This is a genomic window from Yersinia sp. KBS0713 (assembly GCF_005937895.2).
GTDB classification, from domain to species: domain Bacteria; phylum Pseudomonadota; class Gammaproteobacteria; order Enterobacterales; family Enterobacteriaceae; genus Yersinia; species Yersinia bercovieri.
Window position 1 is genome coordinate 2133173 of the sequence record NZ_CP042173.1, and the last position, 57671, is coordinate 2190843.

Below are 57671 nucleotides of genomic sequence, written 5' to 3' on the forward strand. Positions count from 1 at the left end.
CTATGCACAGCGGATATGGAATCAGAACTTGGACGTAATGTTGCCATTAAGGGAAGAGATACCCATACATAAAAATGCTATGGAGGTAGAGTATAACTCGACGGATAAAGAGATCGATGTGTATCCTTATATTCGATTTGGCAACATTCAATTTACGCGAAAAGAGATTACCACTCTTCGATTATTGCTATCTCATATAAAAGTAGATGAGATATGTACTATCCAAGGGGGTTCAATTAATACTGAACATGAACGTATTCAACGAATTAAAGATAAATTAAGTTGTGAGCATCACTCATCAGGTGGGTTACTTAATGCGCTCAAAGAACATGGTATCACTTTGTCTTGTTTAGACATGATCACTGTTTACCCTTGAATATTATGATCTGTAGCACTTGCTATAAATCATGATGTTGTATGCGAAATCTTTAAATAAGGTGATATTACCAGGAGGTTGATTATGGATGTGACGAATAATGTGGTCGAGAAGAATAGCTTAAATTTAAGGCGGGTTTTCGCACATTACTTTGACTGGAATAATATGGATGTTACTTACTCGAAAGTAGACCTTATCAATAAGTGTATATATGTAATGCCAAGTAATTATGAGTGGCACTTAATATATTTTGATGATGATTTAGATTTAAGAGTGAGTGAACGTGTCGTGCCTGGCATTCAATATTGGCATGATTACTCATCTAAGTTTATGGAGGTGTTATCAAAAAACAGCAAAAGAGAAGCCAAAATTGATATTTGTACGCAATATGACAATGTATTTGAAATTTTGTCTATTAATTCTAAAAGCAAATTATCGTTGTTAGATGTAATGACTCTCTATAAATGGAAGCCGACAATTGCTGATTATGCTCATCGCGTATGGCATCAAGAACGCGATACTATATTACCGTTACGGGAGGAGATACCTACTTATAAAGAGCTTACCAATAAAAAACAGGATTCAACTAACGATCTGCTGGATGTTCACCCTTATATGCGATTTGGCAATGTCCGCTTTACCCGTAAGGAGATGATTACCATTCGATTGCTACTGGCTCATCGTAAAGTCAAAGAGATTGCAGCCATTCAGGGATGCTTAATCACCACTGAACATGCGCGTATCCAGCGAATAAAAAAGAAGTTGAATTGTGAACACCACTCACTGGGCGGTTTATTTAATGCGCTTAAGGAGCATGGCATTACTATCTCCTGCCTGGAAACACTTATTACTTACCCTTAGAAAGGTAAATGCATGTCGTCGCTATGGTGATTAAATCAGTTAAAGGTAAGGGAAAATGTGGCCCAGTAAGCAGAGTATATAAGAGCAAAGTACAAATAATAGAAAGGAGATTAAATGAAATGGAAATTTAGATTAGGTGCAGTGGCAGGCAATGCACTGGAATATTATGACATTGCGGTATTTGCTGCTATCTCGGTATATTTAACCGCAGAGTTAGAACGTCAGGGGTATTCGCAGGCGACGCAGATGGTGTGGGGGATATTTGCTTTGCGGTTTATTATCCGACCGGTCGGCGGTTATATTATTGGTCGCTATGCGGATAGAGCAGGGCGAAAATCTGCCCTGATCCTCACCAGTTTTATCAGCGGCAGCGCCACGCTGTGTATGGCACTGTTGCCAATTGGTCTGCTAGGCCCTTATACACCATTGGCTATTTTAGTGCTGCAAATGGCACTCTCTTTTAGTTATGCCGGCGAGTGGCCAACACTTACCACTTACCTATTTAATGATGCCGCAAATAATGAACGCGCCAGAATATCGGCATTGATTGTCGGCAGTGCGGTAATGGGGGTTATCGCCTCATTACTGCTGGTATTCGTGCTGGAACGATCCCTTGATCCTGTGACAATGCAGACTGTTGGGTGGCGGATCCCATTATTGTTAGGCGTAGTCAATATTGCGGTTAGTTTCTGGTTTCGGGCCAGATTACCGATTCAACCACTAGCTTCCGGGCGTTATCGTCGTGTCAACTGGCGCAAATCCTTGCAAATATTGCTAATTACTATTCCAGGCTCCGTGGTGTTTTATGCTCAAAATATGTCAAGTTCCCTTATCCGCGATAATTTGCAACTGGGTGATTTTAAAAGCCCGTATGCCATTCTATCCTCAACACTAATACTCTTTTTTATGCTGATCTGCGGTTGGTTAACCGATAAATATAGCTCATCAGCCAGGGTACTTAATGCTGGGGTGATAGGGCTAATTCTACTTTCAGTGCCGTTATATTATGTGATACGCAGTAATGTGATTGAGTTAATTCTGCTTGCTCAGCTTATTATTATAATAAATGCCGCTATGATATCGAGCACGATGTCGTCGGTATTAGCAGAGGTTGCCGAGGGGCAAACAACCACTCTCAGCATGGGTTACAATATCTCATCGACGCTAGCGGGGGGATTAACACCTCTTATTATTAGCTATTTGATCTCTTATGATCTGGTCTATGCAGGCGTTTATATTGCGTTGTCCGGTTTCTCACTATTACTCTCATATTGGTTATTTAAACCTGATCGCTATCAGAGAAAAACCGAACACGCAGATTAAATAAAACTTATCCTGCTCCCGCCACCGGAGGCAGGATAAAGCTGAGAGGGCGGTTCTGTGTAATTATCGGGTAAACTGAGCAGATAAGAAGCGGGTTTACCTCGCCCCACAAACAAAAAAATGCCAGTCCGCTATTGAACAGACTGGCATTAGTGATATGACTTCATTTAATAGTACTACTGGGTAAAACGAGGGTAATACAAGGTCACTTCCCCTCGCGCATCAACGGAGACACCCACCGATACGCGAAAGTCATCAATTAAGCGCTAATAACCTGTGCCAGTAACTCTTTCGCATCTGCCTGTGCTTTGGTGGCAACTTCAGGGCCATAAGCAATACCTTCTGCGAACACGAACTCAACATCAGTAATACCGATAAAGCCCAGGAACAGACGCAGGTAAGGAACAACCAGGTCAGTTGGGGTATCTTTATGAATACCGCCACGGCTAGTCAGAATGATGGCACGTTTGCCGGTTATCAGACCTTCAGGGCCTTTTTCAGTGTAACGGAAGGTCACACCTGCACGGGCAATCAGGTCAAAATAGTTTTTCAGTTGAGTTGGAATGCTGAAGTTGTACATAGGTGCAGCCATCACAATCACGTCATTAGCTTGCAACTCTGCAATCAACTCATCAGACAGTGCCAGCGCTTCTTGCTGACGTGGTGTCAATGCCGCATCTGAAGGGCGCAGAGCACCCACCAGTTCGCCATCTAACACTGGAATCGGTTGAGCGGCCAGATCACGTACCGTGATTTCGTCACCTGCGTGGGCAGCTTGCCATTGTTCAACAAAAAAGTCAGCCAATTGGTTGGACTGAGAATAAGTTGCCAGAATGCTTGATTTCAGAACCAGAACTTTGCTCATCGTAATTCCTTAACAGGTAACAGAGACTTAGGTTATTCACCCCTTCAATGAGATATACTTTATTCATATTCCCATGCAATGGATAGCGCAATATTTTGCGTTCTTTGTTCGATTTTATTGAACAATGATAATCGCCAAGTGATGCTGGCTGGGTTACGGCGTAAACCCTGGCTGTGTTACCATATCAGGTAAAGATTTATAGAGTAAAAGCGCTGGATTGCTAACCGCATTTCGACGGACAAAAGATGGATACCAATTAATAAAAAATATCCGCGAATCAAATTCATAGCATAAAATCATTGGGCTGACGCCGTGGGTAGCAGCCGCATCGTAACAAGGAATACTGAACGTGAAATCTTCGCTCACAGCATTATCCTCCCAACTTGGTGAGTTGATGCTCCGTGACCAACAACGTATGCGGCGTCGGTTACAAGGCGCACGAAAAGTCAATAATCCAGCGGCCGTAGAGGCCATTACTCGCGAAATCGAAGCTGAAATCGCCACTGCTATGCAGCGGGTTACTGGTCGTCGCGCGGCTTGTCCGACTATCACCTATCCTGAAAATCTGCCGGTCAGCCAGAAGAAACAAGACATTTTTAATGCCATTCGCGATCATCAGGTGGTGATTGTTGCGGGTGAAACGGGTTCCGGTAAAACGACCCAGTTGCCAAAAATTTGTCTGGAGCTGGGCCGTGGCGTGAAAGGGGTGATCGGGCATACCCAACCTCGGCGGCTGGCCGCGCGAACCGTGGCTAATCGTATTGCTGATGAGCTGGAGACCTCGCTCGGTGGTTGTGTCGGCTATAAAGTGCGCTTTAACGATCAAGTGGGTGAAAACACGCTAGTTAAGCTCATGACCGACGGCATCTTGCTGGCTGAAATTCAGCAGGATCGTCTGCTGATGCAGTATGACACTTTGATTATTGATGAGGCCCATGAACGCAGCCTAAATATCGATTTTATCCTGGGCTATTTGCGTGAGTTATTGCCAAAACGCCCTGATCTAAAAGTGATTATTACTTCAGCGACTATTGATCCACAGCGCTTCTCTAAGCACTTCAATAATGCGCCTATTATTGAGGTGTCAGGCCGCACCTATCCGGTGGAGGTGCGCTATCGGCCCATTGTGGATGATGCGGATGATGTTGAGCGCGATCAGCTACAGGCGATTTTTGATGCGGTGGATGAGCTGAGCCATGAGAGTCCCGGCGACATTTTGATCTTTATGAGCGGCGAACGTGAGATTCGTGACACCGCTGATGCGCTGATGAAGCAAAATCTGCCCCATACCGAAGTGCTGCCACTCTATGCGCGTTTATCAAATAGCGAGCAGAATAGGGTATTCCAATCCCACCATGGGCGGCGGATTGTGCTGGCAACTAACGTGGCAGAGACCTCGCTGACTGTCCCCGGTATCAAGTATGTTATTGATCCCGGCACCGCACGTATCAGTCGTTACAGTTTCCGCACTAAGGTGCAGCGGCTGCCGATTGAGCCGGTGTCGCAAGCTTCAGCCAATCAGCGTAAAGGCCGCTGCGGTCGGGTGTCGGATGGTATCTGCATCCGCTTATATTCCGAGCAGGATTTCCTCTCGCGCCCTGAATTTACCGATCCGGAAATTCTGCGCACCAATTTGGCGTCCGTTATTCTGCAAATGACCTCACTGGGTCTGGGGGATATCGCAGCATTCCCCTTTGTGGAAGCGCCCGATAAACGCAATATTCAAGATGGTGTCCGGCTGCTAGAGGAGTTGGGCGCGATACAAACTGCCGAAAATGGCCATCAGCAACTGACACCGCTAGGCCGCCAGTTGGCGCAATTGCCGGTCGATCCCCGTCTGGCGCGGATGGTTTTGGAAGCGCAGAGAAGTGGTAGTGTGCGGGAATTGATGATTATCACCTCGGCATTATCGATTCAAGATCCCCGCGAAAGACCCATGGATAAACAGCAGGCAGCGGATGAAAAACACCGCCGTTTTGCGGATAAAGATTCTGATTTTCTTGCCTTTGTTAACCTATGGGACTATCTGAAAGAGCAGCAAAAAGAGCTGTCATCGGCGCAGTTTCGCAAATTATGCCGCAGCGACTTCCTAAACTACCTACGGGTGCGCGAATGGCAGGATATTTACACTCAACTGCGTCAGGTGGTGAAAGAGCTGGGGATCCCGGTCAATAGTGTGGCCGCGGATTATCGTAGCATCCATACCGCGATATTGACCGGGTTGCTATCACACATCGGCCAGAAAGATGTTGATAAACAAGAGTATACTGGCGCGCGAAATGCGCGTTTCGCCATCTTTCCAGGCTCAGGTCTATTCAAAAAACCGCCTAAATGGAGCATGGTTGCCGAACTGGTCGAAACCAGCCGTTTATGGGGCCGCATTGCTGCCCGCATCGAACCGGAGTGGATTGAACCTTTGGCGCAGCATTTGGTGAAACACCACTACAGCGATCCGCATTGGGAGAAGGCGCAGGGGGCGGTGATGGCGAGCGAAAAAGTCACCCTATTCGGCTTGCCAATAGTGACTGAGCGCAAAATCAATTACGGCCCGATTGATCCGCCACTGTGCCGTGAGCTATTTATCCGCCACGGCTTGGTGGAGGGCGATTGGCAAACGCGCCATGCTTTCTTTCGCGCCAATCTAAAATTGCTGGCTGAAGTGGAGGAGTTAGAGCATAAGTCCCGCCGCCGCGACATTCTGGTGGATGATGAGACGCTGTTTAACTTCTATGACCAGCGTATAGGTCGTGAGGTTATCTCTGCCCGCCATTTTGATAATTGGTGGAAGAAAACCAGTCAGACTCAGCCGGAGTTGCTGAACTTTGAAAAAACCATGCTGATCAAGGATGGTGCGAACAAAGTTAATCCGCTGGATTACCCCAATTTTTGGTATCAGGGGCAGCTTAAACTGCGGCTCTCCTATCAATTTGAACCGGGTACTGATGCCGATGGGGTGACGGTTCATATTCCGTTGCCGATTTTGAATCAGGTTCAGGAGCAGGGGTTTGATTGGCAGATCCCGGGAATACGTCGTGAACTGGTGATTGCGCTGATCAAGTCATTGCCGAAACCGATAAGGCGCAATTTTGTCCCCGCCCCCAATTATGCCGAGGCTTTCCTCGCGCGGGTCACGCCACTGGAAACTGATCTGCTAGAGGCACTGGAGCGCGAACTGCGGCGCATGACAGGTGTGACAGTGTCACGTGATAGTTGGCAATGGGAACAGGTGCCTGATCATCTGAAAATGACCTTTCGGGTGCTCGATGATAAAAATCGCACGCTGCGCGAAGGTAAAGATCTCGCGGCCCTGAAGTTACAGTTACATGCGAAAGTGCAAGAAACACTCTCCGCAGTTGCCGATGACGGTATTGAGCAAAATGACTTACATATCTGGAGCTTTGGTGATCTGCCGATTTGCTATCAGCAGCGCCGTGGCGGATACGAAGTCAAAGCTTACCCCGCACTGGTGGATGAAAAAGAGAGTGTCGCGATCCGCTTATTTGATACTGAAGCCCAGCAGCAACAGGCGATGTGGCAGGGAACCCGGCGGCTATTATTGCTGAATATTCCCTCACCGATTAAGTACTTGCATGAGAAATTGCCGAACAAATCCAAGCTCGGTCTCTATTTCAATACTTATGGCAAAGTGATGGATCTAATTGATGATTGCATTGCTTGTGGCGTGGATAAATTAGTTGCGCAATATGGTGGCCCGGTATGGCAGGAGGCCGATTTTGCCCGGCTACAGGAGAAGGTGCGCGCTGAACTGAATGAAACGGTAGTGGAGATCGCCAAACAAGTTGAACAGATCTTGACCACGGTATTCAGTATTAATAAGCGATTGAAAGGGCGGGTAGATATCTCGCAAGCATTGGCGCTTTCGGACATCAAAGCCCAGCTAGGTGGTCTGATTTATCGCGGTTTCGTCACCAATAATGGTTGGAAACGTCTACCGGATACTTTGCGCTACTTGCAAGCTATTGAACGTCGGATGGAAAAACTGGCGATAGACCCGCATCGTGATCGCGCGAATATGCAGCGCATAGAGCACGTGCAACAGAAGTGGCAGCAGTGGCTCCATAAGCTGCCGCCAAAGCGCCAGCAGGATGACGATGTGAAAGAGGTCCGCTGGATGATTGAGGAGTTGCGGGTCAGCCTATTTGCCCAGCAGCTAGGGACGTTGTACCCCATTTCTGAAAAACGTATTTTACAAACCATCGAACAGCTTTCTGCCTGATTGATGATGAGTACCATCCCGCGCTTGGGTCATTACTGATTTGAGCGCGGGATTTTTTATGCATTAAGCACTTAGCTCCCCGTTGACAGAACTATATTAAATTAGTGCAGAAATAATAAAAAGTTGACAAACAACATCACCATGCTGCATAAAAACAATTCCAAACAACGTTAGTATATGCCCAAGGTATCATCATGCAACTACTTAAATGTATTAGGTTACCTTTACTCCTTTAAAGAATATTAACACTGACTGGTAAAGAAGATTACGATCTTCGCTTATTTAGTACACAACATTGTGTGTTACCCGGAAATCGTTTAATGGACAGGGTTAAAAAGGAACAGTTATAATGTTTTTCTCCAAAAAAATATCATCGACTAATACACAAAATAACGGGATTAACTCTCCTGATTACTTCGGTAGTAAGACTCTCACAGCCATTTTGGATAAAGGGTTTGCGCAAAAATTTTCAATAGCAATTAATAATCTTATTGTCAATGAGACATCAATAGACACTCGAGGTTTGATGAGTGGTTCTATGCAAGCTGATTTGTCGCGGATGGATTATTATATAGATGACTATAGGGTTAGCACTCCAGGGGACTTTGAGAGCAGTTACCAAAACTTCATTAATCACGGTGGAGAACAATGGACACATGATTATGTGGATTCTATCTCTGCATTTTTACATCAAGGTGTTTTTGTTGATATATTTGAGTCAATCCCATATTGGGAGGATAGCAGTGGATGTCGATGGGATATCAGTATGGCTTCTCTGCATAGGAGCAATTGCAGTAATGTATTTAATATTAATAAAAGCGGCATTATAGAAATAAGATCACAAAGTCAGGTCAATAATGTTATTTTAAAAAACCATGACATTGTTGCTACAAATAATTTAAAAAGTACTCTTTCATTACACATATCTTTAATTATTATGAAAGTCATTGGTAGCCATTGTTTGGTTATAGCTGATGATAATTTAGCGAATAGGGCCACTCTGCAACTAGACTTCAAGGTATAACCATGACTTGATAGCTTCGCTATTTACAATAATAAATAAATTATCGTGGTGAAACTTGAGTTCTATGAGTTTTGGCGGTCACGACGTAACCTACTAATTAAAATACAGTATATTTTTTGATGAGTACTTAATCTAATGGCTATAATACTAGATGTATTTGACGATGGTTATATATTCCAAGACAACTTTTACAACAAACAGTTAGAACAACCGGCATTTACAAATCGGCTCAATATTTCGGCTCATGGGACAAGGGATGGCTGTATCATTATTAATGGTAATCGACTCAATGCACACCAACTTTTGATTTTTATCAGGCAACGAATTGTAAATATAAACCAATATAATTACATAAGGCTGGCTTGTTGCTTCTCAGCTTATGGTGGAGAAAATGCTCTTGCATTTCGCTTATCTCAAATATTTCCAGTTGCTCATATCAAGGGGTATATGGGAGGTGTTGATACTTTATGTCAACCAGACATTATTAACAGAGAGCTACATCAATATGGAATAGATCAAGCGAGCATTTTTCTAACAAACGCTATGCTGATGGAGTCGTTTGTAGAAAAAAATAGTGCTGACTTCCACTCGATAGTGTTCTTGAATGGGGCATGTAAGCATGAAAAGATATTTAATCTTTACGGGGGAGGAGTTATTCATGAGTAAGTGCAAGGACTCGCATTTGAAAACATAATCCCTTGCGGTAATCTATTGTTCTGCATGGGTGGCGCTATTTGTCAGAATTTTAGAATCCAGCTATTTTTAATAGTGATATTTATAAACAAACAATAAATAAGAATAATATTTTTATTATATTTTTAGCAAGAGTAAGTATGATTGATTTTTTTTGGGATAAATCAACATGAAGAAAATAATTACTTTTTGCGTACTAACATTTTCTGCATCATCGTTAGCGACTGTCTCCGTAGTAAAAAACAAAAGTGCAGGAAAAGAGGTTGTTGCGGCTGCAAAGATTTATTACATCGGCGATGTCACGGAAAAAAGCGTTACTGAGTTAATTTCATCTATTGATGAGATAAATGCTAATTACCCTACTTTGAAACATCTGTATCTCTATATTAATAGCAATGGAGGCGATATGGATAGCGGCTACATGGCTTATGAAGCGGTAAGAAGCTCACGTGCGCCAATAACAACAATAAATTCAGCAATGGTCGCCTCTGCAGCAACAATGTTTTACTGCGCGGCCAAAGAGAGGTTGGCTATGCCATTGTCTAGCTTTTTACTTCATCCGGCCTCAGCGAGTAACGATACTAGAAAAGGCTATCTGCAGCCAAATCATATCGATCAAATAAAACAATATGTTGATAGCTCTAATAATGTATTTAAAAACATTTATAAACAATGCACCTCCTATAACGACGAGGATCTAAGCAAAATTCTTTTTAGCGAAGATAGCCATAAGTTGATTGATGCTAATGTTGCCATAGAGAAAAAAATATCAACAGCCAAGGCGATTGAAATAGAAAGAACACCTGTTTCTTATTATATTTTGAATGAGGAAAAGAGTGAGTAATTATATTATTAATAATTAAGTTAATCTAAGTCATCAAGCCCTGTAGCGCCTCACAAAGGGCTTGGTAATGCCGCTCTGACGGGCGAAGAACCTTAGCCTGTCAGTAAAAGATAATAACCAGAGCATCAATTTTTTAGTCAATTCCCAGCACTATTAATTACCTCTCTTGGTTGCCTTATCAATTATTGTTTTTAACCGCCCCTTAATGGCCGTGACTGCCAATGCCCGATTATCGGCAAGGTAGCGATCTTTAGCGGCGGGGGCAGAACTTTGAATTGCAATCAAAGACCAATCTTCGCCGTTTTTTAATATCAGTGGCGAGCCGCTGTCACCGGGCAATGTATCGCATTGATGTGAAAGCACACCTTGCTGCGCCCAACCGGTGATCAGACAATCTTCATGACTATAGAGCGTTTCCAGATGATCGAGGGGGTAACCGGCCTGAGTTATTTTGCGGTTCACTTGCTTAAGCGCTTGTGTCAGTTCATTGGCGGTTCCACTCCATAGGGGTAATGGCTTAATTGGAACCGACTTCTTGTTGGTTAACCGAATGAGTGCAAAATCATAGGCTGCCGCCGCCGGGGGGACAATCCAGCCGTCACCATCAGGCTTGAGTTTTTTCCCCAATTTAGTATCAACCAGGGTTTCCAGTTTAGTTATTTGATACTTCCACTGGCCATTACTGGAGATAAATCGCAAGGCAATCGCGGGGTCCAGCTTACCCGGCGGGGCCAGAACACAATGGCCTGCGGTGAGTGCCAGGTGAGGGGAGATTAATGTTGCGGTACACAGGTTGCCACTGGCTGTTTCGATCTGTCCAATGGCTTGCCATGGCCATTGAGAACTACGGGTTATGGCGGTGCGCTCATCTTTGCCGAAGAACAGGGTGGTTTGCTCGGCAATAGTGTGGTCACTATCTGACTTATCCGCTGGCGGCAGGGCTAAAGCTACAGAGGTAGAGAGAGGTAATAAGCTCAACAGTAGCAACGAAGATAAACGCATAAATTATTAGCCTGCCTCTATTCCTAAGGGGGGTATCCATTACCACAGCTGATACGCTGCTGATTAAGCGGGCATCGCAAGTTACTGCTACCGCTAACTATAGACATAATTAGCGTAGCTGTGTGTTGTCAGTAATTGATTTTTCGATAATTTTAGAACGGGCCGGGCCGTTTTACTATAAATAAAAAAACAGTGCGACCAGCCCGCATATAACTAATGTCGCCAAAGTGATTTCGAATAAATAACGGCGCAGCATGATCAGCACTCCTGATAAAAAACACCCGGTAAAACGGATGTCAGACTGCTGACAAGCCCCGATGATGCGATCTTGACCGGCAAGAATAGGCAGAGGAGTAGAGCATCTGCGCCCCGGATGATGCTAGCTATCGGGGATGATATTTGTCTATCGGCCCGGTTGGGTCGTTGAAAGAAGAGTAGAGGAAATCATTAATCGCTTCCGTGAGTCATTGGTTTCGGCTTGTAACCGATTGTACAGGAGGCAAAACCACAACAAGCAGTCCATTTTTCAGCTGTTTTAGTTACAACATACAGTGTGGTTTTCTTAATAAATAGGCACTCTCATGCAACAAAATAGTGGTTGGCTAGTAAGGTGAATTTATGTTTTGCAGAGGAGGAACACCCGGCCTTTAGGCAAAGGTCGGGCGAGCGAGCGTTTGAGTTGGTCGATTATAAGTAGCGACGCTCTAAATGTTGGCGGAAAAATCGTGGGTTAAGTGGCTCGCCAGTGGCTTTAGTGATCAATTCTGCTGTTGGGTAACGGCTACCATGTTGCCAGATATTCTGTTGCAACCAGTTGAACAGGGTGCTGATATCGCCATTGGCAATACTCTGATCCAATCCAGGGATGGCGTCACGGGCGGTTTGGAATAGTTGTGCGGCATACATTGCACCCAAGGTATAAGTTGGGAAGTAGCCAAAAGCACCATCGGTCCAGTGAATATCTTGCATACAACCATTACGATAGTTACCGTCGGTATTAATCCCGAGGTATTGCTGCATCTTCTCACTCCACAGCGCAGGAATATCATCGACTTCGATTTCACCACTGATCAGCGCTTTTTCAATTTCATAGCGCAAGATGACATGGGCAGGGTAGCTCACTTCATCGGCATCAACGCGGATAAAGCCAGTTTTGACGCGCTGGTTCAAAGCAATGAAGTTTTGCTCAGCTAAAGCGGGTTGCTCACCAAATTGCTCTATCACCAGTGGGCGAATCAGTTGCAGGAACTCGTTACTGCGCGCTAATTGCATCTCAAACAGTAAACTTTGAGATTCGTGGATCGCGGTTGAACGGGCATGGGAGATTGGCTGGCCCAACCATTCACGTGGCAAATTTTGCTCGTAACGGGCATGACCTGTTTCATGGACAATCCCCATCAATGCGCTGAGGAACTCTGGCTCATTATAACGGGTGGTGATGCGAACATCTTGGGGTACACCACCGCAAAATGGGTGGACGCTGACATCAACCCGCCCGCCATCAAAGTCAAAACCCAGCACTTTCATCACACTCAGCCCCAGTTGCCGCTGTTTTTGCAGGTCAAATGGCCCCTGCGGTATCAAGCAGGGTTCATTGGCTTGTTTGGCGGTCACTTTTTGCAATAGCGCCGGTAACCATTGTTTAAGATCACCGAATATACGCTCAAGATCGGCGCTGTTCGTCCCCGGTTCATACAAATTCAGCAAGGCGTCATAACCGGATGTTCCGGCCGCCTGGCCACGAATTGAGGCCTCTTCGCGACTCAGTTTGACTACTTCACGCAGATTTTCTGCAAAACCACCCCAGTCATTGGCGATACGTTGCTGGCGCCATGCATGTTCACATTTGGCTCCGGCCAATGATTTTGCCTCCACCAGTGATTCCGGTAGCAGGACAGCATTGTGGTAATGGCGACGCATTTCGCGCAAATTCGCCTGCTCAATATCATTGAGCGCTTCATGGTCTGCTTGCTTCAACCATTCACCAACCTGCTTGGTGGTTAGAATCTGGTGTTGCAGCACATTTAACTCCGCCATGGCTTCGGAGCGAGCAAGACTCCCTTTCGGCGGCATCATGGTCTGCATATCCCATCCGGCAATGGCGGAGAGATGTTCAAAGCGGGAAAGACGAGTGAAGGTCGCACGCAGGTGCTGATAAGCAGTGGTCATAGAAAACTCCATCAATCGGATAGGCGACTTGTTTTATTAGGTTGATCTTTTTGCTAGGTTGATCGTTTTATTAGGGTAGATCGCTTTATTACAGTTATCGTTTTATTACAGCTATCGTTTTATTCATTTTGCTCAACGTGCAGCGGCGGGCGGGTTTTGACCGGCCAGCAAAAGCGGAAGCTCGCGCCCCCCAGTGAACTGGCATCGACGGAGATACTCCCTTGATACGCCAGTGCGATGGAGTGAACAATGGCCAACCCTAACCCACAACCGCCGGTTGCCCGATCCCGGCTTGGGTCGAGGCGAACAAAAGGCTCAAAGACCCGGGCACGCTCTTCCAGTGGAATACCCGGCCCGTCATCTTCCACTTGCAAGCAGGCGTTGTCGCCATCAAACCACAGCCCCACGCGCAGCCGCTTAGTTGAGTAACGTAGCGCATTATTGACCAGATTATCCAATACGCGCTCCATCAAACGCAGGTCAACATCGCCAAAATCGCCGCGATGAGGGATATCAAGTTCTATCTCGCGTTCACGATGGATCATGCGCATATCCAGCACTTTTGCCGTTAACCACTTGGGGAGATCTATTGGTTCCAGATTAAGGGAGACTTGCGGACGATCCAGACGAGCATAGGTTAACAGCTCATCAATCAGGGCTTCCAACTGACCAATATCATGATTTAACGCCTGTTGTTCACTCTCCGTCAGGTTATCGCTCATCGCTAAACGATAACGTAAACGTACCAGTGGGGTGCGCAGTTCATGGGCAATGCCATCAATCAGCATTTTTTTGCTGACAATCAATTTGCTGATGTTATCGGCCATTTGGTTAAAGGCTAGCCCCAGGCGGCTTAAACTGGATGTCGGGTCAAAGTGAGTTCGTTCGTCAAGATAACCCGCCCCTAACCGCTGGGCTGCGTTCTCCAATTTAAGCAAATCTTTCCAGTGGGGTCGCATCCAAAGAAAGACCGGCAGCGCTAATGACAAGCCAATCAGGATAAGCAGGGCTAAATCCAACAGCCGCATTTGATGCAGATAGAACAGATAGGGCACCGGGCCAACGGCGAGGACATAATGGCTACGGGGAATGCGTTGCAGGAAGGTATATTCATCATCCAGAGCAATAATCTCACCCGCACGCAGACGCTTATTTAATCGCTCACCCAGATCCCGCTTATCAAGAGGCTCGATATGCAATTGAAAAGAGAGATTTAAATCCAGTGTGGCGATGGTCTTATTCCAATCCTTTAGCGGGATCTCCCGCAGCTCACTGCGCATCAATGACAGTGAGCTTTTCATCAAATCATCCAATGACTGGCGACCGGCGCGTTCCGCTGTGACTTTGTAGACCAGCCCGACCAGCATTGCCATCACCATAAAGCAGACGAATAGCAGTAAAAAGAACTGAATAAATAGCTTTCTCATTGCTGCACCGACGCCCAGGCATTGGGGGCGAACAGATAGCCTTTGTTGCGCACGGTTTTTATCCGGAAAGGCTCCAGGGCGTTGTCATAGAGTTTGCGGCGCAAACGTGAGATAGCCACATCAATACTGCGATCCATGCCGTCATAACTGACACCACGTAAATTTTTCAGCAGCGCTTCACGATCCATAATGATGCCGGCATGGGTGGCCAGTTCCCATAACAAATCAAAATCAGAGGTCGACAGGGTGATCTCTTCGTCACTAAGATTGACTTGCCGATTCACCGGATCAATGCAAAGTAAGCCAAAATGAATAGCATTATGGCCGGTCAACGGTGGGCTAATCGTCTCTTTCGACTGCTGCTGATGGTGCTGACGCAGGTGTAGACGTAATCGCGCTAGCAGCACGGCGGGCGGCGTGGTTTTCAGAATATAGTCATTAGCGCCCATCTCAAGGGAGAGGATATGGTTCATATCACTGTCGAGTGAGGTCAGTAATACTATCGGGCCATCATAATGGGGCCGCAGATCACGGCAAAGTGTCATGCCATCTTTGCCGGGCAACATGATATCGAGTAGCACCAAATCAGGTTGTTGATGCTCAATGACCGCTTGTGCAGTATCGCCGCGAGGCTCGACAAACACATCAATGTCATGCTTGCCAAGATAAGCAGCAATCAGTTTTCCGACCTCCGGGTCGTCTTCGACAAAAACTATTCTGGTCATGTTTTTCAGTTTATAAGAGTGGTCGGCATTCAGCATAGCGCGTGGTTAGCCGCAATACTATGCACGTAATTTATTCAATTTGTGATTAATGCGGACGACGGATTGCTAGACAACAGGCGAATCATTTCATTATATTAATAAAAGTGATTTTATCGTCATCTCTATTTAGCTACGCCCATCGTTTATATCAATATCTATGAGTAATGAATAGCTGTACCGTTCAGCTAAGGACTGAGGGATGAGTGGCGAAAGCACCGGCGCGTCAGCGCAGAGTGAAAAAATTTGCTTCGATTACACGGATTTTCTGGCAGCGTCATGCAAAAAACGCTGGGGTTTCATTGATGCAATTTATGGTGTGATGCCGATTTTTGGGATGGTGGTCAAGTCGAAGGCAGAATTAGAGAAGACGCCACAGGAGCGACTGACGGCTTTGGCGCTACAGGTGCTCTCCACCCAGCTCAGTGACGAAACCAATATTATCCGCTTGATTCGGTTAGCAGAACAGCAAGGGATAACCCGGTTGGATATCCAACTGCCTTATCCTTTGGAAACGACGCAGCTTGGCATGATTAAGCAAAAATTCCCACCTACCATGGGGTTAACTCAGCAGGGCGAATGTCTATCTGTGGATCTCGCTGGCGCAGAAGATAGTTAGTCGTCGCTATTCGCTAGCCAAATGGACAGATCAGGCTGCCAGATAACGCTCAGTCTGCCCATTTGTGCTATCTATATTTTAACTATCTATATTTCAACTATCTACTTTATACATCCTGTTTCATTCCTCAGTGCATCATAAACCAGGTCGCGGGAAGGGTCGCAACCAATACCAGAGCAATCGCCACCCGTTCCACTTTGTTGAGCAGTCTAAGCCCATCATGACCTTTGCGGGCATAAATAAACACCAGCAATCCCGGAGCATAGAGCAGCGCGGATAGCAGCAGATAGAGCAATCCGGCGGCATAAATCAGCCACAATCCATACAGACATGCACCACTGGCCACCAGAATCAGACGCCAGTCCTGACGTTGCAACGCCACTTTGAATAAGAAAGCGCCGACGAGAAAATAGGGCACCAGAATCATTTCTGATGCAATCGTCAGCAAGGTGTTGTAGTTGCTGCCGGTCAGCCAGATCAGAACCAGTGCCACCTGTACCGCACAGTTGGTGAGCCACAGTGATTTTGCCGGCGAATTATGCTGATTCTGCTGACTGAATATTTTCGGGAATGCGCCATGTTTGGCGGCCACCATTGGCACTTCAGCCGCCATAATGGTCCAGCTAAGATAAGCGCCACACACCGAAATAATCAGCCCGGTGGCAATAATCACCTCTCCCCAGGGGCCGATCATCTCGACCATAATGCCCGCCATTGAGGGGTTGCGCATACCGGCTAACTCCGCACGCGGCACCACGCCAAGAGACAGTAGGGTAATCAGCAGGTAAACACAGAGCGCAGAGATAACCGCCAGCATGGTTGCGCGGCCGACGTCTCTCTTGTTACGTGCTCTGGCAGAGACCACCACCGCACCTTCCACGCCAATAAAGACCCACAGGGTAATCAACATGGTGTCTTTCACCTGCTGCCAGACCGGGGTGTGCAGGGCGATACCGGTGAAATCAAAACTGAAGGTATCGAGGCTGAAGGCCAGGCCGGCCAAAACAATAAAACCCCCGATGGGCAGCAGTTTTGCCAGTGTAGCCGCCATATTGATGCTGGCGGCAGTTTGCACGCCACGTAACACCAGCGCATGAACCAACCACAGCAGCAAGGAGGCCCCTAGTAGCGCCTGCCAGGTGTTACCTTCGCCAAAAATAGTGGTGCCCGACTTATCGGTAAAAAAGCTCAATGCAGCAAAAACAATCACTAAATAGGATACGTTTGCAATCACCGCGCACAACCAGTAGCCCCATGCGGAAAAGAAGCCGATAAGGTCACCAAAACCCTCTTTGGCGTAGGTAAAAATACCACCATCCAGATCAGGGCGTAGGCGCGTTAGCAGTAACATGGCAAACGCCAGGAAAATAATCCCGACGCCAGTAATACTCCAGCCAATAAGTAATGCCGCCGGACTGGCCACTTCAGCCATATTTTGCGGCAGGCTGAAGACACCGGCACCCAGCATTGAGCTGAGGACTAGCGCCGTGAGCGCAGTCAGGCCAAGTTTTTTTTCCAATTAGGGTTCCTGATTTCAACAGTATTAATGAATGGTTACTGGCTTGTAAATAGCATTATATGAGGCGGATTAATCAATATTTAACAGATAATAGGCCAGAATTTTCGGAGGATTTTACGGAGTGATAAGCCATCATGCAATGATTAGATATGCGATTTAGGCAAAAAAGTATTCAGTCAGTGTTGAGTGGTGAAAAGGGCGCGGCATACAGATAGAAAAGGGCAGCGCGCGGCTGCCCTTATTGCGGTTATCGTGACTAGCAAAGATTATTTGAACAAGTCAGCGCTAACACTCAGATTGCCACCACTTTGGTTCTGCCATTGGCGGGTCACATGGTAATACTTCGCACCTTTGGCTGCGGCGCGTTTCGCGACTTCATGGGAGACATCGGTCATGCTGTTAAAGTGGCCGCTAAAGCTAATTGAATCAAAGGGGGCCATTTGCGCAGCGGTAGTATTACTCAACTCCTGGATTTGCGTACCATCAGCCAAGGTGACAGTGTAACGCTTACCTGTTGATGATTGCGTCTCAAAGAAACGGCCAACATCAGCACTTGGTGTACCTGAAGAGGCAACACCTGGAATTTCAACATTCGCGGCTGCTGCGCCACCGGCTGCCAGTGCAGCACGGCCCGCATCTGAATCTGCTGGGATCACATCTGGGCTTTGTACCGCGCGTTTTGCGGCGTCTTGCTTATAGATATAAGCGGTCACAAATTGGTTGCCGCCCTGATTGGCATCAACCTGACGCACGATGAAGAAAGAGTATGCTCCTTTCTCTTTCGCCGCTTTTGAAATGGCATCATTAATATCTGGTTGGCTGCGGAAGAAGCCACTGACAGACACGGTGTCATAAGGCTGCAAGGCAAAAGCTTCGGCTTTTGGTAGCTCTTTCACCCCGTTAAAGTCACGATACTGGGCTTCTTTGCTCACTTCCGGTGCATCTTTATGATAAACATCGGCCGTTACACGCCAGTTGCCGCCATTATTGTTGCTATTGATATCTTGAATATAGAAAGAGTCCGCGCCCAATTTATCAGCACGGCGGGATACCGCATCAGCTGCTTCATTGATTGCATTAAATCGGCCAGTAATTGTAATGCGATCAAATGGCTTAATGGCTGCTGCTTGCTCTGGTGCGAGTTCTTTTGCCGCATGTGCAGCAGAAAGCGCAGTGAGTGATAGCAATGCCGACGCGATGATCGTGTATTTCAGCTTCATAAAAAATCCTTTCGCCTTGCGCATTAACGTTGATACGTGCGGAACAATTGATGTGTAACAGAATAGCGGATGATTATTACATGTAATAATGGCGGGTGTCTCAGCAATTTATATGACTGGGTGTATGAATACTGAAGTTTCGCCATCAGTACTTTACATTAAGAATCTGGATAAGCTTTACGAATAGTGGCTTTAACGTCATAAGTGCGGGTTATTTACATTTTTCTAACCTGATGCCGCGCCACTACTGGGCTGCCTTATTATCGCGAGACTTGTCACTCTTGCGCAAAGTTGCAGGAGATGCCGCTAGTAAATATAATTTTTATAGTGAATTATACAGAGTTCTTTCCGCCTGCCAGTTTTAGTGCAAAAACTGCATCAGAAGCTCAGACAAATATGGATCATCGGTCACATTTTCAGTAGGTTATAGGGAGCTATAACCGAGCAGATTTGTCAGTACATAGGCAGGATGACATTATTTATCATCAAAGACAGGTAAAAGGGAACATTATGCGTATTGGTGTACCAAGAGAGCGGTTGGCCAATGAAGCCCGTGTCGCAGCAACACCGAAAACGGTGGAACAATTGCTGAAATTAGGCTTCACCGTGGCGATTGAGAGCGGAGCTGGGCATTTAGCCAGTTTTGACGATGCAGCGTACCAAGAAGCGGGTGCCACCATTACGGATACCACCGATGTGTGGCAATCCGACCTTATCCTCAAAGTGAATGCGCCCTTTGAGGACGAAATTGCGCTAATGCGCGCCGGGAGCACCTTGGTCAGCTTTATCTGGCCGGCGCAGAACCCAGAATTATTGCAAAAACTGGCAGCGCGCCAGGTGACGGTATTGGCGATGGATTCCGTGCCGCGTATCTCTCGCGCCCAATCGATGGATGCCCTGAGTTCCATGGCGAACATTGCGGGTTACCGCGCCATTGTTGAAGCCGCCCACGAATTTGGCCGCTTCTTCACCGGGCAAATCACGGCCGCCGGTAAAGTGCCACCGGCAAAAGTGGTCATTATTGGCGCCGGTGTAGCGGGGTTGGCCGCCATCGGTGCAGCCGGGAGTTTGGGGGCGATCGTTCGTGCTTTTGACACCCGTCCGGAAGTTAAAGAGCAAGTCCAGAGTATGGGCGCTGAATTCCTCGAACTGGATTTTGAAGAGGAAGCGGGCAGTGGTGATGGCTACGCGAAAGTGATGTCCGAAGCCTTTATCAAAGCTGAAATGGAGCTGTTTGCCGCACAAGCCGCTGAAGTGGACATCATCGTCACCACCGCCTTGATCCCAGGCAAACCTGCGCCACGATTGATCACCAAAGAGATGGTGGCATCAATGAAATCGGGCAGCGTGATTGTCGATTTGGCCGCGCAGACCGGGGGCAACTGTGAATTGACCGTCGCCGATAAAGTGACTGTCACCGAGAATGGCGTAAAAATCATTGGTTATACTGATTTACCTAGCCGTTTGCCGACTCAGTCATCTCAGCTATATGGAACCAACCTGGTTAACTTGCTGAAATTGCTCTGCAAAGAGAAAAATGGCGAGATTGACATTGATTTCGAAGATACCGTTATTCGCGGTGTAACCGTGGTTAAAACCGGTGAAGTGACCTGGCCTGCACCGCCGATTCAGGTATCAGCACAGCCTCAGGCAGCCAAAGCTGCGCCAATAGTGAAAGAGGAGGCTAAACCAACATCACCATGGCCGAAATATATCATGATGGCGCTGGCGATTGTGCTGTTTGGCTGGTTAGCGAATGTGGCCCCGAAAGAGTTCTTATCTCACTTTACGGTCTTTGCGCTGGCGTGTGTGGTTGGCTATTACGTGGTGTGGAATGTCAGCCATGCGCTGCATACCCCACTGATGTCAGTGACTAACGCCATTTCGGGCATTATCGTCGTCGGCGCGTTGTTGCAGATTGGTCATGGCGGCTGGGTGAGTTTCTTATCCTTTATTGCCGTGCTAATTGCGAGCATCAACATTTTTGGTGGCTTCACCGTCACCCAGCGTATGCTGAAAATGTTCCGTAAAAACTAGTTTTTCGATAAAAACTCAGTTGGTATAACACCATGACTTATAAGAATGAAGGGGTAACTGATGTCTAGTGGTCTCGTTACAGCTGCGTACATAGTTGCTGCGATTTTATTTATTTTCAGTTTGGCTGGGCTGTCGCGCCACGAAACATCCAAACAAGGTAACACCTTCGGTATGACAGGGATGGCCATCGCGCTTATCGCGACCATTCTGGGGCCGGACTCCGGTAACGTGGCCTGGATTATCATTGCCATGGTGATTGGTGGAGCCATTGGTATTTATCTGGCGAAGAAAGTCGAAATGACCGAAATGCCAGAACTGGTGGCGATCCTGCACAGCTTCGTCGGTCTGGCGGCAGTTCTGGTTGGCTTCAACAGCTATCTGGATCACGGCACGGCAGTGATGGATGCGGTGATGGTGAACATCCATCTGACCGAAGTGTTCCTGGGTATCTTTATTGGTGCGGTGACATTCACTGGCTCTATTGTTGCCTTTGGTAAATTACGCGGGATTATCTCATCCAAGCCGCTGATGCTACCACAACGCCATAAATTGAATCTGGTGGCGCTGGTTGTCTCATTCTTGCTGATGATTCTGTTTGTCAAAACCGATAGCCTTGCCCTACAAGTGGTCGCGTTGTTATTGATGACCGTGATTGCGCTGGGCTTTGGCTGGCACTTGGTGGCCTCTATTGGGGGCGCAGACATGCCAGTTGTGGTGTCGATGCTGAACTCCTACTCCGGTTGGGCCGCGGCGGCGGCAGGTTTTATGCTGAGCAACGATCTGTTGATTGTCACCGGTGCTCTGGTGGGTTCTTCTGGTGCAATTCTGTCGTACATCATGTGTAAAGCGATGAACCGTTCGTTTATCAGCGTCATTGCCGGTGGCTTCGGTACTGATGGCTCCTCTACCGGTAATGCCGAAGAGATGGGCGAATACCGTGAAACCAATGCGGAAGAAGTGGCTGAGCTGCTGAAAAATGCTAGCTCGGTTATCATCACTCCGGGCTATGGCATGGCGGTAGCGCAGGCACAGTATCCGGTGGCTGAAATTACAGCAAAACTACAAGCTCGTGGCATCAAAGTGCGCTTTGGTATTCACCCAGTTGCGGGTCGTTTGCCTGGTCATATGAACGTGTTATTGGCCGAAGCCAAAGTCCCCTACGACGTGGTGTTGGAGATGGATGAAATCAATGATGATTTCGCCAGCACCGATGTGGTGTTGGTGATTGGTGCTAATGACACCGTTAACCCGGCAGCGCTGGAAGATCCGCGCAGCCCAATTGCGGGTATGCCAGTGTTAGAAGTGTGGAAAGCACAGAGTGTGATCGCCTTTAAACGTTCAATGAACACCGGCTATGCTGGCGTGCAAAACCCATTGTTCTTTAAAGAGAATACTCAGATGCTCTTTGGCGATGCCAAAGAGAGCGTAGAAGCCATTTTACGCGCACTGTAGTGATCGGGTAGTACAGACGAAGGGCCACATTATGTGGCGCTCAGACTGCTGACGAACCCCGATGACGCGATCTGGAACGGAGAGGACGGGTAGAAGAGTAAAGCGTCCGCGCCAGGGATGGCGCGGCTCGAGCCTCCAGGGAGGGATTTACGGCGTCTTTACGATCTAGCTGTTCTCTCCTCAACCGGCACTTTGTCAATAACCTCAGGGCCACATTATGTGGCCCTTTTTTAGCTTAATGATGAGGAAGTAGGGAAGGGGATCTACTCGGTATCATCCTGATCTTCATGGCCTTCTATCGGGCAGGTAAATCCTTCTGGCTTAATGGCCAACAAATCACATTTAAGATGGTCGATCACATGTTCGGTGGTGTTGCCAATAAAGGCGGCAGACAATCCGGTGCGGCCTAACGTCCCCAGCACCACCACGCCAGCCCGCAAATGCTCAGCCAAATCAGGGATAACCTCTTCAGGTAATCCTTTCTCTACGTGGGTGAATTTCTCATCGATACCAAACTGCTGGCGCAAGGCTTTCATCGCCACCAAATGTTGACCACGAATAGCATCGTTATAGACGCTCGGGTCAAAATCAGGCAACTCAATGGCGATATTAATCGGTGTAACCGGATAGGCACTGATCAAATGCACTTGAGTTTGGTTAACATTCTCGGCGAGTTCGAGGGTCTCTTTAACTAACCGCAGATTGAGCGGGTCATGAAGTGGGTCTTCGCTTGAGAGGTTGACGGCCACCAGCGCGGTGCCACCCTCCGGCCAGGGCTGATCTTTGACCATCCAGACCGGGCATGGACATTTGCGCAGTAAGTGCCAGTCAGTTGGCGTGAAGATGATCGACTCCAGCCGGTCATGTTGATGGGCCATTTTTAGCAACAAATCGTGTTTGGCTTTCAGCACTTCCTGAATAATGGCTTCATAGGGGCGGTTATGCCACACCACTTTGATCTCAATGGGGATACCGGCATCAATATAGAACCGACACTGCTCGCTTATCCATGCAGAACGCTGGCTGATAACCCCTTTACGCATTGCGGTGCGCTCATCAGGTGACAGCAAGGTCGTCATATCATATGACAGATCATAAATAGGTAAAAATGCTTTAATTGTGCCGCCATTGCGCTGCACAAGGTAAACGGCACGTCTTAATGCCGGTTGATCATCCTGATTGGGGTCAATAGCAACCAGAATATTCTGATACTTTGCCATAGAGTCTCCTTACAACCGTGAATTAACAGTATGTTAGTTAAAGAGTAAACCATGAAAGTGAAAGTGGATAGCTGGGAAAGAGAACCAGATCAATTATATTGATCTGGTCTACGATGATATTACAGCGTTGCTCTTGGGTTACCGGCTAATTTGCCCAAGGCTTCAGTATTCTCGATTGTGATATATTTACCTTTCACACTCAGAATTTCGCTTTTCTGGAAACGGCCCAACAAACGACTGATGGTCTCAACCGTCAGACCTAAATAGTTGCCGATATCACCCCGTGTCATGGTGAGGCGGAACTCACGCGGAGAGAAACCACGTTGCGCAAAACGGCGTGACAGATTATAGATAAAGGCCGCCAGACGCTCTTCTGCATTCTTTTTCGACAGCAGCAAAATCATATCTTGATCCCCTTTGATCTCGCCACTCATCAGGCGCATCATCTGCTGACGCAGGTTGGGCATCTTGCCGGATAAATCATCCAGCGTATCAAACGGGATCTCACAGACCATTGAGGTTTCCAGCGCCTGTGCAAAACTTGGATGCTGCAAATTACTGATAGCATCGAAACCGACCAAATCGCCCGCCAGATGGAAACCAGTGATCTGCTCGTCACCCTCTTCGGTGATGGTATAACTCTTGATGGTCCCGGAACGGATGGCATACAGGGATTTAAGTTCATCACCTGCTTTAAACAGCGCCTGTCCTTTCTGAATAGGTTTTTTCCTTTCAATGATATTGTCGAGCTGATCCAGCTCATGTTCATTTAAGGTAAACGGTATACAGAGCTGGCTAATACTGCAATCCTGACAGTGAATTGCACAACCACCAGACTGAATACGTCGGATTACGCGTTTTTCCGGGATCATAGGGTATTCCCAATAATATTGATATGCGTCAATTTTAACATCTTTTCTGGCGTCTGATAAGTGCAAGAACGGTTAGCATGCTAAAAGATAACCCTCATGCATTAATAACCAGCGTTTTCGCTCCACCCCACCGGCGTAACCGGTCAATGCACCTTGCTGCCCAATCACCCGATGGCAGGGAACCACAATCGAGATAGGATTCAGGCCATTCGCCATGCCGACGGCGCGCGAAGCGGTTGGCCGATTGATTCTTTGTGCCAATTCGCCATAGCTAATGGTTTCGCCGCAGGGTATTTTCCGCAACTCCTGCCACACCTGACGCTGAAAATCAGTACCGGCGGTTTTCACCGGCAGATCGTCAATGATGCTCAACTCGCCAGCGAAATAGCGCTGCATACAGTCACTCAGCCCGCCGGGATTGCGTTTCTCCACCAGGGTAAAACTATCCGCGCGGTAATGATGGTGTAGCAACTTTAGCAGGCGCTCATAATGGTCGCTCCAATCAATGGCCCGTAGCCGGTGCTCTTCGTCTGCTATCAGTACCAGTTCACCCTGCGGGGTCGCCATCCGATCAATAAAAAATCTGTTCATAACTCTCCGCTACATCGCTGCCATCGGCCGATAAACATTTTGCCGATAATTATTGCATGAAATAGGGCTTCACTAGCGACCTATCATGGTGCCAAGTTAAAAACCTGCTTTTATCGTGATGATAATCGCATAACGCAGAAAGTTTAGTTATAAGGCCAGGGTGGGTGAAACGGCGATTAGTCGCTAGGATGCCGGGCACAGCTGTTACCACAACTCCTCAATACACTGAATGATCCCGCATAAAGGGTGATAATAGCTATTTGGCGTAGAAATGATGTGCTCTAGGTTCATGACCAGAGGCTATTAATTAGCTATTATCGGCATAATCATCATCTCCTATTTGCCACATAATATTCATTAAGGTTGATAACCACGTGGAATCGGAATCGAAACCTGCACGCATCCTGATCAGCGCCTGCTTGATGGGAAAACCGGTGCGCTATAACGGCAGTGCACTCCCTGTCAGCGATGACATTATTCAGCGCTGGCAGGACGAAGGGCGCTTAGTTCTCGTCTGCCCGGAATTAGCCGCCGGAATGCCAGTACCACGCCCGCCCGCTGAAATTCAGCAAGGTAACGGTGAGGCGGTGCTGCAAGGGCAGGCGCGGGTGATTGAGCAGTGGGGCAATGACGTCAGCCGCGAATTTCTGCAAGGGGCTTATCAGGCATTGGAGTTGGCGCAAAAGCACCATTGCACATTGGCAATTTTGACTGAAGGTAGTCCATCTTGTGGCAGTAGCCGTATCTATGATGGGCACTTCAATGGCAGCCAGCGTGCCGGTCAGGGGGTCACTACGGCACTATTGCGCCGCCATGGGATTACAGTTTTCAGCCATCTCCAACTTGAGCAGGCGGATGAATTTTTGCGAAGCTCTTCGCAGATTCAGGTTAAAAGCGAATAAATGTCATAAAATATCGCTATGCTGTATAAATAAACAGTTGTTGTGCGAAATCGTAATTTTGGTCACTTAATCTTTATTGAAATCATTCAGTCGAGGTAACGATATGACATTTAAAATAGTAGAAAAACAGCCGAAAAAAGTCGTCAGCATCCGGCTCATTGGCCCCTATCACGAAACTATCCCGCTAGGTTTTAAGCAACTTTCATCACTCTACTCCCAGCACCAGCTTCCCGCTATAGAGTGGCTGGCGCTCTACTGGGACAATCCAGAAACCAATCCTCCGGCTGAATTACGAGCGGATGTTTCCCTGTCTGTTGCTGATGACTATATTTTGCCGACACAACTGGGTGATCAACTGACACTGCAACAGATCCCCGGCGGTCTGTACGCGGTCTATCACTGCCGCGTGACAGACGATGATTACGCCAAAGCATGGGGTGAATTGTATCATCATCACCTGCCGCAAAGTGGTTATCGCCCGGCGGAAGGGGCATGTTATGAGGTCTACCTCAATGATGGTTTGACCGACGGCTACTTTGATATCGATATCTATCAATCCGTCGAGAAAGCACTTTAATCGCTAGTAGCAGCCGAGCAGAACAGTTCGGCTGCTATCGTGGTCACAGGTGTGCCGTGCTGCTGTAAATATTGCGGTGTCGCACAGGTGGCTTGTGGTAGCAGTGCGACGCGGCGAGCCACCATATCGCTATCTTGCAAATTACCGACACGTAACAGATGAAACCGCTAAGAGAGCATCTGGGGGGTAACCTAACAGCAGCAGGAATAATTAATATCGACTGTCATAAAAGCGTCATTCGCTTGTTCTAGTATCCGTTGTAACCAATTAATACAAACTGTATTACTGTTTTACAACAAGGAATTATACTGATGCAGAACCGCGAATCCTCTTTTATCCGTCGTAATTCACTATCCGTGATCGCGTTATCCACCCTGATGCTAAGTAGCACGTTATTCACACCCAATGCCATTGCTGCCGCCACCGGTCTATATGATCGCAGCGCCCAAGGGGATATCACGCAATTTGGTGGCGCGCGCCGTTTGACCGGTGATCAAACCCAGGCACTTCGCGATTCGCTCTCCAATAAAACAGTGAAAAACGTCATTTTACTGATTGGCGATGGTATGGGGGATTCAGAAATCACCTCGGCACGTAACTATGCCATGGGCGCTGGCGGCTTCTTTAAAGGGATTGATGCCCTGCCGCTGACGGGGCAATACACACACTACTCATTAGATAAGAAAACACAAAAACCGGATTACGTCACTGACTCCGCCGCCTCTGCTACCGCATGGTCATCCGGCGTGAAAACCTATAATGGTGCCTTAGGTGTTGATGTGTTTGGTAAAGATCAGGTCACGTTACTGGAACTGGCTAAAAAAGCGGGCAAAGCAACCGGCAATGTCTCTACCGCTGAATTGCAAGATGCCACCCCTGCGGCGCAGTTTGCTCACGTCACTGGGCGAAAATGCTATGGCCCAGAAGAGACCAGTGAGAAGTGCGGCACTAATGCGCTGGAAAATGGTGGACGTGGCTCCATTACCGAGCAGTTGATCGCCGGCCGTGCTGATGTCACCCTCGGCGGTGGCGCTAAATCCTTCAGCCAAGTGGCCAAAGCGGGTGAATGGAAAGATAAATCCTTACGTGACCAAGCCTTGGCCCGAGGTTATGTGATTGTCGAAAATCTTGATGAGCTGAATGCCATCAAACAAGCTGACCAACAAAAACCGCTGTTGGGGCTATTCAGCGCCGGCAATATGCCGGTGCGCTGGCAGGGGCCGAAAGCCTCCTACCATGGCAACCTAGATAAACCGCCGGTGGTTTGTGAAAACAATGCTGAGCGCACCAAAGAGGTTCCAACCTTAGCGGTCATGACGGAAAAAGCGATTGATCTGCTGAAAACCAATGAGAAGGGCTTCTTCTTACAAGTGGAAGGGGCGTCAATTGATAAGCAAGACCACGCAGCTAACCCTTGCGGCCAGTTTGGTGAAACTGTCGATCTGGACGAAGCGGTGCAAAAAGCATTGGAGTTTGCCCGCGCTGACGGTAATACATTGGTCATTGTGACGGCAGACCATGCGCACTCCAGCCAGATTATCGAAGCCGATGCTAAAGCGCCTGGTTTGACCCAGGCATTAACCACCAAAGATGGGGCGGTAATGGCGATAAGTTACGGCAACTCTGAAGATGATTCGCAAGGGCATACCGGTACGCAATTACGTATCGCCGCTTACGGCCCGCACGCCGCAAATGTTGTGGGTCTGACGGACCAAACTGATCTGTTCTTTACCATGCGCGATGCCATGGCAATTAAATAAGTCATCATCCATGGCGATTAAACAATCCCGGTATAGTTATGGCCGGGATTTTTCGTTTTTATTTCCGCTATTGCATCAGATTATTGTGCCTCAAGGCTCTCAGCAATCATCCCCGGATCAGCAATTTTCTTAACTAAAGAGAGGAAAGACATCCCCCAGTTATCGGCATGAGCAGCGCCATCAAAATCCTGTTCAAATATCAATTTCTCACCTGAGGCATAATTCCACAGTTTGCCAGCAAACCAGGAGCAGTTATTAATGGGCGTATATGCCCCATTTTTTGGATCTTTCACTTCCATACCCATAATATTTGCAATTGCATAACTTTCTTTATTTAATCTGGGAATAATAGTTTCCTCCAAGGTGGCTGGATGTTTTCCAGGATCGGTTAAAGGTACTGTCCGTTGCAGATGGAACCTCCGCTCGGGGCTATCATTTCTATCGGATGCAATACCATTTTTCACAAAACCATATTTTTCATGATAGGCATAGGTGGTACAATCGCCTTTTTTAGCACTATAAAAAAATATGATCCAAGCATGACCAAAACTACCACCACCAAATAGTTCCGTCAGCACTTTAACAACAGCCTTAGCTCGATTCTCTTTATCATCGGCAGGGAACTGGTTTGCAGCATTGTCAGCGATTTTAATCACTTCATTTAAATCTGAACGCTCGGCAGTACGGTTAGTGCGAATAGATAATTGAGGGTAGCGGACACTCGCGTCTCCAGTTGGCGCATATTTGTCATTTGAAATACTAAATAATTCATATTGATTTGACATGATTATTTTCTCCTATCTATCAACAGATATATAAGTGTTGGTTTTAATTGCCAACATAATCATGCTACTACCACCGACAATACAATGACCTTAATTATCTCTATTAGGGGTGGGCGGGGAAATGGAAAGTATCTTGGTTTTCAATTGCTTTAATTGCGGGCCAGGGCAAGCCCGCGACATAAAACTCACAATAAAAAACTAAATGCGGCCATAAAAGGTCACTCTGGCCGTTTCGGATAACGCAATATTTGGCTGTGCATTATAGGCCAACACCACCAACATGCGCGTAATATCCCCTTGGGTGGGGGTGACACGGTGAATAGCATTTCGCCCACGGAATAACACCAAATCACCGGGTTCAATCTGCAATGTTTTAGGGACAATCTGTTGATTTAATAATTGTTCCACGCCGGCGTAATTCATCTCGCCATTATCGGCATCACGCATCTCTTCAATATATTCAAAAACGCCACCGGCCTGAGGTTTTTGTACCAATAAAGTAATAGCAAACGACGAGTTATCAAAATGCCAACCCAGCTCCTGGCCTTGACTGGCATAGTGTAAGTTAATTGATGAAAGCGAATCTGCGTAGGGATAGAGCTGATTTTCATCTAATACAGCACACAGAAAATCTTGAAAATCTTTGGCGTCATAGAGTGTTCGTAGTGCGGAATTCGCCGGGATCTCCTCATCGGTAATACAGCCTTTTGACGAAGTGACTAACCGATTTCGCGGATGGTCGGCGGGGAAGGCGGGGTCTGGCTTGGTTAGATAAACATTATGCTGATTAGCGGCATAATAGGCTTGATACTGCTGTTCGATCCCCTCCTGCTTAATGCTGGCCAGCACCGGAGGTAATAAAAAGTCCGATAATACCAGTACACCGGAGGTTTCAAGGGTGCTCTTACACTGTGCAATGAACAGCGCATCGTTGATTGGATGGGCGGCCATATTAATAATTTCAGCTAATTTCTGCATATATCCCACCGTGGTGCTCAATGTTACGGGTTGATGTTTCACCAAAAGCTACGGAATTTATGCCATGGTTGCATAGACTTTACTAGCTGAATGCATAATCAACTGGCATAATTGATTTATTAGAGGCTTAAGCCTACTGTATTGTTGTCTGGACAATATTTAAATTTAAAACTGACTTATTACTTAACCTATAAATTTGACTTAAGTACAAATTAAGGCTTTTTATACGCTTTTTTACTCTAATCCATTGCTAACTAAAGCGTGTATAAAAAGAATTTTTTATTAAAAATCGCCATTAAAGGCAGTATAAAAATTAGCAGTTTAAGATAGGGGCATATAAAGCATCGTGGCTAAGAGAAAATCTACCGGTACTGGCTGGGTTATCCTACTGATAGTCGTTTTAGGGCTGATCACCGGAATCCCAAGAGAGGCGTGGATTGCACTAAGCGCGGCTATCTTATGCCTATTTTTTGTTTGGCAAAACCTCAAAGGGGCTAAGCCCCGCCTGAGTCCAGTGATTAGCAGTGACATGCAGAAAACTGCCGCTATCCCCGATCTGGGGGATTACCCGATAACCCCTTCGCAACTGGAACCGGAACATACCACGGATAACAATAACACTAAGCAAAATCCACCCGTGGAAGAGGCCAGCAAACCTGAGGCGAAACAGCCCGAAATATCCCGCGGTTCTCTAGCCCGTGCATCATGGCTGCGTCCTGGTGAACTGGCGGTGGTCGCCGGAATTAACTTGCCGGATGGCATGGTTTACATTGGTAATAAATACAAAAGTAATCGTACCGGTGCCGAGCCTGCATTTATTAATCCATCAATGGATGTCGCGGAAACAGAGAGTGATATCTCATTACCGCTGATTGATAATGCGCCCGACTATTCGACATGCTCACCGGAAGCAAGACGAGCCTATTTACAGTGGTTATCAGAAGGTCGTAAATCGCCTACAGCGCAGATTGGTTATGTTTTCTTATTTTTCTATGGCTTAGAGCACCGAATATTGGTTGATGCCACCATAGATCCCGTGGCGAAAAGGGAACTGCCTACTCTTGAGGCAGAGATTAACCGGCTGTTAGGAATTTATGGAAAAAATAATGCGTTCAACCACTACGCGCAGAATTTATTAGTTTATCTCTCTCGAGTAAATATCGAAGAGAAACTCTATTTGTCGCCTCCGCCACCCACACGGGATTCGTCAACGGAGTTACCGCTGGCACTGCTGGTTGGGTTAGGGCAGTTAGCTGTTGACCAAAAACCATTGCCCGCAGCCTGGGCACTTGCCTGGGGGGAAGCCGATCCGGCAATAAACCAGAATGTCTCGATGGCCCATTGTGCTGATATTTTCTCCGCGCTGTTTCAACAGCGTTATCAGGAGAAGTATGGCGATGGATTTTTATTACCCGTTAATAAAACCAGGCTACTGATATTTTACCGGCCAGCTTCTGCGGGGTTAATGGGGCAAGAGTTTTTCCAACAAATGGGCGAGTTGCCCAATGTGGCTGTATGCAAAGCTCACCGAGATAAACTACGGGCAATATTTGAGTCTTGTCAGCAAGACCTCGATATTTATAACCGCTTCGCCAGTGTTAATCCAAAGAAAAAAATGTCGCTGGAGGGGCAGTTATTAATGCCGATACCTTTGTGGTCTGCGACATTAAAAACTGAGTTAGAGAGCATCAAAGCCAGAGTGGGCTATGGTTTATTGCTGATCACACTGGAGGAGATTTTTCTTCGGCTCAGCACCGCGTGTGATACCAAACCCTTAGAGCGCATTACTCGCAGTCAGGTGATGGCACTCACTTTTGCTCTCGCCTCTTTGCAAGTGGGTATTGAACCTGATGTCAGAGCGGATAATCGCACTCCAGTGCTGCAAGATACTGTGGCGCTATTTCCTATTGAATCGATGGTGGCTGAATCTGCGAGCTTTGCCGCATATCGTGTCACTATGTTGGCAGTGGAACTCGCTTGTGCTGCGGTGATGATCGATGGGCATATCGGCGAGCCTGAGTCACTGATTTTAACTCGGCATATTGATGCCTGGGGTTATTTGAGCCCAGGTCAGCGTATGCGCCTAAAAGCCTATCTCCAACCGGGTATCAGAAAAAATAACACCTTGTTGGCACTGAAAAATAATCTAGAGCCGCTCTCGCTGGATAATCGCCGTGCTATTGCGCGTTTCCTGGCACACTTAATGCAAGTTGAGGGAACTATCACCCCGCAAGAAGTGAAATTCCTTGAGCGGGTGTATAAGCGTTTTGCCTTAGACAGCAAATGGGTTTATACCGACCTTGATAGTCGGGCTACGCCAATGACATTAAGTCTACCATCGCCAACAGCTGAAATTATTAATAATACCGATCGGATTAATCTGCTAAAGAGTGAGAGTCTGGATCTGGTAAAATTGCTCGAAAACCTATTTGTCACCGAAAATGTCGTGGTGCAGACCCCAGAAGAGATTCATCCACAATCAATGAGTGCCATCGCGGCTAATTTAGCTGAGAGCACAGCTACCTTCTTGAAATTGCTTATTTCACGTGACACTTGGGAGCGTGAGAAGTTGGTTGATATTGCGGCAGATATGGAGGTTAAACTCGATGATGCGCTGGTTGAGATTAACCGCAAAATTTTAGCCGCATTTGAAGCGCCACTCATCACTGGCGAGGCGACGATTGCCATTAACCGGGATATCTCCGCAGCACTGCTTATATGATAGTCAGCGTAGCTTGAGCTAAGCGGTAATAGCCGCTACCATAGCGCGCCTAATGATATTAGAGAGATAACAGTGATGAAATACCAATGGATATTGTTCGATGCGGATGAAACTTTATTTCACTTTGATGCTTATCAAGGGTTAAAGCTGATGTTTTCGCGCTTTAATGTGGATTTCTCCGTGCAGGATTTCGATCACTATCAATTGGTTAATAAGCCTCTGTGGGTTGATTATCAGGACGGTAAGATATCTGCCAGTGAATTACAAAATACCCGTTTTGAAATGTGGTCGGAAAAATTAGGTGTGGCGGCAACGCGGCTGAACAGTGAGTTTTTAGTGGCGATGGCTGATATCTGTTCATTATTACCGGGCGCCCGTGAGTTGGTCGATGCGCTGAGCGGTAAAGTGAATATGGGCATCATTACCAATGGTTTTACCGGATTACAGACCATTCGGTTAGAGCGCACTGGCTTAAAAGATATCTTCTCTCCGCTCATTATTTCTGAAGAGGTTGGGGCAGCTAAACCTGATGTGGCGATCTTTGAGTATGCTTTTAATTTAATGAATCATCCGGCGAAAGATCAGATTCTGATGGTGGGAGATAACCTCCATTCGGATATTCAGGGCGGTATTAATGCCGGTATTGATACCTGCTGGCTCAATATGCATGGGGCCGCACTGGATGATGATATTTCACCACGCTATCAAGTCAGCTCATTAGCTGAATTACAGAAGTTATTGCTGGCGTAATTAACCGACTCTGTTAGCCAGAAGAGGCCGTTAACGGCATATTACCGCAACGGCCAATTTAAAATTAGCTATCCGTTCTGAGTCACACCTTATACAGATTATACCCCAGCGCTTTTGCCACATGAGCCACCATTTTCTGTCCGCGAACACTATTGCCGATAGAGTCTAACGGCGGTGAAAACCCGGCAATGGCCATCACCCCTGGAACCACCGCTAATATTCCCCCGCCGACACCACTTTTACCCGGTAAGCCGACACTGTATGCCCAATCACCGGAGCTACCATATAAGCCCTCCATCGTCATCTCAGCCAAAATAAAGGGGATGTTACTGGCAGTTAATACCCGCAATTTGCTGATAGGATTAATGCCAGCGGCAGCCAAGGTGGCGCCGATAGTTGCCAGCTCAATGGTATTTAGCAATGTTGAGCATTGGCGGGTATAAACTTCGCACGCCTCCATCGGGTCACAATACATCGTGCCGGCAGAGTAGAGTAACCAGGCAATGGCCCGATTATGAAAGTTGGTTGTCTGTTCCGATTGATTCACTTCATCGGATAAACTAATGGGGGCTGCGGATAATTGTTGCTGGATTTGCAGAATATCATGCCAACGCGCCTCGCTACTATTGGCTTGAATAATGCTCACGGTGGACATTGCACCGGCATTGACCAGTGGTGATAACGGTTTGCCCTGATGTAATTCAAGCGCCATAACTGAATTAAAGGGTAAGCCCGTAGGATCAGCGCCGACTTTTTCTTGTACTTGCTGCGGGCCGACATCTTCCAGTGCCAGTGCGAGTGTACATATTTTAGAAATAGATTCGATGGCAAAGCGATATTCTGTATCACCTGCCGCAATAATATCGCCATCAATGGTCACCGCCGCCAGGCCAACTAATGATGATGGGACACTGGCCAGATAGGGAATATAATTGGCGTTACTCCCGCCAGCGGTGGTTGAATATTGTCGATGCGCTTTATTGACGCTGTGTTGCAGCACTTTTAAGTCAGGTTTCATCATCCCACTCCACAGTGAGTTGCAGTTATCAGCCCGTTGATTACTCTGGTTTTTATGTTTTCTAATCTATAGTCTCACCCTGAATGCTCATGTTCTCCTTAGTTATTAACCTCTCTGCGGGCAGGCCGGGATGGCTATTTGCCGCTTGCCAGGTAAAGGGGGCAAAATCAGTTTTTTCATCACGCCAATGGGGTTTACGCGCCGCATAAATCAGCAGCGGTAAAATAAAGAAGAACAGAGTGGCGATAATTAAGATGCCGACATAAGTTTCTGGGCTGCCGATGGCAATTTGACTGGGTGGCACAAAACTGAGCAGGAAAACCAAAATTGAACCAATCCATCCAGCGCCACCAATTACCCACATACCAATATCCCCACCAGGAATACGATAGGGGCGAGGGCGTTGTGATTGGCTATAGCGCAGATAGATGGCGGCGCTAAACATCAGGATATACATAATGAGATAGAGAATAACGGTTAATTGGCTGAGGATCTGAAATGCCGCTTGCACCGAAGGTAAGATGACAAACAATATTGATAATAGAGAGACGATCAGCGCCTGTAATAATAAAATATGTGTTGCCATGCCATTCTTGTTGGTATGTTGCCACCAGCGGGGTAAATAACCGGCTTTTGCCACGGTCAATAGCCCGGTTGAAGGGCCGCCGACCCAGGTTACCACTCCGGCCAAGACCCCGATAGCCAACGCAATCGCCATTATCGGGCTGAGCCAGTGCAATCCGGCCCACTGGAACATATCTGAATAGGCCACCAGAATACTTTGCGTCAGATTAATATCAGCTTTCGGAATAATAAAAGCGATGGCGAGAGTGCCAAAGACAAAAATAATCACGGTTCCCAGCGCGGATAACATAATGGCAATGGGATAATTACGATTAGGATTATCCACATCCTTAACATGAATTGCATTCATCTCCATGCCGGCATAGAACAGAAAAATACTAGCGGCTAAAACAATATTGTTAAAATTGGAAAAATCAGGGATAACTTCATCCCATGCCAGTGTTATTTGTGGCGTTCCGCCTGCAAACAGATAAGTAAACCCCAAAATAATCAGAATAATGGCGGGAATGATGGTGCCGATAATACCGCCCCATTTGGATACTCTGGCAAAGGTGGCAACCCCCTTAAAGGCAATAAAGGTCGCCAGCCAATAGACAATTAACACAATGCTCAGTACGAAGAATTTATTGGCCGATAGCGCCTCATCCCAGCGCTGATTGGGGCCAATAAACGCCAGCGAGACCGCGGCAAAAGTTAATACTGTCGGGAACCAAACCGTGACCTCTATCCAGAGCATAAACATGGCTAAAAATGCCCAGCGGGGGCCAAAAGCCTCACCGACCCAGCGAAAGACGCCCCCTTTTTCAGGCCAACCGGTCGCTAATTCAGCTGCCACCAGAGAGACGGGAATAAGAAAAAAAATGGCGGCGAAAATATAGTAAAAAATAGAACTTAATCCGTATTCAGCTTCAGCGGGTAAGCCTCTTAAACTGACAACGGCAACAATATTCATAATAGCTAATGTGGCGATGCCGAGTTTTTTGGTAGCCATCGGCCTGGATTGATTATTTGCCATAGATATCCATCCTTTAATTTCTGCAATTAAGCTGGCAAGTTCTAGGTGTGCTTGAAACTATTCTGTTGGGCAACGCCATGGAGTTCGGGGTGCTCATGCAAATAGTGGAGCGAGTATTTAATGTCATCCAGTAATAGCGCGGCAAAATCCATTTCGAATCCGCGGCGACACATAATTCGCATCACCACAATATCGCTGGCATGACCGGTTAGGGTAAAGGCGGGCACTTGCCAACCTCGCAACCTCAATCTCTCAGAGAGGTCATACAGGGTATAACCCGGGTTAGCGCCCGCTTTAATTTTGAAGCACACGGCGGGTAACCCCTCTTTAGGATCACCGGTGCAGATAAATTCATAGGGGCCCAATGGCGCAATCGCCTGACTTAAGAAGTGTGCGACCTGATAGGCCGCTTGTTGCACTTTGGTATAACCCTCGCGACCCAATCGGATAAATTCATAATATTGAGAGATAACCTGCCCGGCAGGGCGGGAGAAATTGATAGCAAAAGTGCCTACTTGCCCGCCGAGATAATCCACATTAAAGATCAGCTCATCCGGCAGTGCGGCTTGATCACGCCAGATAACCCAGCCGCAGCCCAGCGGGGCTAAACCATATTTATGGCCTGAGGTGCTGATGGATTTCACTCGCGGCAGACGAAAGTCCCACTTGATCTCTGAGGCGACAAAAGGGGCGAGGAAACCGCCACTGGCCGCATCGACATGAATATCAATATCTAGCCCTTTCTCTTGCTGTAGCTTATCCAATGCCTGGTGCAGCGGTTCGGGAAACTCATAGTTTCCTGTATAGGTCACGCCGAAAGTAGGGACAACACCTATGGTATTCTCATCACAGGCAGCAATCATGCGCTGCGCATCCATAAAATAGTTTCCCGGTTCCATCGGAATTTCGCGGATTTCCACCTCCCAATAGCGGGCAAATTTGTGCCAGCACACCTGCACAGGGCCGCAGACCAGATTAGGTTTGTCGGTAGGTTTACCGGCAGCTAACTGCTTTTTACGCCAGCGCCACTTCATCGCCATGCCCCCCAACATGCAGGCTTCGGATGAACCTATGGTATTGGTGCCTGTGGCCTGGCCGTTAATGGGCTTTGGCGCATGCCAAAGATCAGCCAGCATATTGACGCAGCGTAAATCGATGGCCGCTGATTGTGGATACTCCTCTTTATCGATCCAGTTTTTATTAATCGACAAATCCATTAGCCTATGAACATATTCATCATCCCAAGTTTGACAAAAGGTGGCTAAATTTTGTCGTGCATTACCATCTAAATAAAGTTCATCACTAATAATTTGAAAAGCAATATCCTCGCGCATCTCTTTTAACGGGAAATGGCTCGACTCAGCAATATAGCGAGAGGCTTGCGAACCAAATCGGGAGTCTAATAACTCTTCTTGCAACTTATTTGCAGTGTTACTAATCATGATTCAATAACCGTGTTATATGAGTAAGAGTTTTAAACGTAGACGGGTAAATTATATGGCGCAAGATTTAAGTTTATATAATGAAATTAATTTTATTAGCTAATAAATCATTTAATTTAGCTGCATTTTCAAAATAGCAGCCACATCATTAGAGTGGCAGGTTATTATTAGCCTAATCACGGGATGAGGTGTGGTGAAATTATCTTGCTTAAATTTAAATAGAGGCTGTTGTTATAATTTAGTGGGGTAGGGATCTATTTTATTATAAGTCAATGCTACTCAGTTAGCCTTTGTTGATGTCATGTTTAAAATTCAGCCATTAAAATTAGAACTCTTTTCTAGCAAGAAAAGTGCTCGCTGCGTTAAGAATCAATAAGCCTAAATATTTCGCAGTTAACTTTTTCATCTGGATTAAGGTATAAGTCCAAGGAGCTTCATATGTATATGATTGACTATAATAGTTTTCGTGCTGTTAAATCCTTTAACTCCCGTGTACGATTTTTAGTTTTACACTACACCGCTGAAAATTTTGAAGGTTCAATAAAGTCCCTAACCGGAGATAACGTCAGTGTTCAATATTTGGTGCCAGATATTACCGATGAAAGTTATATTCAGGCCGGATTTAAAGATATGCAGATATTTAATCTGGTGGATGAAAATGCCCGCGCATGGCATGCGGGAGTCAGTAGTTGGGCAGAGCGCACCAATCTCAACGACACCTCCATTGGTATTGAAATCGTCAATTTAGCCACTGAAAATAAAGGTGTTTGGCATTTCCCGCCTTATACTGCGGTGCAAATTGCGGCGGTAAAACAGCTGGCGGCCAATATTTTACAACGCTACCCCGAGATCTCGCCGGTAAATGTGGTGGCTCATTCTGATATTGCCCCTACTCGTAAGAGTGATCCCGGCCCCGAGTTCCCCTGGCAAGAGCTATATGAAGAGGGTATTGGTGCCTGGTATGACCCCGAGACTAAAGAGAAATTTATTCAGGAATTTACCGCTGAGGGGTTACCGAACAAAGCGGAAATAGTCGCGCACTTCGGCACTTATGGTTATGACGCCACTATTGCCAGCAGTGAGTTAGGCTACCACGACTTAGTCCGGGCATTTCAGTTACACTTTAGGCCGAATAATTATGACGGCGAAGTCGATATTGAAACCGCCGCTATTTTGTATGCGCTAGTCGAAAAATATCTGCTGATACTCTAACGGTCAGCTCTGCAATGGCTAATTATGGTTATGCACTCCCGATATAGATCGGGAGTGATGGTGCTATATTTACGCTACAAAAGATCTGCGCTACCCAATATTTACGCTACCACGGCTGTGATTCTCACTATTTACCCAGTGGTGATATTAGTCTGTTTTGAGTAATCTGTTTTGAACAATCTGTTTTAAAAAGCATAAAAATTGCCGCTAATTGTTGGCGATGGTGCGCCGTTATTTCACGGCTGGCTGAATACCCCTCGTTCTGAATAATGATTTCACCTAAGCCAACCAGCCAGTCATAAATATAAAATGCCGTATTATTGGTCGGCGTGTGGGCTAATTTGGTTAATCGCTGAGCGGCTCCCAGTGGTGTGGCTGATTTAGGCGGCTGAGCAAAGATCTTCGCGCCGCGATTAATGCGGCTATCAGGGCGTTGTGCTTCACTGATTTGCAAGAAACCGAGCCAGGCAACAAAATCACCCAAAATGGTCAGGGCGCGCGAGACCTGGCGATCCGCTTTCGCTTCGTGGTGCAGACCCACTTGCTCGCTGTCCGCCAATATCGTGACCAACTGCCCGGCAATATCCAATCGAATGCTCGCGGTAATCAGCTCCGCAACCAGCAACTCAAGGGTCGGTTTGCTGATCCCCAATAGCTCAATTAATGGGCCATTATCTGGCAACTGCCGCAGGTGGTTGATCCAATAGCGCTGCACCCTCGCCGCATATTCGGTTTCATAATCATAGCCGGCGGCGGGGGTCATTGACCGCTCTACTTCAGGCGACAAGGGCAGGTCGCTGAATAAGTCGATATCAATACCGATACTAAATGGCTCGGGGTTGACCGCAGTTAAGCTCAACTCGGCGCTTCGATGTTGCGGTTGCCGTGAGTCGGGCTGCTGTAAATAGAGCGCACGTAACTCATCGCGGCAGGGTAACAACCGCTCCAGTAACTCGCCGTGCAGGCCGGTGCGCGTTTGCAATGCTTTGAGCAAAGTTTCGGCGATCCGCTGTTTTTGTTGTGATTCACTGGCCGCCGATTGTGTCCAGTCCGCCAGCAGGTTCTCGGTCAATTCCCGTTGTAACTCAATGAGTTGTTCATTGATACGTTCTGTTTTGATATCACGCCGAATCTCTTGGGTCAGGTAAGTGACCATGCGCTCAATCCCCCGGCTATCCAGTGCCAGCAGGGTGCCCCAGCTGTCGCCGGGGTTACCGACATATCGTTGCACCGCTTCGTCGTAATTCGTCGCGCCCGCCACTGATTGATCTGAGGTGATGCGCTGATCAAAAGGGGTCAGCGCCCAGATTAACCCTGGGTTGCGGCGGCTACGCACTTGCGCATTTTCACCTTGCGTCTGCTTAACCCAATAGTCCAGCGCCTTACCGACCACTTTGACCTCGGCGCGTTGAGTCGCCGCATTGCAGACCAACAATAGGTTAATTTGCTGCTGGTCGGTGTAGCGCTCCAGTAAGTAGCTATTTTTAGCCTGTGATAGCAGTGCCGCTAGCGGATAAACGTGGTGATCAAGGGGGGCCGCTGCATTGAAGCTGGGGTTAACAGCGGGAAAGTCCAATAGATCGACGGATGCAAAGATATTATCAGTGGCGGGCATTGATAGTGGGATCTGTAGCTCAACAGCTAACAGCGTCAGTTCGGCAAGTGACAACGTCACTGAATTACCCGCCTGATGATTAACCCATGGCAGCACCTGAATATGAGTATCCGCAGGGGTGTTCAGGTCATCGAGGGTCGCGACATTCATGATGCCATTGGCTGGCAGTAACATATCGTCGACTAACACGCTAAGTGGGGCCAATACTTGGGCCGCACCGCCCAAATGTTGCAGCGTATAGGCAAAATGACGATAAGCCTCCGTCAATGGCGGGCGTTCTGCCCAGAGCACCGAGAACAAACGGGCGCGATCATCAATGCTAAGATAGGGGGCTAACTCAATGGCCACCGGCCAGAAGTGAGAGTTCAGTATCTGCTGATGTGGCGCATCATGGCGGGCCAGATAATCCCACAGCCTAATCACCTCATCACCGCTGATCCCGGCGATGGCCAGCGGCTGGCGGCGCATGATCAGTTGCTGCAAGTGATCGGCAATATGTTGTTCATCCAGTGCATGCCGTTGCTCATCCTGCTGATTATCTAGCAGAGAGGCCCCTATCACCAAGGTGACAATATCCACTTCCCTCAGTAAGGAGAGCAGCACCGGATGGCTTGCATGATTGACCGCCGCCTGATAGCTAAAGCGGGTCACTACGCCACTGGCCTGATATCCCGGCTTGACTTGCTGCCAAAAATCGAGAGTTTTGCCGCCGAGCGAGGTCTCCAGTCGGCCATTGCCATCCGCCACCAGTGCTGAAATAAGGTGCTGTTTTCCTGCGGCGGAGTGGCCGAAAAAGCCGATACTCATGGCGGTCAATGCGCTATCTGACAACTGCCGCGCCTGATGGTGATGGCGGCGCAGTTTAATGGTCAGCAGGTCAGCTTCAATATCCAGCCGCATGGCGTGTTGGCGGGCATCACTCATCCAATCAATCGCCTGGTCTATGCCTTGGGTTATCTGCTGAAGTTGGTGATTGAGCTGCTGGTTGGTTAATGATCTCATTTTCTAAATACGCTCCCACTATCAATCCAATAATGGGTTGATCCTGAGCCATGGCTGGCTAATGTGTTTAGCTTGAGGCGCAGATGATGCAGCGGAACCGGACTGCCATCTTGCAGCACCGCATCGGCTATCTCAAAACGCTCGGGGCTATTTTCAGTTTGTTTATCAGATTGTTGCGCTTCACCTTGCGTCAGTTTTAACCTAACGTGCAACACACTGTCACCGGCAACTTTACGCGCCAGCTCTTGATCGACAATCGACAGGGTGTAGAGCGGCGAGGCGGGCCAGCGATCATTGTCAAGCTGACGGAACCCCAGGCACAACGCGCCTGTTACCTGAAAACGGCTCTCGGTGGGCAAGGCAAAATCGCGGCTATCCAGATCGATATCGCGATAGTAAACATTCTCTTCGCTCAGCGCGTCGCGGCTATCTAACATGCCCAGATAGCGGATGGTTGAGTAGGGTTGGAAATCGCCCGCTTTAAAGTAAAAACCGGCCAGGCGCAAATCGAGCGCCAGCAAACAGAGCATCGCCCCCACTGCGGCGGTGGATTTTGGGTTATCAATGCGGCCATGCTTGTTAAACGGATACCAATCACTGGTGTGGTAGCCATCCAGCGAGAGAATACGATTATTGGGCAACGGTTGTAGATGGCGAAATAGCGCCTGAATCCCGGGGAAGCGCGCCGGACGGCCGGTCAACAGCAGCACGTCGCAGGCGTAGAGCGAAACCACTTCCGAGAGTGAACGCAGATTTTGCGTAATACTCATGCGGTGAGATAAGAACTCGCCGTGCAATTTGCTCAGCTTCAGCACCAACGGCAACTGCAAAATATCAAACTCTCCGGCATCGGCCGGCAGCTCACGCTGAACTTCACTGTTAATGTAATCCAACACTTTTTGGGTCGGGCGTTGCAGTAATAGTTCGCCGAAGCTGGCTTCGATCTCGGCATTTGCATCTAGCGGATCAAAGTTTTCATAGGCTGCCAAAATGGCCCGCCCGATGGGCATAAATATCTGTAGTGTCGATTGCTGACGCAGTGTCGATTGCCCATCCATCCGGCCATCATTGCCAAATAATTTATCCATCAGCGCATCACTATTGGTGACCGCCGCTTTTTTCAATCGCGCCTGCAAGGCTGGCAAAATATAGAGCTGAATAACATCCAGCAAGATATCGTCACCCGCCACTTTGAATCCTTCGCGAAACAGCAGACGCGGGCTGATTTTGACATTATTGCCAACACCATCATCCAGCCAATATTGCGTAATCGCCAGATCCGTGGTGCCACCGCCAATATCAATCGAGGCGATACGCACGGTTTTTCCGGCCACTTCACCGGCGGCCAACTGCTTATCGGGCCGCGCCATACTGGCAAAGAAGGCGGCAGTGCGACCGCCGAAATTAACCTGGGTTTCGTTATAGAGATAGACCATCTGACCGCAAGTCGCTTCGTCCCACTCCATCTGCACGCCTGGCACCGGAATTTGGCTTTTGGCGCGGTCTGACGCGGAGGCAAAAGGATCATCTGCCGGGTGCCAGCCCATGGATTTCCACACTAAGGCAATGGCTTCATGCATCCGACGGCGGAAAATTTCGCGCTCCGGTTTTGGCATGGCGGAGGGCAACGTCAGAATGATGGCGCGCAGTTGCCGTGGTGCATTGCTATGGGGCATCTTTAGCCGTTGCGCCGCGCTGTTGATCTGCATCAGCGCTTGCGCCAGTAGCTCTGACAGCATTAATGTCATCAATGAACTGCGGCTATAATGGGGGGAAAAGACCGGCAGCCGTTCATCCAGCGGTAAGCTATACAGCGGTTGACCCTCATCATTGAGCAGATGGGTCAGCGGCAGTGCCGTGGCGGGCGGCTCATCTGTCTGCGCCGTTGCTGTTTCATTAAAGCGCCAACCCGGCGCGTAACTCTCTTCATCCCACAAGTAGCGCCGTGGGCTGGAGAGGCCAGTAGACCCCTCGGTGCCTAATCGGTGCAGCGCCATACGGCTGGCTTCGCGGCCAACACGGGTAATGGCCGGCCAGATAAAGGCATCATCACGACCACTCTCGACGGAGAAATTCTGCTTACCAAACTTCGCCTGGGCGAACTCAACCCGGCTCTCAAACAGCTCGTTATACAGCGAGTGAGGCTCGCTCAAATCACGAATCTGTAGCTCATAGCTCTGTTGCAGCCCATGACTCTCATCATGATGATCTTCCACCAAAATACCGCAGGTATGGGAGTTGCCGACATCAAGAATCAGATCGACATTGACCACTGGCTGTTGCCCGCTGCGGGCATTGATTTTGATCTCAGGCACGCCAATCTGACTGCCCAGTAACTCCAGCAGGTTAAGGTAGTGCGCTTGATACTCAAACTCCCGCAACGAGGCGGTGATATGCCGGGCACTGCGCGCTTCTTGTTCGCCGGCTTGCTGGGTAAACACTTCCCGTAGCCAGCCGTCGACCCAGGTCAAATCAAGAAACTCCGCCAGCTCTTCATTATGGTAAGCCAGCGCAAAACTTAATCCGCTTTTGATGTCGTTCTCATTGGGGGCCAGAGACTCATTGGCGTGACCTTCAGGGTAAGCTTTGGTATCAAAGGCCATGGTGACCCGTAATGTATTGCCATCCTGATCCGGCGTCTCCAAGAGTAAGATTTGCACTCTGGCCCAGTTGTCCGGCCCATTAAGAAAGGTGCGCGGCGGGTTAAAACGCAAAAATGGCAGCGGCAGCCAGATCTTGTTCAGTAGCTGCAGCGACTGCTCCAGCGGAAAGCTAAATTCAGGCTTCACAATCTCAGGGGCGGCACCGGGCACCAACAGCGAATATTTGCCATTGTCGGGATGGTAGTTCAGGCGCAGTAGCGGGCCATTGGCGCTTTTACGCACAAATTTATTTGGCAGTTCGCTATCAATTGCGGGCTTTAACGCGAAGTCCAGAAACTGGATGCCACTGTCCTGAATCAGCGTGATTTTCTGTTTATAATCAGTGATGGTTGCCAGCATAATATTATTTAGTCTCACGCTTCATCGTCATGGGAAGGGTCGTATTGGCATCATATCGGCCTTTGCACTCAGCAACGCCGCTCACACCTTGCTTACAGACAATCTCCGGTATTTGATATTTAGAGCCATCGCTGCACTGCGCCCGGTAGCGGCTATTGATCACCAAATTACCTGACTTCATCACGCCGGCGGTGATGTTGGCACGGCAAGTGACATTATCACCATGGGTGATTTTTGCTGTGCCTTTGCCATTGTTAATCTGATATCTCAAGCTGGGTGCTCTACCTGTTTGGGCGGCTTTAATCTCGGGAGTGACCCGCCAGTTACCATTAAGGAAGGCGGTTGAACCCACTTTGACGGCCTCAAAAGGCAAGATCAGCGCCGTTTTACTCTCCGCGGCACTCACAGCCGGGATTGCGGCAGCTTCCGCCACGCTGGGTGCAGAGATCACGGTGGCAGGGTTCAATGGGAGTTGTGGTGCCAGCGGCGGTTGAGTCCTGTTGGCTTCAGGGGCGGCAACCCTATTTTGCGGTTCAGCGGCTGCGGTTTGGACTTCGGCCGCTTTGACCGCAGGCACCGCAGATGGCTGCTCAGTCATTCCGCCACTAAATTGCACTATTAATGCGATAACTAATGCCAATACAGGCAGCGCCCAACTAAATCGCAGCCAACGGCCGGTTTTTTTGACCGGATCTACAGCGGGTGCGGGTTCAGTGGCCGGCAGCGGAGCGGGTGGCACTTCTGGCGCTGGCGGCGGTGGGGCGACCGGGGTGACCACTGGCGCCAGCGGTGCGGCACTCAGCGCGGTGATTGGCGGCTCAATGATCTCTGCGGTTTGACGTAAGCAATCGAGTGGGTCAGTGCGCGGCTTTTTATCCTGACCGACAAAGCCCCAGAAGCTCAGCACCGGTTTCCCCGCCACCAAATAGAGGTAGCTCTGATCAGGGAACTGCATGGTTTTGGCGAGTAACACGCCAAACAGTCGCTGGGCGGCTTGGTCTGATTTTTGCGCACGTTGACACAAATCACTGGCGCTCGCCAGACAGACTGACAGCTGCTTAATCGCCGCTTTGCGCTCCGCGTTACTGGCCGCCAGCCATGAGGTCACTTTACCTTCAATGGGGGCGTACCAATCAATGCGGTCACCTTGCTCATTGAGCTGAGGAATGGCGAGGCAATCAGCAATATGCTGTTGTTTTTTAAGGCGCAATGCCTCTCTAATCTGCAGCGCTGAGACATAAACCGGCTGCCCGTTTTCGCCCAACGCCAGAATATCGTCCAAACTACCACTGCGTAAAAATGATTTCGCCACGCAAAAGAGACCTTTGTAAGAAGAGCAAGGCAGAAAATAGTGTGCTATCTGCGACAACCACTACTTTAGTGCTGATAAAGGAAATCAAACGCCGGAATAAGTGGCAAAATCGGCCGTTGTTTAGCGGGCAAAGTGGGATCGCCACAGGATGAGGGTAATGAAAAGCTGCGCCGAGAGGTTGGCCCTAACTCAATAAGTTTGCTGTGAAATAGCGCATTTTGCTGCATTGCGGTGTAGGGTAAACTCATCACCGCCTTTACACGTATTGCAAGGAGTTATCTTGAATCAATCACAAGCGACGACCCATCTCTCAGCCACCGAGGCGATTGATCAACTGGAGAGTTTATACCAGTCGGCGCTGACGGCATTACGTGATGCTATCAGTGCATTTATTCACGACGGTAGATTGCCTGATGTGGGTGAGCGGGCCAAGGGGCTGTTTTCGTACCCGCAACTGAGTGTCAGTTGGGATGGCCGATTCCGTGACCATCAACGCACCCGCGCCTATGGGCGTTTCTCACGCACGGGCCAATACAGCACCACCGTGACGCGGCCCGCGCTGTTTCGCGAATATCTGACCGAGCAACTGACGTTACTGGAGAGTGAGTACGGCGCGAGGTTTGAAGTGACACCGTCACAACAAGAGATGCCATACCCTTTTGTTATCGACGGTTCCGACCTGGTGCTTGACCGCTCAATGACGGCGGGGCTGGCTCAACACTTCCCGACCACTGATCTATCAAAAATTGGTGATAGCATCACTGATGGCATTGATACCGGTTCGGCCGATTTTCCGCTATCGCATTTCGATGCGCTGCGCACCGATTTTTCACTGGCGCGGCTGAAACACTACACCGGCACGCCAGCAGAAGATATTCAGCCCTATATTCTGTTTACCAATTACAGCCGCTACGTTGATGAGTTTGTCAGTTGGGCCTGCGAACAAATTCTGGACCCAACCAGCCCCTACCAAGCGCTATCCTGCGCCGGTGGCAGCTACATCACGACGGAAAATGCCGATCCAGAGAGAACCACCTCTGATCTGGCATGGAAAAAGCATCAGATGCCGGCCTATCACTTAATCGCGGAGAGTGGGCATGGCATTACGCTGGTGAATATTGGTGTAGGCCCATCAAATGCCAAAACCATCTGTGATCATCTGGCGGTGTTGCGGCCTCATGCCTGGTTGATGATAGGGCACTGCGGTGGTCTGCGTGAGAGTCAGGCCATTGGCGATTATGTTTTGGCCCATGCTTATTTGCGTGACGACCATGTGCTGGATGCGGTGCTGCCGCCAGATATCCCGATCCCCAGCATCGCCGAGGTGCAACGGGCACTGTATGACGCCACTAAAATGGTCAGCGGTATGCCGGGTGTCGAGGTAAAACAGCGGCTGAGAACCGGCACGGTGGTGACCTCTGACGATCGTAACTGGGAACTGCGCTTTTCTGCTTCCGCACTGCGCTTTAGCTTAAGTCGGGCGGTGGCGGTGGATATGGAGAGCGCCACCATCGCGGCGCAAGGTTATCGCTTCCGCGTGCCTTATGGCACCTTGCTCTGTGTTTCCGATAAGCCGCTACATGGTGAGATAAAATTACCCGGGCAGGCCAACCACTTCTATGAAGGGGCGATCTCTGAGCACTTGCAGATTGGTATTCGGGCGATAGATTTGCTGCGGGCAGAGGGCGATCAACTGCATTCGCGTAAATTGCGCACCTTCAATGAGCCGCCGTTCCGCTAATGGGGCGGGGTAATCATAGTAGGCAAGTAGGCGACGTTTAAGGCAACATCGCCTGTAAAAGTAGGGAGTTAGCTAATGCATCAATGGCAAATTTGCGCCACTTCTTTATCGCTCAGCCCAGTCATTTTCATTACCGTGACGCGATCAAGACCATTGGCGAGCATGGTACGGGCAATTTTAAGAGTGGCATTCTTCTCGCCTTTAGCTTCGCCTTCTTGTTTCAATTTCTGCGCAATCGTCATGAGTTCCTCCTCGTGCTGTGGCAAGTGGTGGGCCAGATCCAGGATAAACCTTTGCGGCTCAGTCGTTTCACCATTTTGTAGTATGTAATGTATCACCGAGATTAGCTGATCTTTGGTAGTGTAACTGTTCGATAACAACCTGACCAGTTTACCCGATAATTCGGAGAGGTCACGTTGACGAATATGTTTCTGCAACAGTTCCAGCAAGGCGATACCCTTGTGGGTCATGATTTCGTCATCGGGGATAACAGTCACATCAATCAACGGAAAGCTGCCACCATACAGCTCCCCCGCCAGTGTTGGCTCGCTGAACCCTTGCAGCCAGCTCATGGGATAGGGGTATGGCGTGACCATCCCATGGTAGAACAGGATGGGGATCACCAGCGGCAGTTTGTCGTTGCCATTATCAAGATGGCGCTGCATGGCAGCGATGGCATAGCGCATCAAGCGGAAAGCCATATGCTTATCAGGGGAACTTTGATGTTCGATTAGGGCGTAAATATAGCCGTCCTGCCGCTGCGTTTTTAGCGAGTAGAGCACATCGGAGTAGTAAGCCCGCAGGCTATTTTCGATAAAGCTGCCCGGCTCCAGCCGCAGGGTTCTCAGGTCACAGATTTTCCGCAGGGCGGGGGGCAAATGAATATCCAGAAAGTCACGGGCGGTCTCCTGGCGAGTCATAAACTGCTTAAACAGTGCATCATGAGGTGTAGAGGTGGTTTTCATCGGGCGATGATAGTCATCGAGATCTGTGTGAGCAATGACTCAGCGCCACTTTAGGATAAACATTTTTTGCTGTAAAAATAATAGGTTATAGCGGTGAATAAGCAGAGGGGGAATAATCACAGCGTGAAATAAGTAGGGGGTTAAAGTTGCCGCCATTAGCGGCGAACACCGGTGCCAATAGTGATACTGGAGATGCCACCTGAGCCGCCGCTCACCCCAACATGGCCACTATTGGCACAGCCGAGCAAGAGTAGGGCAATCATCACTACCGGTAATATCTTCATTTGGTGTCCCGCGCTATTTAAATCATTCGATAACTCATTATATCTGCAACAGCGGAATAGGTCGCCTGCAAAGTCATATACAGCGTAAATGTATAGCGATAATAGGCTGATTCAACCTGATTGGTGACAGCATCTGTTTAATAATCAGATCAACACCTTTGGTCACACTTAATTAACAGGATCGCCTATGCACTTTACTCAAGCCATCGCCAGACGCCCAGCGGAAACCTGTGCTAGCGGCCAGACCACTTCCCAACTGGGGGCACCGGATATTGCCGCCACCGGTCAGCAGTTTTTGGCCTATGTGGATACCTTGCTGCAACTGGGGCTGAAAGTGACTATTTTACCGGCGGCCCCCACCTATCCCGATGCCCATTTCGTTGAGGATACGGCGGTGGTGATGCCTGAGCTGGCGGTGATAACGCATCCCGGTGCGCCGAGTCGTCAGGGGGAGGTGGAGACCATCGAGCCACTATTTACTGACCGCGCCGTTTTTCGGATGAGCAGTCGCGGCCATCTTGATGGTGGCGATGTGCTGTTGGTGGATAAGCAGTTTTTTATCGGGCTGACATCACGCACTGATCAGGCGGGTATCACTGAATTTACCGACGCGGTGGCGCGCTATGGCTATCGTGTTACCGCCATCGAAGTGAGTGCCGGGTTACACCTGAAATCAATCGTTAACTACGTGGGCCGCAACACCTTGCTGCTGACGGAGGATTATCAGCACCATCCCGCATTTGCCGCGTTTGATACCATGGTGATCCCTGCTGCGGAGTCTTACGCCGGTAATACCTTATGGATCAATGATACGCTGATAACCCCTCAGGGTTATCCTGACACCCTGGCGCAAATTGAAAAACTGGGGATGCCGATCATCCAGCTCAATACCCATGAATTTAAAAAGATGGATGGCGGCTTGACCTGCCTCTCACTGCGTTTCTAATGACGACTGTTTCTAACGATTTTTCGTTTATCACCACTTGCTACCACCGGGATGTTAACCATGAAAAAGACATTAGCGGCTCTACTGACTGGCATGATACTTTCTGCTCTGATGCTTTCTGCCCCGGCTGCGGCTGCGGCGATTGAGACGATAAGCTTTGGGGTTGATGGGGGGTATCCCCCTTTTGACGTGCTCTCTCCCAGCGGGGAGATCACCGGTTTTGATATCGATATCGCCAATGCGCTGTGTGACAATCTGCACGCCAAATGCGTCTTCGTGAAACAGCCCTTTGAAAGCATGATTGCGGCCCTTAACGCCCGCAAATTTGATGCCATTATTGCTTCACTCAGCATTACCGATGAGCGCAAAAAAGAGGTGGATTTCACCGACCGCTACTATCGTAGTGCCGCGCAGTTAGTGGCGCGTAAAGGTAGCCCGCTACTACCGGAAGTGGCTAGCCTCAAAGGTAAAACCGTCGGCGTGCAGACCGGGTCGATTCATGAAACCTACGCGAAAAAACATTGGGGTGGGCAGGGAGTAAAAATTGTCTCCTATGCTAATCAGGATAACGTCTATCTGGATCTGCTCTCTGGTCGTATCAATGCGTCACTGCAAGATAATATTCAGGCCGCCAGTAGCTTTATTGATACGCCGCGTGGGCAGAAATTTGCTTTTGCAGGCCCGGTTATTCAGGATGACACCATCTCCTCTGATGTGGGAATTGCGGTCGGTAAAGATAATCCGGCATTACGTGATGCACTGAATGGCGCGATTAAGGCGATCCGCGCCGATGGCACCTATGACGCCATCCAGAAGAGATATTTTAGCTTTGACATCTACGGCGGCTAAGCGATTGACGGCGATGAAGATATTGCTGGCCACTCAGCTTGATAGCCATTTGCTTCTCTTGATCAAGCCAAACCCGGCGGGAGGCCGATAATGGTCACAGACTATTTGCCATTACTGGCACAGGGGGCGGGGTTATCGCTGTGTGTCATGCTGCTGTCATTAGCGGTAGCACTGACCCTCGGCCTGATAAATGCGGTGATCAAGCTGTTTGGCCCGCGCTGGCTACGTTGGCTCTCCACCGGTTACACCACCCTGGTGCGCGGCATTCCTGAACTGGTGATCATGCTGCTGCTGTTCTTTGGCGGTGAAATGGTGGTGAATGGCCTCCTCGGGGTATTCGGTTTGGGGCCGATTCGCTTCAACACCTTTATCTCTGGGGTGCTGGCGATTGGCATTGTGTTCGGCGCGTACTACACCGAAACTTTCCGTGGGGCGTTTCAAACGGTGGATCGCGGCCAGTTAGAGGCGGCGGTGGCCTATGGTATGCGCCCGGCACAGGTGTTTCGACGCATTATGTTGCCGCAAATGCTCAGTTTTGCTATTCCGGGCATCAATAATAACTGGCTGGGATTGATGAAGGCGTCAGCGCTGATCTCTATTTTGGGATTGGAAGATATGGTGTGGCTGGCGGAACAGGCGGGGCGAGCGACGCAAAAACCCTTCCTGTTCTACTTCCTGGTGGCGATAATTTATATGGTCATTACCGCGCTCTCCAGTTGGGGCTTTAGCCTGCTGGCGCGGCGCTATGCGCTATCAACCTCAACCGCCGCGAGGGCGCAGTGATGAACCTGCAAACCATGCTGGAAGCCGCGCCCACCTTTTTGTACAGCGACGGGTCGGATACTACCGGGCTGGCGATGACCGCCAAACTGTTTTTACTGTCGGTGCTGCCGGGTATGTTGCTGGCGCTACTGATGGCGGTCGGGCAGGCGTTTGGCCCTCGGCCGCTATCCTGGCTTATCCGCAGCATCAGCTACTTCTTTCGCAGCACGCCGCTCTATCTGCAATTAATGCTGATCTACTATGGCCTGTCGCAATTTGACATCGTGCAGTTGGGTTGGCAGGAGGATCAACCGTTCTGGTTGCTGTTCCGTGATGCCACCTTCTGCGCCACGCTGGCACTGGTGCTCAACACCAGCGCTTATGTCGCCGAACTGCTGGCGGGCATGATGGTGACCTTTCCGCGTCAGGAGTGGGTGGCGGGCGAGGCGTTCGGCATGAGTCAGTGGCAGATTATTCGTCGGCTGGTGCTGCCCGCCACACTGCGGCGTGGTATTCCGGCATTGAATAACGAGATGGTGTTTCTGCTACATGCCACCTCGCTGGCCAGCACCGTCACCTTGCTGGATATCACCGGTGTGGCGCGCTCTTTTTATGCCTCGACCTATTCGCCATTTATCCCCTTTCTGATGGCCGCGGCACTCTATCTGCTCTGTACCTTTATGCTGATCTTCCTATTTTCGCGGGCAGAACGGCGCTGGCTGGCCTTTGCCCGCCACGACTGAGTGTCGGTTCAGCTTTATTTGATCACTTGTAACTCGGTCAGGGTGACGATTCTATCGACCCGAAATTTCTTACTGGTCAGCCAGTTATCGGCCAGTAAGCGGTAATGCTCCATGTTGCGGCAACCAATGCGCACCAGAAAATCAAAGCTGCCGCCGACCAGCCAGCAATCCAGAACTTCCGGCGTTTTGCGTACTTCTTGTTCGAACGCCCCTTGCGATTGACCATGGTCAGCCAGGGCGATTTGCGCCTGAATGACAAAAGTATGCTCTGGCTCCGGCAGCGCAATAATGGCGCTGTAGCCGCGAATAATACCGGCACGCTCCAGTAGCCGAACCCGCTCCAGACAAGGGCGCGCAGTCAGATTGACCTGCTCAGACAGCTTCTGATAAGAGATGCGGCCATCCTGGCTCAGTATTTCAAGGATTTTTTTGTCAATTCGGTCAAGTCGGGCTTTCTTTTCCACAGATAGGAGGTCCAATGAAAATCAATCATCATAAGTTACCTGAACATGCCCTGAGTGGGCAGCGGCAATTAACCAGTTTTCATTTCGGCCAGCCGGATCTTGGCGAAAAAATTTACCTGCAAGCGGGTCTCCATGCCGATGAGCTGCCCGGCATGCTGGTGTTACACTATCTTAAAAGATTACTGAGTCAGGCGGAACGGCGCGGTGAAATTCAGAGTGAAATTGTTATTGTGCCGCTGGCAAACCCGGCGGGTAGCGCGCAGCTGCTGTTGAACTGCGGCATCGGCCGTTTCGATCTGGTGAGTGGTCGCAACTTCAACCGCGATTTTCCTGATCTGGCCCGACTGGCGCACCCCCGGTTGAGTGCGGCCCTATTGGACAGTGATAACAGTCCGGGCGAGCAAAAGTCTCTGCGGCAACAGATCCGCCGCGCCATGGTTGAGGCACTGCATGAGCTGCCTGCACCCAGTGAAGTGGCCGCCATCCGCCAACAGTTGTTGCAGTTGGCCTGTGATGCTGATCTGGTGCTTGATCTCCATTGTGACGACCGCGCCATTTTGCACCTATACGCCGATCCCGCCTGGCGTGAGCAGGTGGAGACACTGGCGCAATTTTTGGCTATCGACACCGTGCTGCTGTCACAAGATAGCGGTGGCGGCTCCTTTGATGAAGCTTGCGGCCTGCCGTGGCATCGGCTGGCGGCGCACTATCCACATCTCAGCCTGGCACCGGCTTGCATGGCGGTCACCGTGGAGCTGCGCGGGCAGCAGGATGTCAGCCACGCAGTGGCGAGTGCCGATGCCGAAGCTATTTACCACTACTTGCAGCACCGTGGCGCGCTTGCCGGGCCAGCGCCAGTCAGGCCGCAGCGGGAAATCGTGATGTTGCCGTTCAGTGCCGGCGAGATAGTCAGCGCGCCGGCCAGCGGCATTCTGCTGCTGTTGCGTCAACCGGGTGAATGGGTCGGCAAGGGGGAGGTGGTGGCTGAAATCATTGACCCGATCACCGACACTGTAAAAGCGGTCCGCGCCCAGGCGGGCGGGATCATCTACGCCAGTCGACGCGCCCCCTTTGTGACCCTTGGCGCAGAGGTGATGAAAATCGCCGGAAAAGTGCCCTATGAGGGTGGCGGGGAGGTAGCGCAGTAGCGGTTGCCGCAAACCATTAAATCGGGCAGGGAGTTATTCTCCTGCCCGATGTTTATTGCCCATGGCACGACTGATGGTATCGAGTGCCGTGCTTTTTCCGCTGTTACTTCAAATGATCAAAGTCTGATGCGTCGTGGCGCTCCGGTAACTGCTCTTCCGGCTCGCCCCAGGTGCGGTTAACAATGCGCCCGCGCTGCACCGCCGGCCGTTTGGCGATATTTTCGGTCCAGCGCAGCAGGTGAGTGTAGGATTTCACATCTAAAAACTCCCCAGCTTCATATTGCAGACCCAGCACCAGGTTGCCATACCAAGGCCAGATGGCGATATCGGCAATGGAGTACTCATCACCGGCAATATACTCACGCTCTTTGAGCAGGGTATTGAGCAGATCGAGCTGGCGCTTGGCTTCCATGGTGAAGCGGTCGATGGCGTACTCAATCTTCACCGGCGCATAGTGATAAAAATGGCCAAAACCACCGCCTAAATAGGGGGCCGCCCCCTGTAACCAAAACAGCCAATTCAGTGCTTCGGTTCTGCCCGCCGGGGATTTCGGCAGGAAATGACCAAATTTGTCAGCCAGATAGAGCAAAATGGCCCCGGACTCAAATACCCTGATTGGCGTGGATGTTGAGTGGTCCATCAGCGCCGGGATTTTTGAGTTGGGGTTGACCGCCACAAAGCCACTGGAGAACTGATCGCCTTCACTAATGCGGATGAGGTGTGCGTCATATTCCGCCCCTTGCTCGCCGAGCGCTAGCAGCTCCTCCAGCAAGATAGTCACCTTCTGCCCATTGGGTGTTGCCATCGAGTAGAGCTGGAGCGGATGCTTACCCACCGGCAGGGTGGCTTCATAGCGGGCGCCGGCGGTAGGTCGGTTGATTTTCGACCATACACCGCCGCTTTCGCTGTTTTCACGCCAGACCTTCGGGGGCTGGTATTCGTTATCTTTCATCATGGATTACCTTAGTTGAGAATGAAGACGAACTTGATCATACGCATAATAGCCGCAGAAATTATGCTATCTCTACTATTGCATACTCCCGCAGAATTGAGCGAGTTTCAGTCAATTAACGCCATTCAATCCATTATGCACTCTCATGCAACACCTCTGATGTGGCGGCTTCCAGTTGCCGCTCCAGACTGTTGAGGATCTTGGATAACACCTTCTCTTGTGATTTGAACCACTCATCTTTATTGGCGTGGCAGGTGACCAGCCGCCAGGACTCCTGACCTTCCAGCTCATCCAGTTCGCGCAACATGGCATCAATTTGGTCTCTAACTTCATTGATTTTGCGGCGAAGTCGCTCCACATCATCAATGCAATCACTCGCCATCAACGGCTCCAGCCCTTGCTTTAAACTCCCCAGCAGAGTGTGGATCGCCGTGAAATCGCCTCGTTGGCGAGCTTGATTAAGCTCAACCATCAGTTGATGGGCATTTTCTTTAAATTCATCCGCCACTAAATCTGGGTGGCATAGCCGACTGGCCTGCCGCCACAAGCGTTTTAGCTCCAGACGCTGATCTACTGAGAGTTTTCGATCACTGTCATGGCGCTGCTCAGCACTATATTGCTGCTCCTGATAGCTTTCGTACTTCTCTTTCGCCTCTTCACGGGCTTTACGGGTTGATTCGGTATTATGGGTATAGCAACTGTTTTCAAACTGTTGGATTTCGCTCAGCAGTGAGGTCACCAACTCTGTTTTTTGGTGGATCTGCTGACGTAGCTCTATGGTTTCATTGGAAACAGTGGAGAGCGATAACCAGCGCTGCTTTAACGCCGCCAACTCATCAATGGCCTGCGCAATATAGTGCTGGCAGTGACGATAGTCGCGCTCTTTGCGGCGGGCTTCGGCCTCAGCTTTGCGCAGGGTACTTTCCGCTAACTGCTTGCGTAAATTGAGGATCTGCTTCGTTATTGGGCCAAGACGCACATGGTAGAGATCGTTAAAATCATCGAGCAACTGGATGCGCTCGTTACGTTTATCGATTAACTCGCGTAACTGCTCCTCCAGCGCTTTTAGCTCCAGTTTACAAGCGGCTAATTCAAGATCCTGCCACTGCGTGACCCCCTGTTTATTGTTCAGCCACGCCGAAATGGCTTGCAGCGCATCGTGAAATTTCCCCTGTTCAATCGCCATGACGATAAACCCCAACGCGACATCTTCAGCTTCACTTTTAAGGTAGGGAAGTTGCTGGCGGACAATATCATCATCTTCAAGCTCAATGGCGCTTTTAATGATCTCCAGCCGCTTAATGATTTTTTTCATAGATTTCAAATTGGTTAATGGCGAAAAGAGAATACCCCCATACTAAACAACGGTGACCATTTGTTCCAGATGAATAGGGGGTATCCAGCAAAATAGAGTGATAATTCATGGGCGAATGGTGGAGGTACTGATTGGCGATGTCTTAAGTTAAATTCGCGTGCTCGCAGGGATTACGCGAATGTCGAGCCACCCATTCAAGATGGTCATCGGGTTTATGCTAAGCCCGATGACCGCGTTATTTAAAGTCGTCAAACTGGCGTAGTGCCGATTTAATTACAGGTTCCCTTAAGCGTGAATTAATAAATGAAATTTACATATCAGATGGCAAGCCGATACTTGTCATCTCATCTTGGCAATCAGTTGTTATCACGCGTTATTACAAGGGGAATCACATGACTAATATTACCAAACCGGATCAAGCCACCGATCACTCTTATGTTATTGATGGCTTTATTCCGACAACAGAAACACAGAAACTGAGTTATACCTCCGCGCGGGTAGTTAACCCGCTCTATAATCACTATGCGACTCAGGGTAAACCAAAAGTATTTGGTTACTATACCGATTGGTCACAATATGACGGGCGATTGGAAGATATTAATTGCCCGCCCGCTTCTCGTGGACGCGGGGTCGATTTAGCACTATTGGACCCAATGGCATTCGATAAAATTATTATCGGCTTTGTGGGGATTCTGGGTGATCAGGGCGACAAATCGCGGGAGATCTCTGCCGCAGCGCCGCAATTTGCCCGCTCCAAATTAGGTGAGGTGACCTTCCTTGACCCTTGGGGCGATTGCCAATCTGCCAGAAACAATGGTTTTGACGGTTGGGCCGACATTCAGCTACCGCGTGATTTTTATCAGGACAAAGTCAGAGGCGTATTAGGCGGGTTACGTGATAAACAAGCCGCCGCGCAACGGGCGGGTCATAACCTGATTCTATCATTCAGTATTGGTGGCTGGACCATGAGTGATGGTTTCTACCACACGGCTCGCGATCCGCTGAAACGCGCTAATTTCTGTGCCAGCGTGGTGGATCTACTCCACCGTTTTGACATGTTCTCGGAGCTGGATCTGGATTGGGAATATCCTGGCGCTCCGGGTAACGGCAATAGCTATGGGCCGGACGATTGGCAATACTACAAATTGTTAGTGCAAGATCTGAAAGCCGCGCTGACGAATTCTGGGCTAGGTCAGGTGAAAATCAGCATCGCGACCTCAGCCGACCCGATGGTGATGGCGCTAGCACATATACCGGAACTGATCAGCGCCGGAGTGGAAGGCATCAACCTGATGACCTACGATTTCTTCGGCACCCCTTGGGCGGCAAAACTGAATCACCATAGCAATTTGTACAGCACCACGGAAACGGCATTTAGCGTCGATGCCGCCGTCAATTACCTGTTAGATCTTGGGGTTAACTCGGCCAATATTAATATTGGTTATGCGGGTTACACCCGTAATGGTCATAATGCGACCATTGAGAGTGAATCCCCGTTAAGTGGTCATTATATTCCGCAGCCTGAAGTGGGCACCACGACCGGTAGCTTTGAGTCTGGGACATCCGAATGGTTTGATATTCTCTATAACTATTTGGATCTCAATGGGAAAGCAGGTAAGAACGGCTTTTCGCTGTATACCGATGAAAAAGCTGACGCAGACTATTTGTACAGTCCACAGTCTCATCTCTTTATGTCGCTGGATACTCCACGCA

48 protein-coding genes (2 of these 48 running past the window's edge) are annotated in these 57671 nt (G+C 48.8%); 23 read left to right on the forward strand and 25 right to left on the reverse strand.

Annotated elements, in window-relative coordinates; all coding sequences use genetic code 11:
• From FFE93_RS10000 to FFE93_RS10010, 3 genes are all read left to right on the forward strand, one after another.
• Nucleotides 1–376: the 3' end of a hypothetical protein gene (locus tag FFE93_RS10000; protein ID WP_049600255.1), read on the forward strand. It extends 401 nt beyond the left edge of the window; 376 of the gene's 777 nt are visible here — the last part of the coding sequence; the start codon falls outside the window, past its left edge; it ends in the stop codon at nucleotides 374–376.
• Nucleotides 377–460: 84 nt separating this feature from the next.
• Nucleotides 461–1237, forward strand: a complete 777-nt coding sequence (locus FFE93_RS10005; RefSeq protein ID WP_138775085.1) for a helix-turn-helix transcriptional regulator — start codon at nucleotides 461–463, stop codon at nucleotides 1235–1237.
• A 114-nt stretch (nucleotides 1238–1351) separates the two neighbouring features.
• Nucleotides 1352–2560, forward strand: a complete 1209-nt coding sequence (locus FFE93_RS10010; RefSeq protein WP_138775086.1) for an MFS transporter — start codon at nucleotides 1352–1354, stop codon at nucleotides 2558–2560.
• Nucleotides 2561–2819: 259 nt separating this feature from the next.
• On the opposite strand, the gene azoR is transcribed toward FFE93_RS10010, so the two are convergent.
• Nucleotides 2820–3425 carry an FMN-dependent NADH-azoreductase gene (azoR, locus tag FFE93_RS10015; RefSeq protein WP_005270520.1) on the reverse strand — a complete coding sequence of 202 codons (606 nt, stop codon included), beginning with the start codon at nucleotides 3423–3425 and terminating at the stop codon, nucleotides 2820–2822.
• A gap of 349 nt (nucleotides 3426–3774) precedes the next feature.
• Here azoR and hrpA point away from each other — a divergent pair, with 349 nt between their 5' ends.
• From hrpA to FFE93_RS10035, 4 genes are all read left to right on the forward strand, one after another.
• Complete coding sequence (gene hrpA / locus FFE93_RS10020; RefSeq protein WP_138775087.1) at nucleotides 3775–7662, forward strand: ATP-dependent RNA helicase HrpA; 3888 nt, start codon at nucleotides 3775–3777, stop codon at nucleotides 7660–7662.
• Nucleotides 7663–8011: 349 nt separating this feature from the next.
• The gene (locus FFE93_RS10025; RefSeq protein ID WP_138775088.1) at nucleotides 8012–8686 is read left to right on the forward strand and encodes a hypothetical protein; all 675 of its coding nucleotides are present in this window, start codon (nucleotides 8012–8014) and stop codon (nucleotides 8684–8686) included.
• 135 nt (nucleotides 8687–8821) lie between these two features.
• Nucleotides 8822–9352: a hypothetical protein gene (locus tag FFE93_RS10030; RefSeq protein ID WP_032896253.1), complete on the forward strand. Its 531-nt coding sequence runs from the start codon at nucleotides 8822–8824 to the stop codon at nucleotides 9350–9352.
• Between the two features lie 196 nt (nucleotides 9353–9548).
• Nucleotides 9549–10223 carry an ATP-dependent Clp protease proteolytic subunit gene (locus FFE93_RS10035; protein ID WP_005270527.1) on the forward strand — a complete coding sequence of 225 codons (675 nt, stop codon included), beginning with the start codon at nucleotides 9549–9551 and terminating at the stop codon, nucleotides 10221–10223.
• A 153-nt stretch (nucleotides 10224–10376) separates the two neighbouring features.
• Here FFE93_RS10035 and FFE93_RS10040 read toward each other — a convergent pair whose 3' ends face one another.
• The 4 genes from FFE93_RS10040 to rstA form a co-directional block, all read right to left on the reverse strand.
• Complete coding sequence (locus FFE93_RS10040; protein ID WP_057646694.1) at nucleotides 10377–11225, reverse strand: trypsin-like serine peptidase; 849 nt, start codon at nucleotides 11223–11225, stop codon at nucleotides 10377–10379.
• Nucleotides 11226–11912: 687 nt separating this feature from the next.
• The gene (locus FFE93_RS10045; protein WP_186367704.1) at nucleotides 11913–13394 is read right to left on the reverse strand and encodes a carboxypeptidase M32; all 1482 of its coding nucleotides are present in this window, start codon (nucleotides 13392–13394) and stop codon (nucleotides 11913–11915) included.
• A gap of 119 nt (nucleotides 13395–13513) precedes the next feature.
• Entirely contained in the window at nucleotides 13514–14821 is a 1308-nt protein-coding gene (gene rstB / locus FFE93_RS10050) for a two-component system sensor histidine kinase RstB (RefSeq protein ID WP_054872028.1), read from the reverse strand.
• The gene (rstA, locus tag FFE93_RS10055; RefSeq protein WP_049600547.1) at nucleotides 14818–15546 is read right to left on the reverse strand and encodes a two-component system response regulator RstA; all 729 of its coding nucleotides are present in this window, start codon (nucleotides 15544–15546) and stop codon (nucleotides 14818–14820) included. Before rstA ends, rstB begins: the two co-directional genes overlap by 4 nt.
• 238 nt (nucleotides 15547–15784) lie before the next feature.
• Here rstA and FFE93_RS10060 point away from each other — a divergent pair, with 238 nt between their 5' ends.
• Entirely contained in the window at nucleotides 15785–16201 is a 417-nt protein-coding gene (locus tag FFE93_RS10060; RefSeq protein WP_138775089.1) for a hypothetical protein, read from the forward strand.
• A gap of 127 nt (nucleotides 16202–16328) precedes the next feature.
• Here FFE93_RS10060 and FFE93_RS10065 read toward each other — a convergent pair whose 3' ends face one another.
• Together FFE93_RS10065 and ydgH are read right to left on the reverse strand one after the other, a co-directional pair.
• Nucleotides 16329–17720, reverse strand: coding sequence for an amino acid permease (locus tag FFE93_RS10065; RefSeq protein ID WP_005270537.1), 1392 nt, complete (start codon nucleotides 17718–17720; stop codon nucleotides 16329–16331).
• A 266-nt stretch (nucleotides 17721–17986) separates the two neighbouring features.
• Nucleotides 17987–18940 carry a DUF1471 family protein YdgH gene (gene ydgH, locus FFE93_RS10070; RefSeq protein ID WP_032896257.1) on the reverse strand — a complete coding sequence of 318 codons (954 nt, stop codon included), beginning with the start codon at nucleotides 18938–18940 and terminating at the stop codon, nucleotides 17987–17989.
• 510 nt (nucleotides 18941–19450) lie between these two features.
• Here ydgH and pntA point away from each other — a divergent pair.
• Nucleotides 19451–20977 (forward strand): Re/Si-specific NAD(P)(+) transhydrogenase subunit alpha, encoded by a 1527-nt coding sequence (gene pntA, locus FFE93_RS10075; RefSeq protein WP_005270541.1) that lies wholly within the window; start codon nucleotides 19451–19453, stop codon nucleotides 20975–20977.
• Nucleotides 20978–21037: 60 nt separating this feature from the next.
• Nucleotides 21038–22429, forward strand: a complete 1392-nt coding sequence (gene pntB, locus FFE93_RS10080; protein WP_032896263.1) for a Re/Si-specific NAD(P)(+) transhydrogenase subunit beta — start codon at nucleotides 21038–21040, stop codon at nucleotides 22427–22429.
• Between the two features lie 263 nt (nucleotides 22430–22692).
• Here the strand turns inward: pntB and uspE are convergent, their stop codons facing one another.
• From uspE to ogt, 3 genes are all read right to left on the reverse strand, one after another.
• The gene (gene uspE / locus FFE93_RS10085) at nucleotides 22693–23649 is read right to left on the reverse strand and encodes a universal stress protein UspE (protein WP_005276678.1); all 957 of its coding nucleotides are present in this window, start codon (nucleotides 23647–23649) and stop codon (nucleotides 22693–22695) included.
• Nucleotides 23650–23768: 119 nt separating this feature from the next.
• Nucleotides 23769–24521 carry an FNR family transcription factor gene (locus tag FFE93_RS10090; RefSeq protein ID WP_005276679.1) on the reverse strand — a complete coding sequence of 251 codons (753 nt, stop codon included), beginning with the start codon at nucleotides 24519–24521 and terminating at the stop codon, nucleotides 23769–23771.
• 72 nt (nucleotides 24522–24593) lie between these two features.
• The gene (gene ogt, locus FFE93_RS10095) at nucleotides 24594–25112 is read right to left on the reverse strand and encodes a methylated-DNA--[protein]-cysteine S-methyltransferase (protein ID WP_138775090.1); all 519 of its coding nucleotides are present in this window, start codon (nucleotides 25110–25112) and stop codon (nucleotides 24594–24596) included.
• A gap of 422 nt (nucleotides 25113–25534) precedes the next feature.
• Between ogt and FFE93_RS10100 the strand changes: the two genes are divergently transcribed.
• Both FFE93_RS10100 and sbmC read left to right on the forward strand, forming a co-directional pair.
• On the forward strand, nucleotides 25535–26014 hold the full coding sequence (locus FFE93_RS10100) for a DUF523 domain-containing protein (RefSeq protein ID WP_005276681.1): 480 nt from the start codon (nucleotides 25535–25537) through the stop codon (nucleotides 26012–26014).
• A 103-nt stretch (nucleotides 26015–26117) separates the two neighbouring features.
• Complete coding sequence (gene sbmC / locus FFE93_RS10105) at nucleotides 26118–26591, forward strand: DNA gyrase inhibitor SbmC (protein WP_138775091.1); 474 nt, start codon at nucleotides 26118–26120, stop codon at nucleotides 26589–26591.
• On the opposite strand, the gene FFE93_RS21710 is transcribed toward sbmC, so the two are convergent.
• Nucleotides 26588–26716: a hypothetical protein gene (locus tag FFE93_RS21710; protein ID WP_257210076.1), complete on the reverse strand. Its 129-nt coding sequence runs from the start codon at nucleotides 26714–26716 to the stop codon at nucleotides 26588–26590. The two genes, sbmC and FFE93_RS21710, sit on opposite strands and share 4 nt — an antisense overlap.
• Before the next feature lie 186 nt (nucleotides 26717–26902).
• Between FFE93_RS21710 and phoA the strand changes: the two genes are divergently transcribed.
• Nucleotides 26903–28351, forward strand: a complete 1449-nt coding sequence (gene phoA / locus FFE93_RS10115; RefSeq protein ID WP_054872031.1) for an alkaline phosphatase — start codon at nucleotides 26903–26905, stop codon at nucleotides 28349–28351.
• Between the two features lie 80 nt (nucleotides 28352–28431).
• Here the strand turns inward: phoA and FFE93_RS10120 are convergent, their stop codons facing one another.
• On the reverse strand, nucleotides 28432–29136 hold the full coding sequence (locus FFE93_RS10120; protein WP_049600289.1) for a hypothetical protein: 705 nt from the start codon (nucleotides 29134–29136) through the stop codon (nucleotides 28432–28434).
• 198 nt (nucleotides 29137–29334) lie between these two features.
• Complete coding sequence (locus FFE93_RS10125) at nucleotides 29335–30114, reverse strand: 2OG-Fe(II) oxygenase (RefSeq protein ID WP_138775092.1); 780 nt, start codon at nucleotides 30112–30114, stop codon at nucleotides 29335–29337.
• A gap of 346 nt (nucleotides 30115–30460) precedes the next feature.
• Here FFE93_RS10125 and FFE93_RS10130 point away from each other — a divergent pair, with 346 nt between their 5' ends.
• Both FFE93_RS10130 and yjjG read left to right on the forward strand, forming a co-directional pair.
• A complete protein-coding gene (locus tag FFE93_RS10130) occupies nucleotides 30461–32836 on the forward strand; it encodes a TerB N-terminal domain-containing protein (RefSeq protein ID WP_049600295.1) in 2376 nt (791 codons plus the stop codon).
• A gap of 75 nt (nucleotides 32837–32911) precedes the next feature.
• Complete coding sequence (gene yjjG / locus FFE93_RS10135; protein WP_032898376.1) at nucleotides 32912–33586, forward strand: pyrimidine 5'-nucleotidase; 675 nt, start codon at nucleotides 32912–32914, stop codon at nucleotides 33584–33586.
• 82 nt (nucleotides 33587–33668) lie between these two features.
• Here yjjG and glsA read toward each other — a convergent pair whose 3' ends face one another.
• From glsA to FFE93_RS10150, 3 genes are all read right to left on the reverse strand, one after another.
• Nucleotides 33669–34604 carry a glutaminase A gene (gene glsA, locus FFE93_RS10140; protein WP_032898377.1) on the reverse strand — a complete coding sequence of 312 codons (936 nt, stop codon included), beginning with the start codon at nucleotides 34602–34604 and terminating at the stop codon, nucleotides 33669–33671.
• Between the two features lie 61 nt (nucleotides 34605–34665).
• Nucleotides 34666–36204, reverse strand: coding sequence for a putative glutamine/gamma-aminobutyrate antiporter GadC (gene gadC, locus FFE93_RS10145; RefSeq protein WP_049600302.1), 1539 nt, complete (start codon nucleotides 36202–36204; stop codon nucleotides 34666–34668).
• A gap of 41 nt (nucleotides 36205–36245) precedes the next feature.
• Nucleotides 36246–37646 carry a glutamate decarboxylase gene (locus FFE93_RS10150; RefSeq protein ID WP_049600305.1) on the reverse strand — a complete coding sequence of 467 codons (1401 nt, stop codon included), beginning with the start codon at nucleotides 37644–37646 and terminating at the stop codon, nucleotides 36246–36248.
• A 438-nt stretch (nucleotides 37647–38084) separates the two neighbouring features.
• On the opposite strand from FFE93_RS10150, the gene FFE93_RS10155 reads away from it, so the two are divergent.
• Complete coding sequence (locus FFE93_RS10155; protein WP_005276691.1) at nucleotides 38085–38858, forward strand: N-acetylmuramoyl-L-alanine amidase; 774 nt, start codon at nucleotides 38085–38087, stop codon at nucleotides 38856–38858.
• A 127-nt stretch (nucleotides 38859–38985) separates the two neighbouring features.
• Here the strand turns inward: FFE93_RS10155 and FFE93_RS10160 are convergent, their stop codons facing one another.
• The 4 genes from FFE93_RS10160 to FFE93_RS21500 all read right to left on the reverse strand — a co-directional run bounded on the left by FFE93_RS10160 (nucleotide 38986) and on the right by FFE93_RS21500 (nucleotide 46037).
• A complete protein-coding gene (locus tag FFE93_RS10160) occupies nucleotides 38986–41475 on the reverse strand; it encodes a putative virulence factor (protein WP_049600311.1) in 2490 nt (829 codons plus the stop codon).
• Nucleotides 41472–44477 carry a virulence factor SrfB gene (locus FFE93_RS10165; RefSeq protein ID WP_138775223.1) on the reverse strand — a complete coding sequence of 1002 codons (3006 nt, stop codon included), beginning with the start codon at nucleotides 44475–44477 and terminating at the stop codon, nucleotides 41472–41474. Before FFE93_RS10165 ends, FFE93_RS10160 begins: the two co-directional genes overlap by 4 nt.
• Before the next feature lie 4 nt (nucleotides 44478–44481).
• Nucleotides 44482–45789 (reverse strand): SrfA family protein, encoded by a 1308-nt coding sequence (locus FFE93_RS10170; RefSeq protein WP_005276694.1) that lies wholly within the window; start codon nucleotides 45787–45789, stop codon nucleotides 44482–44484.
• A 65-nt stretch (nucleotides 45790–45854) separates the two neighbouring features.
• Nucleotides 45855–46037 carry a hypothetical protein gene (locus tag FFE93_RS21500; protein ID WP_032898380.1) on the reverse strand — a complete coding sequence of 61 codons (183 nt, stop codon included), beginning with the start codon at nucleotides 46035–46037 and terminating at the stop codon, nucleotides 45855–45857.
• Between the two features lie 32 nt (nucleotides 46038–46069).
• Here FFE93_RS21500 and FFE93_RS10175 point away from each other — a divergent pair, with 32 nt between their 5' ends.
• The gene (locus FFE93_RS10175; protein WP_005276696.1) at nucleotides 46070–47530 is read left to right on the forward strand and encodes an AMP nucleosidase; all 1461 of its coding nucleotides are present in this window, start codon (nucleotides 46070–46072) and stop codon (nucleotides 47528–47530) included.
• A gap of 80 nt (nucleotides 47531–47610) precedes the next feature.
• Here FFE93_RS10175 and FFE93_RS10180 read toward each other — a convergent pair whose 3' ends face one another.
• Nucleotides 47611–48495 (reverse strand): Rpn family recombination-promoting nuclease/putative transposase, encoded by an 885-nt coding sequence (locus FFE93_RS10180; RefSeq protein ID WP_138775093.1) that lies wholly within the window; start codon nucleotides 48493–48495, stop codon nucleotides 47611–47613.
• Between the two features lie 155 nt (nucleotides 48496–48650).
• The gene (locus tag FFE93_RS21715) at nucleotides 48651–48779 is read right to left on the reverse strand and encodes a hypothetical protein (RefSeq protein ID WP_005276699.1); all 129 of its coding nucleotides are present in this window, start codon (nucleotides 48777–48779) and stop codon (nucleotides 48651–48653) included.
• A 187-nt stretch (nucleotides 48780–48966) separates the two neighbouring features.
• On the opposite strand from FFE93_RS21715, the gene FFE93_RS10185 reads away from it, so the two are divergent.
• The 4 genes from FFE93_RS10185 (at nucleotide 48967) to FFE93_RS10200 (ending at nucleotide 52079) form a co-directional block, all read left to right on the forward strand.
• Nucleotides 48967–49725, forward strand: a complete 759-nt coding sequence (locus FFE93_RS10185; RefSeq protein WP_049600321.1) for a dimethylarginine dimethylaminohydrolase family protein — start codon at nucleotides 48967–48969, stop codon at nucleotides 49723–49725.
• Between the two features lie 60 nt (nucleotides 49726–49785).
• On the forward strand, nucleotides 49786–50574 hold the full coding sequence (locus FFE93_RS10190) for an ABC transporter substrate-binding protein (protein WP_138775094.1): 789 nt from the start codon (nucleotides 49786–49788) through the stop codon (nucleotides 50572–50574).
• A 90-nt stretch (nucleotides 50575–50664) separates the two neighbouring features.
• Entirely contained in the window at nucleotides 50665–51357 is a 693-nt protein-coding gene (locus tag FFE93_RS10195) for an ABC transporter permease (RefSeq protein ID WP_032898382.1), read from the forward strand.
• Nucleotides 51357–52079 carry an ABC transporter permease gene (locus tag FFE93_RS10200; protein ID WP_049600326.1) on the forward strand — a complete coding sequence of 241 codons (723 nt, stop codon included), beginning with the start codon at nucleotides 51357–51359 and terminating at the stop codon, nucleotides 52077–52079. The genes FFE93_RS10195 and FFE93_RS10200 overlap by 1 nt, the downstream gene beginning before the upstream one ends.
• A gap of 14 nt (nucleotides 52080–52093) precedes the next feature.
• Here FFE93_RS10200 and FFE93_RS10205 read toward each other — a convergent pair whose 3' ends face one another.
• On the reverse strand, nucleotides 52094–52543 hold the full coding sequence (locus tag FFE93_RS10205) for an Lrp/AsnC family transcriptional regulator (protein WP_005276703.1): 450 nt from the start codon (nucleotides 52541–52543) through the stop codon (nucleotides 52094–52096).
• A 14-nt stretch (nucleotides 52544–52557) separates the two neighbouring features.
• Between FFE93_RS10205 and FFE93_RS10210 the strand changes: the two genes are divergently transcribed.
• A complete protein-coding gene (locus FFE93_RS10210; RefSeq protein WP_049600330.1) occupies nucleotides 52558–53691 on the forward strand; it encodes a succinylglutamate desuccinylase/aspartoacylase family protein in 1134 nt (377 codons plus the stop codon).
• 103 nt (nucleotides 53692–53794) lie between these two features.
• On the opposite strand, the gene yghU is transcribed toward FFE93_RS10210, so the two are convergent.
• Both yghU and FFE93_RS10220 read right to left on the reverse strand, forming a co-directional pair.
• The gene (yghU, locus tag FFE93_RS10215) at nucleotides 53795–54643 is read right to left on the reverse strand and encodes a glutathione-dependent disulfide-bond oxidoreductase (protein WP_032898383.1); all 849 of its coding nucleotides are present in this window, start codon (nucleotides 54641–54643) and stop codon (nucleotides 53795–53797) included.
• A gap of 133 nt (nucleotides 54644–54776) precedes the next feature.
• Nucleotides 54777–55958 carry a DnaJ family molecular chaperone gene (locus FFE93_RS10220; RefSeq protein WP_138775095.1) on the reverse strand — a complete coding sequence of 394 codons (1182 nt, stop codon included), beginning with the start codon at nucleotides 55956–55958 and terminating at the stop codon, nucleotides 54777–54779.
• Nucleotides 55959–56350: 392 nt separating this feature from the next.
• Here FFE93_RS10220 and FFE93_RS21505 point away from each other — a divergent pair, with 392 nt between their 5' ends.
• Nucleotides 56351–57671: the 5' portion of a glycoside hydrolase family 18 protein gene (locus FFE93_RS21505; RefSeq protein WP_005276707.1), read on the forward strand. Its footprint extends 995 nt past the window's final position; the window shows 1321 of its 2316 coding nt (coding positions 1–1321); it begins with the start codon at nucleotides 56351–56353; the stop codon falls past the right edge of the window.

Excerpts from the sequence above, each read along its gene's own strand:
- FFE93_RS10005 (WP_138775085.1), top strand. The coding sequence starts at position 461 with ATGGATGTGACGAATAATGTGGTCGAGAAGAATAGCTTAAATTTAAGG.
- FFE93_RS10010 (WP_138775086.1), top strand. The coding sequence starts at position 1,352 with ATGAAATGGAAATTTAGATTAGGTGCAGTGGCAGGCAATGCACTGGAA.
- azoR (WP_005270520.1), bottom strand. The coding sequence starts at position 3,425 with ATGAGCAAAGTTCTGGTTCTGAAATCAAGCATTCTGGCAACTTATTCT.
- FFE93_RS10025 (WP_138775088.1), top strand. The coding sequence starts at position 8,012 with ATGTTTTTCTCCAAAAAAATATCATCGACTAATACACAAAATAACGGG.
- FFE93_RS10030 (WP_032896253.1), top strand. The coding sequence starts at position 8,822 with ATGGCTATAATACTAGATGTATTTGACGATGGTTATATATTCCAAGAC.
- FFE93_RS10035 (WP_005270527.1), top strand. The coding sequence starts at position 9,549 with ATGAAGAAAATAATTACTTTTTGCGTACTAACATTTTCTGCATCATCG.
- FFE93_RS10040 (WP_057646694.1), bottom strand. The coding sequence starts at position 11,225 with ATGCGTTTATCTTCGTTGCTACTGTTGAGCTTATTACCTCTCTCTACC.
- FFE93_RS10045 (WP_186367704.1), bottom strand. The coding sequence starts at position 13,394 with ATGACCACTGCTTATCAGCACCTGCGTGCGACCTTCACTCGTCTTTCC.
- rstB (WP_054872028.1), bottom strand. The coding sequence starts at position 14,821 with ATGAGAAAGCTATTTATTCAGTTCTTTTTACTGCTATTCGTCTGCTTT.
- rstA (WP_049600547.1), bottom strand. The coding sequence starts at position 15,546 with ATGACCAGAATAGTTTTTGTCGAAGACGACCCGGAGGTCGGAAAACTG.
- FFE93_RS10060 (WP_138775089.1), top strand. The coding sequence starts at position 15,785 with ATGAGTGGCGAAAGCACCGGCGCGTCAGCGCAGAGTGAAAAAATTTGC.
- ydgH (WP_032896257.1), bottom strand. The coding sequence starts at position 18,940 with ATGAAGCTGAAATACACGATCATCGCGTCGGCATTGCTATCACTCACT.
- pntA (WP_005270541.1), top strand. The coding sequence starts at position 19,451 with ATGCGTATTGGTGTACCAAGAGAGCGGTTGGCCAATGAAGCCCGTGTC.
- pntB (WP_032896263.1), top strand. The coding sequence starts at position 21,038 with ATGTCTAGTGGTCTCGTTACAGCTGCGTACATAGTTGCTGCGATTTTA.
- uspE (WP_005276678.1), bottom strand. The coding sequence starts at position 23,649 with ATGGCAAAGTATCAGAATATTCTGGTTGCTATTGACCCCAATCAGGAT.
- FFE93_RS10090 (WP_005276679.1), bottom strand. The coding sequence starts at position 24,521 with ATGATCCCGGAAAAACGCGTAATCCGACGTATTCAGTCTGGTGGTTGT.
- ogt (WP_138775090.1), bottom strand. The coding sequence starts at position 25,112 with ATGAACAGATTTTTTATTGATCGGATGGCGACCCCGCAGGGTGAACTG.
- FFE93_RS10100 (WP_005276681.1), top strand. The coding sequence starts at position 25,535 with ATGGGAAAACCGGTGCGCTATAACGGCAGTGCACTCCCTGTCAGCGAT.
- sbmC (WP_138775091.1), top strand. The coding sequence starts at position 26,118 with ATGACATTTAAAATAGTAGAAAAACAGCCGAAAAAAGTCGTCAGCATC.
- FFE93_RS21710 (WP_257210076.1), bottom strand. The coding sequence starts at position 26,716 with ATGGTGGCTCGCCGCGTCGCACTGCTACCACAAGCCACCTGTGCGACA.
- phoA (WP_054872031.1), top strand. The coding sequence starts at position 26,903 with ATGCAGAACCGCGAATCCTCTTTTATCCGTCGTAATTCACTATCCGTG.
- FFE93_RS10120 (WP_049600289.1), bottom strand. The coding sequence starts at position 29,136 with ATGTCAAATCAATATGAATTATTTAGTATTTCAAATGACAAATATGCG.
- FFE93_RS10125 (WP_138775092.1), bottom strand. The coding sequence starts at position 30,114 with ATGCAGAAATTAGCTGAAATTATTAATATGGCCGCCCATCCAATCAAC.
- yjjG (WP_032898376.1), top strand. The coding sequence starts at position 32,912 with ATGAAATACCAATGGATATTGTTCGATGCGGATGAAACTTTATTTCAC.
- glsA (WP_032898377.1), bottom strand. The coding sequence starts at position 34,604 with ATGAAACCTGACTTAAAAGTGCTGCAACACAGCGTCAATAAAGCGCAT.
- gadC (WP_049600302.1), bottom strand. The coding sequence starts at position 36,204 with ATGGCAAATAATCAATCCAGGCCGATGGCTACCAAAAAACTCGGCATC.
- FFE93_RS10150 (WP_049600305.1), bottom strand. The coding sequence starts at position 37,646 with ATGATTAGTAACACTGCAAATAAGTTGCAAGAAGAGTTATTAGACTCC.
- FFE93_RS10155 (WP_005276691.1), top strand. The coding sequence starts at position 38,085 with ATGTATATGATTGACTATAATAGTTTTCGTGCTGTTAAATCCTTTAAC.
- FFE93_RS10160 (WP_049600311.1), bottom strand. The coding sequence starts at position 41,475 with ATGAGATCATTAACCAACCAGCAGCTCAATCACCAACTTCAGCAGATA.
- FFE93_RS10165 (WP_138775223.1), bottom strand. The coding sequence starts at position 44,477 with ATGCTGGCAACCATCACTGATTATAAACAGAAAATCACGCTGATTCAG.
- FFE93_RS21500 (WP_032898380.1), bottom strand. The coding sequence starts at position 46,037 with ATGAGTTTACCCTACACCGCAATGCAGCAAAATGCGCTATTTCACAGC.
- FFE93_RS10180 (WP_138775093.1), bottom strand. The coding sequence starts at position 48,495 with ATGAAAACCACCTCTACACCTCATGATGCACTGTTTAAGCAGTTTATG.
- FFE93_RS21715 (WP_005276699.1), bottom strand. The coding sequence starts at position 48,779 with ATGAAGATATTACCGGTAGTGATGATTGCCCTACTCTTGCTCGGCTGT.
- FFE93_RS10185 (WP_049600321.1), top strand. The coding sequence starts at position 48,967 with ATGCACTTTACTCAAGCCATCGCCAGACGCCCAGCGGAAACCTGTGCT.
- FFE93_RS10190 (WP_138775094.1), top strand. The coding sequence starts at position 49,786 with ATGAAAAAGACATTAGCGGCTCTACTGACTGGCATGATACTTTCTGCT.
- FFE93_RS10195 (WP_032898382.1), top strand. The coding sequence starts at position 50,665 with ATGGTCACAGACTATTTGCCATTACTGGCACAGGGGGCGGGGTTATCG.
- FFE93_RS10200 (WP_049600326.1), top strand. The coding sequence starts at position 51,357 with ATGAACCTGCAAACCATGCTGGAAGCCGCGCCCACCTTTTTGTACAGC.
- FFE93_RS10210 (WP_049600330.1), top strand. The coding sequence starts at position 52,558 with ATGAAAATCAATCATCATAAGTTACCTGAACATGCCCTGAGTGGGCAG.
- yghU (WP_032898383.1), bottom strand. The coding sequence starts at position 54,643 with ATGAAAGATAACGAATACCAGCCCCCGAAGGTCTGGCGTGAAAACAGC.
- FFE93_RS10220 (WP_138775095.1), bottom strand. The coding sequence starts at position 55,958 with ATGAAAAAAATCATTAAGCGGCTGGAGATCATTAAAAGCGCCATTGAG.